General features: G+C 60.3%; 52 protein-coding genes (1 of these 52 running past the window's edge). 18 read left to right on the plus strand and 34 right to left on the minus strand.

Annotation, left to right across the window (positions count from 1 at the left end; genetic code table 11):
- Positions 1–58: 58 nt before the first annotated feature.
- On the plus strand, positions 59–1,921 hold the full coding sequence (locus SNL23_RS06930; RefSeq protein ID WP_076017500.1) for an NAD(P)-binding protein: 1,863 nt from the start codon (positions 59–61) through the stop codon (positions 1,919–1,921).
- 361 nt (positions 1,922–2,282) lie between these two features.
- A complete protein-coding gene (locus SNL23_RS06935; protein ID WP_167664497.1) occupies positions 2,283–3,908 on the plus strand; it encodes a glucan biosynthesis protein D in 1,626 nt (541 codons plus the stop codon).
- A 45-nt stretch (positions 3,909–3,953) separates the two neighbouring features.
- Here the strand turns inward: SNL23_RS06935 and SNL23_RS06940 are convergent, their stop codons facing one another.
- The 5 genes from SNL23_RS06940 to SNL23_RS06960 form a co-directional block, all read right to left on the minus strand.
- Complete coding sequence (locus tag SNL23_RS06940) at positions 3,954–4,139, minus strand: hypothetical protein (RefSeq protein ID WP_318301897.1); 186 nt, start codon at positions 4,137–4,139, stop codon at positions 3,954–3,956.
- Between the two features lie 201 nt (positions 4,140–4,340).
- Positions 4,341–4,832: an AAA family ATPase gene (locus SNL23_RS06945; RefSeq protein ID WP_076017502.1), complete on the minus strand. Its 492-nt coding sequence runs from the start codon at positions 4,830–4,832 to the stop codon at positions 4,341–4,343.
- 81 nt (positions 4,833–4,913) lie between these two features.
- A complete protein-coding gene (locus SNL23_RS06950) occupies positions 4,914–6,020 on the minus strand; it encodes an NADH:flavin oxidoreductase/NADH oxidase (RefSeq protein ID WP_076017503.1) in 1,107 nt (368 codons plus the stop codon).
- 151 nt (positions 6,021–6,171) lie between these two features.
- Positions 6,172–7,881 (minus strand): single-stranded-DNA-specific exonuclease RecJ, encoded by a 1,710-nt coding sequence (gene recJ / locus SNL23_RS06955; RefSeq protein WP_318301898.1) that lies wholly within the window; start codon positions 7,879–7,881, stop codon positions 6,172–6,174.
- Positions 7,882–8,054: 173 nt separating this feature from the next.
- Entirely contained in the window at positions 8,055–8,597 is a 543-nt protein-coding gene (locus SNL23_RS06960) for a YaeQ family protein (RefSeq protein ID WP_003209567.1), read from the minus strand.
- A 145-nt stretch (positions 8,598–8,742) separates the two neighbouring features.
- On the opposite strand from SNL23_RS06960, the gene SNL23_RS06965 reads away from it, so the two are divergent.
- Positions 8,743–9,942 carry a CaiB/BaiF CoA transferase family protein gene (locus tag SNL23_RS06965; RefSeq protein WP_076017505.1) on the plus strand — a complete coding sequence of 400 codons (1,200 nt, stop codon included), beginning with the start codon at positions 8,743–8,745 and terminating at the stop codon, positions 9,940–9,942.
- Positions 9,942–10,820: a TIGR02285 family protein gene (locus SNL23_RS06970; protein WP_318301899.1), complete on the plus strand. Its 879-nt coding sequence runs from the start codon at positions 9,942–9,944 to the stop codon at positions 10,818–10,820. Before SNL23_RS06965 ends, SNL23_RS06970 begins: the two co-directional genes overlap by 1 nt.
- A 171-nt stretch (positions 10,821–10,991) precedes the next feature.
- Here SNL23_RS06970 and SNL23_RS06975 read toward each other — a convergent pair whose 3' ends face one another.
- Positions 10,992–11,276 carry a DUF3509 domain-containing protein gene (locus tag SNL23_RS06975; RefSeq protein WP_076017507.1) on the minus strand — a complete coding sequence of 95 codons (285 nt, stop codon included), beginning with the start codon at positions 11,274–11,276 and terminating at the stop codon, positions 10,992–10,994.
- Between the two features lie 303 nt (positions 11,277–11,579).
- On the opposite strand from SNL23_RS06975, the gene SNL23_RS06980 reads away from it, so the two are divergent.
- Positions 11,580–11,780, plus strand: coding sequence for a hypothetical protein (locus tag SNL23_RS06980; RefSeq protein WP_076017508.1), 201 nt, complete (start codon positions 11,580–11,582; stop codon positions 11,778–11,780).
- Between the two features lie 95 nt (positions 11,781–11,875).
- On the opposite strand, the gene SNL23_RS06985 is transcribed toward SNL23_RS06980, so the two are convergent.
- The 11 genes from SNL23_RS06985 to ffh form a co-directional block, all read right to left on the minus strand.
- Positions 11,876–12,001 carry a hypothetical protein gene (locus tag SNL23_RS06985; RefSeq protein ID WP_318301900.1) on the minus strand — a complete coding sequence of 42 codons (126 nt, stop codon included), beginning with the start codon at positions 11,999–12,001 and terminating at the stop codon, positions 11,876–11,878.
- A gap of 109 nt (positions 12,002–12,110) precedes the next feature.
- Positions 12,111–13,520 carry a threonine synthase gene (gene thrC, locus SNL23_RS06990; protein ID WP_226476555.1) on the minus strand — a complete coding sequence of 470 codons (1,410 nt, stop codon included), beginning with the start codon at positions 13,518–13,520 and terminating at the stop codon, positions 12,111–12,113.
- 67 nt (positions 13,521–13,587) lie between these two features.
- Positions 13,588–14,892, minus strand: a complete 1,305-nt coding sequence (locus tag SNL23_RS06995) for a homoserine dehydrogenase (RefSeq protein WP_003209580.1) — start codon at positions 14,890–14,892, stop codon at positions 13,588–13,590.
- Between the two features lie 126 nt (positions 14,893–15,018).
- Entirely contained in the window at positions 15,019–15,750 is a 732-nt protein-coding gene (gene dsbC / locus SNL23_RS07000) for a bifunctional protein-disulfide isomerase/oxidoreductase DsbC (RefSeq protein WP_063032964.1), read from the minus strand.
- A 154-nt stretch (positions 15,751–15,904) separates the two neighbouring features.
- The gene (xerD, locus tag SNL23_RS07005; protein WP_318301901.1) at positions 15,905–16,801 is read right to left on the minus strand and encodes a site-specific tyrosine recombinase XerD; all 897 of its coding nucleotides are present in this window, start codon (positions 16,799–16,801) and stop codon (positions 15,905–15,907) included.
- A gap of 237 nt (positions 16,802–17,038) precedes the next feature.
- Positions 17,039–17,452 carry an acyl-CoA thioesterase gene (locus tag SNL23_RS07010; protein WP_063032965.1) on the minus strand — a complete coding sequence of 138 codons (414 nt, stop codon included), beginning with the start codon at positions 17,450–17,452 and terminating at the stop codon, positions 17,039–17,041.
- 84 nt (positions 17,453–17,536) lie between these two features.
- Positions 17,537–17,887 (minus strand): 50S ribosomal protein L19, encoded by a 351-nt coding sequence (rplS, locus tag SNL23_RS07015; protein ID WP_003175895.1) that lies wholly within the window; start codon positions 17,885–17,887, stop codon positions 17,537–17,539.
- 45 nt (positions 17,888–17,932) lie between these two features.
- On the minus strand, positions 17,933–18,643 hold the full coding sequence (gene trmD, locus SNL23_RS07020; RefSeq protein ID WP_231988895.1) for a tRNA (guanosine(37)-N1)-methyltransferase TrmD: 711 nt from the start codon (positions 18,641–18,643) through the stop codon (positions 17,933–17,935).
- A gap of 43 nt (positions 18,644–18,686) precedes the next feature.
- Positions 18,687–19,223 carry a ribosome maturation factor RimM gene (gene rimM, locus SNL23_RS07025; protein WP_049711676.1) on the minus strand — a complete coding sequence of 179 codons (537 nt, stop codon included), beginning with the start codon at positions 19,221–19,223 and terminating at the stop codon, positions 18,687–18,689.
- Positions 19,224–19,228: 5 nt separating this feature from the next.
- Positions 19,229–19,480, minus strand: coding sequence for a 30S ribosomal protein S16 (gene rpsP / locus SNL23_RS07030; RefSeq protein WP_003209587.1), 252 nt, complete (start codon positions 19,478–19,480; stop codon positions 19,229–19,231).
- A gap of 250 nt (positions 19,481–19,730) precedes the next feature.
- A complete protein-coding gene (ffh, locus tag SNL23_RS07035; RefSeq protein WP_318301902.1) occupies positions 19,731–21,107 on the minus strand; it encodes a signal recognition particle protein in 1,377 nt (458 codons plus the stop codon).
- A gap of 219 nt (positions 21,108–21,326) precedes the next feature.
- Between ffh and SNL23_RS07040 the strand changes: the two genes are divergently transcribed.
- The 3 genes from SNL23_RS07040 to SNL23_RS07055 all read left to right on the plus strand — a co-directional run bounded on the left by SNL23_RS07040 (position 21,327) and on the right by SNL23_RS07055 (position 24,911).
- Positions 21,327–22,139, plus strand: a complete 813-nt coding sequence (locus SNL23_RS07040) for a cytochrome C assembly family protein (protein WP_076017511.1) — start codon at positions 21,327–21,329, stop codon at positions 22,137–22,139.
- A 12-nt stretch (positions 22,140–22,151) separates the two neighbouring features.
- On the plus strand, positions 22,152–23,369 hold the full coding sequence (locus tag SNL23_RS07045; protein ID WP_318301903.1) for a transporter associated domain-containing protein: 1,218 nt from the start codon (positions 22,152–22,154) through the stop codon (positions 23,367–23,369).
- Positions 23,370–23,600: 231 nt separating this feature from the next.
- Entirely contained in the window at positions 23,601–24,911 is a 1,311-nt protein-coding gene (locus tag SNL23_RS07055) for an MFS transporter (RefSeq protein WP_318301905.1), read from the plus strand.
- A gap of 94 nt (positions 24,912–25,005) precedes the next feature.
- Here SNL23_RS07055 and purT read toward each other — a convergent pair whose 3' ends face one another.
- The 5 genes from purT to SNL23_RS07080 all read right to left on the minus strand — a co-directional run bounded on the left by purT (position 25,006) and on the right by SNL23_RS07080 (position 28,267).
- The gene (purT, locus tag SNL23_RS07060; RefSeq protein ID WP_076017513.1) at positions 25,006–26,187 is read right to left on the minus strand and encodes a formate-dependent phosphoribosylglycinamide formyltransferase; all 1,182 of its coding nucleotides are present in this window, start codon (positions 26,185–26,187) and stop codon (positions 25,006–25,008) included.
- A 69-nt stretch (positions 26,188–26,256) separates the two neighbouring features.
- The gene (locus SNL23_RS07065) at positions 26,257–26,724 is read right to left on the minus strand and encodes a hypothetical protein (RefSeq protein WP_003209599.1); all 468 of its coding nucleotides are present in this window, start codon (positions 26,722–26,724) and stop codon (positions 26,257–26,259) included.
- 164 nt (positions 26,725–26,888) lie between these two features.
- On the minus strand, positions 26,889–27,104 hold the full coding sequence (locus SNL23_RS07070; protein ID WP_167664509.1) for a DUF1289 domain-containing protein: 216 nt from the start codon (positions 27,102–27,104) through the stop codon (positions 26,889–26,891).
- Positions 27,101–27,625, minus strand: coding sequence for a gamma carbonic anhydrase family protein (locus SNL23_RS07075; RefSeq protein ID WP_003209603.1), 525 nt, complete (start codon positions 27,623–27,625; stop codon positions 27,101–27,103). Before SNL23_RS07075 ends, SNL23_RS07070 begins: the two co-directional genes overlap by 4 nt.
- A 39-nt stretch (positions 27,626–27,664) precedes the next feature.
- A complete protein-coding gene (locus SNL23_RS07080; protein WP_318301906.1) occupies positions 27,665–28,267 on the minus strand; it encodes a CoA pyrophosphatase in 603 nt (200 codons plus the stop codon).
- A 146-nt stretch (positions 28,268–28,413) separates the two neighbouring features.
- Between SNL23_RS07080 and SNL23_RS07085 the strand changes: the two genes are divergently transcribed.
- From SNL23_RS07085 to nagE, 7 genes are all read left to right on the plus strand, one after another.
- Positions 28,414–28,962 (plus strand): NUDIX hydrolase, encoded by a 549-nt coding sequence (locus tag SNL23_RS07085; RefSeq protein ID WP_076017516.1) that lies wholly within the window; start codon positions 28,414–28,416, stop codon positions 28,960–28,962.
- A 42-nt stretch (positions 28,963–29,004) separates the two neighbouring features.
- On the plus strand, positions 29,005–29,508 hold the full coding sequence (locus SNL23_RS07090; RefSeq protein WP_010176835.1) for a L,D-transpeptidase family protein: 504 nt from the start codon (positions 29,005–29,007) through the stop codon (positions 29,506–29,508).
- A gap of 263 nt (positions 29,509–29,771) precedes the next feature.
- Positions 29,772–30,530 (plus strand): GntR family transcriptional regulator, encoded by a 759-nt coding sequence (locus tag SNL23_RS07095; RefSeq protein WP_076017517.1) that lies wholly within the window; start codon positions 29,772–29,774, stop codon positions 30,528–30,530.
- 10 nt (positions 30,531–30,540) lie between these two features.
- On the plus strand, positions 30,541–31,647 hold the full coding sequence (nagA, locus tag SNL23_RS07100; protein ID WP_318301907.1) for an N-acetylglucosamine-6-phosphate deacetylase: 1,107 nt from the start codon (positions 30,541–30,543) through the stop codon (positions 31,645–31,647).
- Positions 31,628–32,650: an SIS domain-containing protein gene (locus SNL23_RS07105; RefSeq protein WP_318301908.1), complete on the plus strand. Its 1,023-nt coding sequence runs from the start codon at positions 31,628–31,630 to the stop codon at positions 32,648–32,650. Before nagA ends, SNL23_RS07105 begins: the two co-directional genes overlap by 20 nt.
- A gap of 36 nt (positions 32,651–32,686) precedes the next feature.
- Positions 32,687–35,194 (plus strand): phosphoenolpyruvate--protein phosphotransferase, encoded by a 2,508-nt coding sequence (gene ptsP, locus SNL23_RS07110; protein ID WP_318301909.1) that lies wholly within the window; start codon positions 32,687–32,689, stop codon positions 35,192–35,194.
- A gap of 74 nt (positions 35,195–35,268) precedes the next feature.
- Positions 35,269–36,927: an N-acetylglucosamine-specific PTS transporter subunit IIBC gene (gene nagE / locus SNL23_RS07115; RefSeq protein WP_412104174.1), complete on the plus strand. Its 1,659-nt coding sequence runs from the start codon at positions 35,269–35,271 to the stop codon at positions 36,925–36,927.
- Positions 36,928–37,054: 127 nt separating this feature from the next.
- On the opposite strand, the gene SNL23_RS07120 is transcribed toward nagE, so the two are convergent.
- The 5 genes from SNL23_RS07120 to purL form a co-directional block, all read right to left on the minus strand.
- Positions 37,055–37,258 (minus strand): DUF6124 family protein, encoded by a 204-nt coding sequence (locus SNL23_RS07120; RefSeq protein WP_076017522.1) that lies wholly within the window; start codon positions 37,256–37,258, stop codon positions 37,055–37,057.
- A 292-nt stretch (positions 37,259–37,550) separates the two neighbouring features.
- Positions 37,551–38,003, minus strand: coding sequence for a hypothetical protein (locus tag SNL23_RS07125; RefSeq protein ID WP_318301911.1), 453 nt, complete (start codon positions 38,001–38,003; stop codon positions 37,551–37,553).
- A complete protein-coding gene (locus SNL23_RS07130; protein WP_167664515.1) occupies positions 37,987–38,625 on the minus strand; it encodes a DUF6036 family nucleotidyltransferase in 639 nt (212 codons plus the stop codon). The genes SNL23_RS07125 and SNL23_RS07130 overlap by 17 nt, the downstream gene beginning before the upstream one ends.
- A gap of 229 nt (positions 38,626–38,854) precedes the next feature.
- Positions 38,855–39,166, minus strand: a complete 312-nt coding sequence (locus SNL23_RS07135; RefSeq protein WP_318301912.1) for an NGG1p interacting factor NIF3 — start codon at positions 39,164–39,166, stop codon at positions 38,855–38,857.
- A 4-nt stretch (positions 39,167–39,170) separates the two neighbouring features.
- Positions 39,171–43,067, minus strand: a complete 3,897-nt coding sequence (gene purL, locus SNL23_RS07140; RefSeq protein WP_318301913.1) for a phosphoribosylformylglycinamidine synthase — start codon at positions 43,065–43,067, stop codon at positions 39,171–39,173.
- Positions 43,068–43,354: 287 nt separating this feature from the next.
- Here purL and mltF point away from each other — a divergent pair, with 287 nt between their 5' ends.
- Positions 43,355–44,815, plus strand: a complete 1,461-nt coding sequence (gene mltF / locus SNL23_RS07145) for a membrane-bound lytic murein transglycosylase MltF (RefSeq protein ID WP_076017526.1) — start codon at positions 43,355–43,357, stop codon at positions 44,813–44,815.
- Positions 44,816–44,952: 137 nt separating this feature from the next.
- On the opposite strand, the gene SNL23_RS07150 is transcribed toward mltF, so the two are convergent.
- The 5 genes from SNL23_RS07150 to treP all read right to left on the minus strand — a co-directional run bounded on the left by SNL23_RS07150 (position 44,953) and on the right by treP (position 52,449).
- Entirely contained in the window at positions 44,953–45,255 is a 303-nt protein-coding gene (locus tag SNL23_RS07150; protein ID WP_076017527.1) for a PTS transporter subunit EIIB, read from the minus strand.
- Position 45,256: 1 nt separating this feature from the next.
- On the minus strand, positions 45,257–47,788 hold the full coding sequence (ptsP, locus tag SNL23_RS07155; RefSeq protein WP_318301914.1) for a phosphoenolpyruvate--protein phosphotransferase: 2,532 nt from the start codon (positions 47,786–47,788) through the stop codon (positions 45,257–45,259).
- A gap of 161 nt (positions 47,789–47,949) precedes the next feature.
- Positions 47,950–49,170: a maltoporin gene (locus SNL23_RS07160; protein WP_318301915.1), complete on the minus strand. Its 1,221-nt coding sequence runs from the start codon at positions 49,168–49,170 to the stop codon at positions 47,950–47,952.
- 71 nt (positions 49,171–49,241) lie between these two features.
- Positions 49,242–50,888 carry an alpha,alpha-phosphotrehalase gene (gene treC, locus SNL23_RS07165; RefSeq protein ID WP_076017530.1) on the minus strand — a complete coding sequence of 549 codons (1,647 nt, stop codon included), beginning with the start codon at positions 50,886–50,888 and terminating at the stop codon, positions 49,242–49,244.
- Positions 50,889–51,006: 118 nt separating this feature from the next.
- Positions 51,007–52,449 carry a PTS system trehalose-specific EIIBC component gene (gene treP / locus SNL23_RS07170; RefSeq protein ID WP_076017531.1) on the minus strand — a complete coding sequence of 481 codons (1,443 nt, stop codon included), beginning with the start codon at positions 52,447–52,449 and terminating at the stop codon, positions 51,007–51,009.
- Between the two features lie 236 nt (positions 52,450–52,685).
- On the opposite strand from treP, the gene treR reads away from it, so the two are divergent.
- A complete protein-coding gene (gene treR / locus SNL23_RS07175) occupies positions 52,686–53,390 on the plus strand; it encodes a trehalose operon repressor (RefSeq protein WP_003209636.1) in 705 nt (234 codons plus the stop codon).
- A 43-nt stretch (positions 53,391–53,433) separates the two neighbouring features.
- Here the strand turns inward: treR and SNL23_RS07180 are convergent, their stop codons facing one another.
- Both SNL23_RS07180 and SNL23_RS07185 read right to left on the minus strand, forming a co-directional pair.
- Positions 53,434–54,669 carry a type II toxin-antitoxin system HipA family toxin gene (locus tag SNL23_RS07180; RefSeq protein WP_318301916.1) on the minus strand — a complete coding sequence of 412 codons (1,236 nt, stop codon included), beginning with the start codon at positions 54,667–54,669 and terminating at the stop codon, positions 53,434–53,436.
- The gene (locus SNL23_RS07185) at positions 54,662–54,907 is read right to left on the minus strand and encodes a helix-turn-helix domain-containing protein (RefSeq protein ID WP_167664522.1); all 246 of its coding nucleotides are present in this window, start codon (positions 54,905–54,907) and stop codon (positions 54,662–54,664) included. Before SNL23_RS07185 ends, SNL23_RS07180 begins: the two co-directional genes overlap by 8 nt.
- A gap of 715 nt (positions 54,908–55,622) precedes the next feature.
- On the opposite strand from SNL23_RS07185, the gene SNL23_RS07190 reads away from it, so the two are divergent.
- Positions 55,623–57,329, plus strand: the 5' portion of a protein-coding gene (locus SNL23_RS07190; protein WP_318301917.1) for a TerD family protein. The gene runs 6 nt beyond the window's last position; only the first 1,707 of its 1,713 coding nucleotides appear in the window; the start codon lies at positions 55,623–55,625; its stop codon lies beyond the right edge, outside the window.

Below are 57,329 nucleotides of genomic sequence, written 5' to 3' on the forward strand. Positions count from 1 at the left end.
CAGTGAGCCCGCTCCCACAGGGGGTCTCCTAATAACAATAAATAATTCGTAGGTACCCATGGACATCACCCGCCGCGACTTCCTCAACGGCGTCGCCATCACGATTGCCGCCGGCATGACCCCGCTGCAAATCCTCCAGGCCGCTCCCGATGGCCGCTACTACCCACCTGGCCTCACCGGCTTGCGTGGCAGCCATGTGGGTTCGTTCGAAATCGCCCACCAGATGGGCTGGGAAAAGAAGGTGTTCGACACCGATAAATTGCCGATCACCGAAGACTACGACCTGGTGGTGGTCGGCGGTGGCTTGAGCGGTTTGTCGGCGGCGTGGTTCTACCGTGAGAAGCATCCAAAGGCGAAGATCCTGATCCTGGAGAACCACGACGACTTCGGCGGGCATGCCAAGCGCAATGAATTCCAGGCCGGTGGCCGGCTGATCATCGGTTACGGCGGTAGCGAAGCGTTCCAGTCGCCAAACCATCTCTACAGCAAGGAAGTAAACGGGCTGTTGAAGAAACTCGGGGTGAACATCAAGCGTTTCGAGACCGCCTTCGACCGCCAGTTCTACCCGGGCCTGGGGTTATCCCGCGGGGTGTTCTTCGACAAGGAAAACTTCGGCGAAGACAAACTGGTCACCGGCGACCCGACGCCGATGGTGGCCGACGATATCGCCCCGGACCAATTGCATGCGCGCTCCATCAGCGACTTCATCAATGATTTCCCATTGCCGGAGGCCGACCGTCAGGCGCTGATCGCCCTGCACGTCGCGCCCAAGGATTACCTGCCGGGCAAGTCCGCTGAAGAAAAGGCCGACTATCTGGCGGCCACCAGCTACCGCGATTTTCTGCTCAAGGACGTAGGCTTGTCGGAAGGCGCGGTGAAGTACTTCCAGAGTCGCACCAACGACTTCATGGCTCTGAGCATTGATGCCGTGGCTTCGGCCGATGCCTACAGCGTGGGTTTCCCGGGCTTTGGCGGCATGAACCTCGCGCCTATCAGCGAAGAAGCTGCCGCAGAAATGGAAGAGCCCTACATCTACCACTTCCCCGATGGCAACGCGTCCCTCGCTCGGTTGCTGGTGCGTAGCCTGATTCCGGCCGTGGCGCCCGGGCACACCATGGATGACATCGTGCTGGCGCCGTTTGACTACGCCAAGCTTGATCAGCCCAAGACGCCGGTACGGGTGCGCCTCAATAGCACGGCAGTCAGTGTGCGTAACGTCGGCGACGGCGTGCATATCGGCTACAGCCGTGGCGGCCAACTCGCACAGGTACGCGGCAAACGCTGCATCCTGGCGTGCTACAACATGATGATCCCGTACCTGCTGCGGGACCTGCCAGCGGAACAAGCCCAGGCCCTGAGCCAGAACGTGAAGTACCCGCTGGTCTACACCAAAGTGGTGGTGCGCAACTGGACGTCATTCCAGAAGCTGGGGGTGCATGAGATTTATGCGGCTACCCAGCCTTACAGCCGGATCAAGCTCGACTACCCGGTAAGCATGGGCGGCTACGAGCACCCACGCGACCCGACACAGCCGATTGGTTTGCACATGGTCTACGTGCCCACCAGCCCCAACAGCGGCATGAACGGCCGCGACCAGGCCCGCGCCGGCCGGGGCAAGTTGTATGGCCAGACATTTGAACAACTGGAAATGCAACTGCGGGATCAACTGCAACGCATGCTCGGCCCGGGCGGTTTCAACCACCAAACCGACATTCTGGCGATCACTGTCAACCGTTGGTCACACGGCTATGCGACCTTCTCCAACAGCTTGTTTGACGATGCCGATGAAAGCGAAAAACTGAAGGACCTGGCGCGTAAGCCGCTGGGGCATGTGAGCATCGCCAACTCGGATGCGGCGTGGAGTGCGTATGCCCATGCGGCGATTGATGAGGCGTATCGGGCGGTTGGAGAAGTGGGCTAATCCCGGCTTTCCTGAAGAAAGAGGTTGTTGTGGCGAGGGAGCTTGCTCCCGCTGGGCTGCGCAGCAGCCCCAAACCAGGCGATCGAGATATTCCTGAAAGATTTCGATCGCCTGAGCCGGGGTCGCTTCGCGACCCAACGGGAGCAAGCTCCCTCGCCACACGGCTCCCGCAGAAACGTCTTGTTTCACATGCACTGCCATCAACCCGCCATCAATCATTTTTCCTTCCGCACCGAACCGCTTAAGCTATTTGGCATCTGTTTAATGTCCGTTGCGTTTGGCCGAAGGTATGTCCGAACCGTTTTCCTTGATCCAGCACGTGCCAGGAACGGCGCGGGATTGTTCACGACAGGTTGTATTTATGCACCGCAGGAATTTGCTCAAAGCGTCCATGGCCATTGCGGCTTACACCGGTCTATCGGCCAGTGGCCTGCTGGCCGCCCAAGCCTGGGCGGGCAATCGCGCCGCTGATGGCGAGGCCCAGGCCTTCGATTTCGAGGCGCTGAAGATCCAGGCCAAGCAGTTGGCCGGCAATCGCTATCAGGACACCAAGCAGGTATTGCCGCCGACCCTGGCGACCATGACCCCGCAGAATTTCAATGCCATCGGCTACGACGGCAAGCATTCGCTGTGGAAAGAATTGAACGGCCAACTGGACGTGCAGTTCTTCCACGTCGGCATGGGCTTCAAGACGCCGGTGCGCATGTACAGCGTCGACCCGAAAACCCGCCAGGCCCGCGAGGTGCACTTCCGCCCTTCGCTGTTCAACTATGAAAAAACCACGGTAGACACCAAGCAGCTGACCGGCGACCTGGGTTTCTCCGGCTTCAAGCTGTTCAAGGCCCCGGAACTGGACCGCCATGACGTGCTGTCGTTCCTCGGCGCCAGCTACTTCCGCGCGGTGGATTCCACCGGCCAGTACGGTCTTTCCGCACGCGGCCTGGCGATCGATACCTACGCGAAGAAGCGCGAGGAATTCCCGGACTTCACCAAGTTCTGGTTCGAAACCCCGGACAAGGACAGCACCCGCTTCGTGGTCTACGCCCTGCTGGATTCGCCGAGCGCCACCGGGGCCTACCGCTTCGATATCGACTGCCAGGCCAACCAGGTGGTGATGGGCATCGACGCCCACATCAATGCGCGCACCGCCATCGAACAACTGGGCATCGCGCCGATGACCAGCATGTTCAGCTGCGGCACGGTTGAGCGGCGGATGTGCGACACCATCCACCCGCAAATCCACGACTCGGATCGCCTGGCCATGTGGCGCGGCAACGGCGAGTGGATCTGCCGCCCGCTGAACAACCCGGCCACCCTGCAATTCAACGCATTTGCCGACAAAGACCCGAAAGGCTTCGGCCTGGTGCAGACCGACCATGAGTTCGCCAGCTATCAGGACACCGTGGACTGGTACAGCAAGCGCCCAAGCCTGTGGGTAGAACCTACAACCTCGTGGGGCGAAGGCTCTATCGACCTGCTGGAAATTCCTACAACCGGCGAAACCCTGGACAACATCGTGGCCTTCTGGACCCCGAAGAAACCCGTGGCAGCCGGTGAATCCCTGAACTACGGCTACAAGCTCTACTGGAGCGCCCTGCCGCCGGTCAGCACGCCACTGGCGCAGGTCAACGCCACCCGTTCGGGCATGGGCGGCTTCACCGAAGGTTGGGCACCGGGCGAGCATTACCCTGAAGTATGGGCACGGCGTTTCGCTGTGGATTTTAACGGCGGCGGGCTGGATCGGTTGCCGGAAGGCACCGGGATCGAGCCGGTGGTGACGTGCTCCCATGGCGAGGTCAAAGACTTCAGCGTATTGGTGCTGGATGCCATCAAGGGTTATCGAATCCTGTTTGATTGGTACCCGACCAGCGACAGTGTCGAGCCGGTTGAACTGCGGCTGTTCATTCGCACCCAGGACCGCACCTTGAGCGAAACCTGGCTGTACCAGTACTTCCCGCCTGCGCCAGACAAGCGCAAGTACATCTGATACCGAACGTTCCCACGCTTGCGTGGGAACATCCCTTCGGCGCTTTCAGAACCGCGAAATACTCTTCATCGCCCCAATCAAGTACCGCATCGCCACCTGATCACTCTCGGTCAGGGCGCGGTACTGTTCCAGCAATTCAGCCTCGTCCGAACTCAAGCGTCGGCCACGCAGCGACATCCTGCGGGCCAGAAAAGACGACAAAAAACCTGCAACACCATAAGACTTGGCCATGGACTGTCTCCTCGTATCAATCAACTGCTCCTGGTTGCCCATAACCTTGTCCCGCAACCCGCAATGCCTGCGGGGACCAACAGACTGACTTCCTGGGCCAGAAATCAGACTCACTGTAAGCGTAGAAACTATCTTGCCGGGCGTGGGACTTTTTTAGAGTAATCACTTAAAAAAGTGCTTATAGGGCAATGGCCTACAGCGTTATCCCACGTCACTCCCCGACGGCTCATAGCGAATAATGTTGAAGCCCTCTTCTCTGCGGGGCGCTTCGAAATAGCCGGTGATCAAATCGAACTGGGCATCACTGGTTTCGAACGCGTGGGTACCGGCTGCATTGCGTGCACGCAGGCGTGCCTTGCAGACCTCGTCCGGCACGTCCAGGTAATGCAATTGATGGTCGGCGCCCGCGCCTTCGAACAAAGACCGCATCCATCGACGGCTGGCCAGGGTGTTGGCGGGAAAATCCAGCACCACCGAAACGCCAGCCTTGAGCAGCGAGATGATATGGGCCGTCAACGCATCGCGCAGGTGGCCGGTGCAGCGCACGTAGTCGCCCAGGGCCTGGATCTGTCCGGGATAGAGGCGTGACAGCCACTCATCCTCGCTGATCAATACCGTCTGGGGAGCTTGGGACAACTGCTGGGTCAGGGTCGATTTGCCGGATGCGATTTTGCCGCAGATCAGGTGCAACATGGGTTCCTCCGGTGTTGAAGCTAATAAAAAACCCGCCGGTTCAAGGGCGGGCTTTCATGTTTACCATTATTGCTATGCAGATCAATCCCGCAAATCCGACTCATGAATCGGCTGGTCGCGATGTGTGGCCCGCTGGTATTGCGCTGGCCAGATCGCCTTGCGTCCGCCCAGGTCATCGTCGGCATGCAGTGGCCAGTACGGGTCACGCAACAGTTCGCGGGCGAGGAAGATGACATCGGCCTGGCAGGTGCGCAGGATGTGCTCGGCCTGGGCGGGCTCGGTAATCATGCCCACGGTGCCGGTGGCAATTCCCGACTCTTTGCGCACACGCTCGGCGAAGCGGGTCTGGTAACCAGGGCCTGTGGGAATTTCCGCATTGGCCGCAGTACCACCGGAGGAGACGTCGATCAGGTCGACGCCCAGGTCTTTCAGGCGGCGCGCCAGTTCGACGGTTTCATCCGGGTTCCAGCCGTCTTCGACCCAATCGGTGGCCGATACCCGCACAAACAGCGGCAGCTCTTGCGGCCAGGCTTCACGCACCGCCGTGGTCACTTGCAGCACCAGGCGGATGCGGTTTTCGAACGAGCCGCCGTACTGGTCCTGACGCTGATTACTCAGGGGCGAAAGAAACTGATGCAGCAGGTAGCCATGGGCTGCGTGGATTTCCGCCACTTTGAAACCGGCGGTCAACGCACGCTTGGCGGCAGCCACAAAATCAGCGATCACTTGCTGGATCTGCCCTTCGTCCAGTTGCTTGGGTGAGGTGTGCTGCGGATCGAAGGCAATCGGCGATGGCCCCACCGGCACCCAACCGCCGTCTTCCGGCTTGACGCTGCCGTGCTTGCCGATCCATGGCCGGTGCGTGCTGGCCTTGCGCCCGGCGTGGGCCAGTTGAATGCCCGCCACCGCGCCCTGGGCGTTGATGAAGCGCGTGATGCGTTGCAAGGGTTCGATCTGTTCGTCGTTCCACAGGCCCAGGTCCTGGGCGGTGATGCGACCATCGGCGGTAACGGCGGTGGCTTCGGTAAAGATCAACCCGGCGCCACCAACGGCACGGCTGCCGAGGTGCACCAGGTGCCAGTCATTGGCCAGGCCATCGACGCTGGAATACTGGCACATCGGTGACACGGCGATGCGGTTGAGCAGGGTCAGTTGGCGCAGGGTATAGGGTTCAAGCAGCAGACTCATGGGGCACCTCTTTTATGCAGTGGGCAGGCTCCAGGGTTCTGTTTGAAAGGTCGACGAAAAACCCGTCCCCGGCGGGCTGAAATAAGACAAGGTCACAAGACCGATCACACAGTGCTTAGAGACTAGTCGACAACAGAGGATTGCACAGGGTTCAGCGTGGCTCGATATGGGCAATCATCAGTTGCACGGTTTCCTGGCCACGGAACTCGTTCACGTCGAGCTTGTAGGCCAGTTCCACCCAGCGAATGGTCGGGTTGGGCCAGATCTCGCGGTCGATGCCGAAGGCAATGCCATCGAGCTTCACCGAACCGCATTCGCTCTTGAGCACCACTTTCAGATGGCGCTCGCCGACGACGCGCTGCTCCACCAACTGGAACACCCCGTGAAACAACGGCTCGGGGAAATGCTGGCCCCACGGCCCGGCATTGCGCAGGGCGCGGGCCAGTTCCAGGTGAAACTCTTCAACCGCCAGGGTGCCGTCGGACAACAGCCGGCCAGTCAGGTCTTCTTCACGCAGTTGCCGGCGCACTTCGGCGTCAAAGGCCTCGGCGAACAGTGGGAAGTTGGCCTCGGGCAAGGTAAGACCTGCCGCCATGGCGTGACCGCCGTACTTGGCGATTAGCGTCGGATGCTGGCTGGCCACCACGGCCAGCGCGTCACGGATATGAAAGCCCGGTACGGAACGCCCGGAGCCCTTGAGCAGACCGTCACCGGCATCGGCAAAGGCGATGGTCGGGCGGAAGTAACGCTCTTTCATCCGCGAGGCGAGGATGCCGATCACGCCCTGGTGCCATTCCGGGTCGAACAGGCACAATCCATACGGCATCGACTCCACCGGCAAGTCCTTGAGCTGGGCCAGGGCCTCGCGCTGCATGCCTTGTTCGATGGATTTACGGTCCTGGTTCATGCCGTCCAGTTGCGCGGCCATTTCCCGGGCAGCGGCGAAATCCGTGGTGAGCAGGCATTCGATGCCCAGGCTCATGTCATCCAGGCGACCGGCGGCGTTCAGGCGCGGGCCAAGGATAAACCCGAGGTCGGTGGACGTGATGCGCGCGTGATCGCGCTTGGCCACTTCGAGGATCGCCTTGATCCCCGGGCGGGCACGACCGGCACGAATGCGTTCCAGGCCTTGATAGACCAGGATGCGATTGTTGGCGTCCAGCGGGACCACATCGGCCACGCTACCCAGGGCTACCAGGTCCAGCAGTTCGCCGATGTTCGGCTGCGGCTTGTTCTCGTACCAGCCAAGGCTGCGCAAACGCGCGCGCAGGGCCATCAGCACGTAGAAGATCACGCCCACACCGGCCAGGGCCTTGCTGGGGAATTCACAGCCCGGCTGGTTCGGATTGACGATCGCATCCGCCGCCGGCAGTTCGTCGCCCGGCAAGTGGTGGTCGGTGACCAACACCTTGAGCCCCGCCGCTTTCGCCGCCGCCACGCCTTCGACGCTGGAGATGCCGTTGTCCACGGTGATCAGCAGCTGTGGCTCGCGCTGCAAGGCCACGGCGACGATTTCCGGGGTCAGGCCGTAGCCGTACTCAAAACGGTTGGGTACCAGGTAGTCGACATGGGCGGCACCCAACAAGCGCAGGCCCAGGGTGCCCACGGTGCTGGCGGTGGCGCCATCAGCGTCGAAGTCACCCACGATCAGGATCCGCTGGCGCTGTTCCAGGGCCGTCACCAGCAGGTCCACTGCGGCATCGATGCCCTTGAGCTGCTGATAGGGAATCAGCCGCGCCAGGCTTTTATCCAGCTCGGCTTCCGATTGCACCCCGCGTGCGGCGTAGAGACGGGTCAACAGCGGTGGCAATTCACCGAGGAATGGCAGGACGGCAGGCAACGGGCGAGGATCGATACGCATGGGGTGACGGAAGCTTCTCTTTTAATGTTGAAAATTAGCGGTGATCCCTTGTAGGAGCTGTCGAGCTCCAGCGAGGCTGCGATAGGATCACCTCGGTGTACCTGTCAGACCGCAGCGCCTGCATCGCAGCCTCACTGAAGCTCGACAGCTCCCACATTCGACCTGTCGACGTTTCAGCCGCGCTCGCCAGCCAGCCATTCCAGCTGGACTTCGTGCTGGCCACGATCATCGGTCACGAAGATCGTGCCTTCGCTGATCATCACGTCCCACTTGATCACCCGGGGCATGTCCTTGGCCAGCACTTCCAGGATTTCCTGGGGTACGGCGGCAATGCTCACGTTTTTCAGGTTTTTCGCCACCGGCACCACTTTGCCTTCCCAGACGCGCAAGCTGCCATAGGCCAGCAAGGTGGTGCGTTCGGTACGGCGGGAACACCAGGTCAGGCGGTCCGCATCCGGCTGGCCGACTTCGATCCAGTGCAGGACGCGATCATCCAGGCTTTTTTCCCACAGCGCTGGTTCGTCTACATCTGACAGGCCACGACCAAAAGACAACTGTTCGTTGTAGAAAAGTGCGTAGGCCAGCAAACGCACGGTCATGCGCTCTTCGGTTTCCGAAGGGTGGCGGGCGATGGTCTGCTTGACGCTCTCGTACACCGAACGATCAAGGTCGGTGAGGTTGAGTTCAAACTTGTAGGTCGTGGACGGCTGGGCCATGAACGGACTTCTAGAGACAGGGAAAGGCGGCAAGTCTAACCGATGGCGAGCTGATTCAACGAATCCTGCGCTGCATCATCCTTATCACTGCGCGACTCGCCTATGTTAAAAGGCTCACATCCCTGCCCTGCCCGAAAGGTTCCTCATGTCGTTTACCGCCAAACCACTTGCCGGCCTGAAAGTCATCGAACTTGGCACCTTGATCGCCGGCCCGTTTGCGTCCCGCATCTGTGCCGAGTTCGGCGCCGAGGTGATCAAGGTCGAATCACCGGATGGCGGCGACCCGCTGCGCAAGTGGCGCAAGCTGTATGAAGGCACCTCGCTGTGGTGGTTTGTGCAGGCCCGCAACAAGAAATCCCTGACCCTGAACCTGAAACACCCGGACGGCCTGGCGATCCTCAAGCAGCTGTTGGCGGACGCCGACATTTTGATCGAGAACTTTCGCCCTGGCGTGCTGGAAAAGCTCGGCCTGAGCTGGGAAACCCTTCACGCCCTGAACCCGAAACTGGTGATGGTGCGCCTCTCGGGCTTCGGCCAGACCGGGCCGATGAAGGACCAGCCAGGGTTTGGCGCGGTAGGCGAGTCGATGGGCGGCCTGCGCTACATCACCGGTTTCGAGGACCGCCCGCCGGTGCGCACCGGGATTTCCATCGGCGACTCAATTGCGGCGTTGTGGGCGGTGATCGGGGCACTGATGGCCCTGCGTCATCGCGAAGTGAATGGCGGGCTCGGCCAGGTCGTGGATGTGGCGCTGTATGAAGCGATCTTCGCGATGATGGAAAGCATGATCCCGGAGTTCGACGTATTTGGCTTTATCCGCGAACGCACCGGCAACATCATGCCGGGCATCACGCCCTCCTCGATCCACACCACCCAGGATGGCAAGCATGTGCAGATCGGCGCCAATGGCGATGCGATCTTCAAGCGGTTCATGTTGGCCATTGGTCGGGACGACCTGGCCAACGATCCGGCCCTGGCCAGCAACGATGGCCGCGACAGTCGGCGCGATGAGTTGTATGGCGTGATTGATCGCTGGGTCAACTCGCTGCCGCTGGAGCAAGTGGTGGAACAGCTGAACAAGGCCGAAGTGCCCGCCAGCCGTATCTACAGCGCTGAAGACATGTTGGGAGACCCACAGTTTCTCGCCCGCGAAATGTTCCTCAAGGCCCAGCTCCCAGGCGGCAAGGACTTCAAGATGCCCGGCATCGTGCCCAAACTGTCGGACACACCGGGTAGTTGTGAGTGGGTCGGACCACAGTTGGGTGAGCACAACGCCGTGGTGCTCAATGAATTGGGCTACGACGCGGCCGCCATTACGCGCCTGCGTGAGGATGGCGCGATCTGATGGCCCGGCGCTTCATCATTCGCCTGTGCCTGCTGGGTTCACTGCTCGGGGCGTGGCCGCTGTCGAGCCAGGCACAGGACACCTTGATCTGGCTGCTGCGTGACCTGCCGCCAGTGACGATTTTCGAAGGCCCGCAAAAAGGCCAGGGCGCCCTCGACCAACTGCTGCCGATACTTGCCGAGCACATGCCGGAATATCGACACCAAATCCTCCACGTAAACCGTGCACGCGCCATGCAGATGCTCCGCGACCCCGCCACTCTCACATGCGACCCGTCTCTGCTGTGGACGGCAGAACGCGCAAAAACCGTTGTTTTTTCCGTCCAGGCCTTTGCGACGTTGAGCAACGGGGTGACGATCCGCCAAAATCAGCGGGCAGCGCTGGCGCCGTTTGTGGTGGATGGAATGTTTGACCTGGAGGCGTTTTTGAATGCGCAGGAGGCGCGCCTCGGCATCATCGCTGAGCGCAGCTATGGCGCCATTATCGATGAAGCACTGAAGCACGCCAGTACGCATAAGTTGGCACCGCACTACGGCAATGACGCCCTCGGCAGCCTGCTACAGATGCAACGCAGAGGGCGCCTGGAGGCGGTGCTGGGTTACTGGACAGAAGTTCGCTATCAGGCGCTGCAACAGGGCATTGATCCCCAGGACCTGATCTTTTATCCCATCAAGGGCACCCCGCCCTCTCAACTGACCCATATCGGCTGCACGGATACTGCAGCAGGGCGCGTAGCCATCGAGCGGATCAATCAGGTGCTGCGCGAAATCCCGCAGGAGCAACTGCGACAGTCCTACGCATCATGGCTCGACCCGGTCATGCGTGAGCAATACCTGAAAGACAACCCGACGTTTTTCCAGGATGCCCCGAGGCCCTGACAAATCGCGGGCAAAAAGAAACCCCGAGCAGTGGGGAGACAGCTCGGGGTTAATAAGGGCCTAAAAAGACCAGTAACAACGAGCCACAAGCACCGGAGCACAATGCTTGGTCTCGCTGTTACAAAGTCTGACTCGCCTTACCGTAGGAAGGTTCCAAACAAAAATAAATCTTCATGCACAGGCGCTCGGCCGAGTCAGGGCCGCGTTGCGCAGAGCCGCCATGACCGAGGGCTCCAGGCGTCCTTCGGCAATCATCAAGTCGCGGTGCAAACAATCCACCACGTCGACCAATGCACGCTTGTCGGTCAATTGCGCCTGGTCGACTTCACGTTCGACCACGATGGCACCGGCCGGATTCTTTACGGTTACCAGGCATTCGCCCTGCACACCCGAGGTGGTCAGCGTGACCTGATAAGGGCTCAGTGCTTCACCGAGCAATAGGCTGATACTTTCCATCTCGATCACCACTCAATAGTTCGGGAACAATCGTGTAAACGGGAGCTGCATCTATCCTAAGTGACTATTTGTGTCGTAGGAAAGTTCGCTTTTTCGTCTTTCAAGGGTTGCCGGGGGATGACGTGTCCAGCATGCGCTTGCAACATGACAACCAAAAAACGGCAGCACATAACTGCTTACTTAATGGGTCGCCGTTTTGGCGCTGACGCTGAGGGTGAATCCTATACTCGGTGAGTGCTGATGATGCTGCCACACCGATAAACAGCGCATACCAAAAGGCCCCCGTTGCGAAGGATAAAGACCATGCTGGAACACGAAAAAGAGCAGGCTGTACTAGAGAAGATTCACGCCGACATATCAAGAATTTATGCAGAGCAACGCAAGCTCAACGCAGAATCCCACAAGATAACCCGAGAGAATTTCTGGTATCCCGTAGGTATCGCCATCGGCTTCTTCACGGCTGTCGGAACCGTAATGGCAGTCGCGCAAAAACTACTCGCATAAACGATCGCTCCGGCCGGGTCTGCCAGAAACGAAAAACGCCGCTCACCCAAGGACGGGAACGCGGCTTTTTTTTGCACCTCTGTAAAACCGCACCTTCAGAGCCTCTCCTGCGTCGCCGGCACCAGCTTGAACGGCAGGCTGACAGCCGCGAGGCTTGCCGAACCCTGCACAAGCAACAGCACACCTGTCAGCCACACACACGCGCGGGTCGATACATACACCAGTTGGGTTTCCTTGATTATTCTTGTTGGTCGCCGCGCAAGTATGGCTCGCCAGAATGAAAAAGCCCGTCACGAAGACGGGCTTGAGCTACCACGTAAAGCCGTTGGCTCAGAGTGGCTTGCCGCGATTGCCATGCTGGCTGACAAACGCCTGCACCGCTTTCAGGTCATTGGCCAACACCGTGCAACGCTCTTCGCGTTCAAACAGGTCGGTGAGGTGCGGTGGCAATTCCAGCGCTTTGCCAACACCGGCCTTCTCCACCGCTTCCGGGAATTTGACCGGGTGCGCGGTACCGAGAATCACCATCGGGATGTCCAGGCTGCGACGGCATTCGCGCGCGGCCTTGACGCCAATGGCGGTGTGCGGGTCCAGCAGCTCGCCGGTCTGGGCGTAGACTTCGGCAATGGTCTCGCAGGTTTGTGCATCGTCCACGGCCAGGGAGTCGAACAGCTTGCGGGTTTCAGTCCAGCGCTCTTGCTCGACGCTGAAACCGCCACCTTGCTTGAAGCTGTCCATCAGGCCAGCCAGGGCCGCGCCGTTGCGACCGTGCATGTCGAACAGCAGGCGTTCGAAGTTCGACGACACCATGATGTCCATCGACGGCGACAGCGTGGCGTGCAGGGTTTCCTTGACGTACTGGTTGCCGCTCATGAAGCGGTGCAGGATGTCATTGCGGTTGGTGGCGACGATCAACTGGTTGATCGGCAGGCCCATGTTGCGCGCCAGGTAACCGGCGAAGATGTCGCCGAAGTTGCCGGTTGGCACCGAGAACGACACCGAACGCGCCGGGCCGCCCAACTGCAGGGACGCATGGAAGTAGTAGACGATCTGGGCCATGATCCGCGCCCAGTTGATCGAGTTCACCGCCACCAGGCGCGTGCCCTTGAGGAAGCTCTGGTCGGCAAAGCTGGCCTTGACCATTTCCTGGCAGTCATCGAAGTTGCCTTCGATGGCGATGTTGTGGATGTTCTCGCCGAAGATCGTAGTCATCTGCCGACGCTGCACTTCCGACACGCGGTTGTGCGGGTGCAGGATGAAGATGTCGACGTTTTCGCAGTGCTTGCAGCCTTCGATCGCCGCCGAGCCGGTATCACCGGAAGTGGCGCCGATGATCACCACGCGCTCACCGCGTTTTTCCAGCACGTAGTCCAGCAGGCGACCCAGCAGTTGCAGGGCGAAATCCTTGAACGCCAGGGTCGGGCCGTGGAACAGCTCCAGGACCCATTCGTTGCCGTTCAGTTGACGCAACGGGGCGATGGCGCTGTGGGAAAACACGCCGTAGGTTTCTTCCAGGATCTTCTTGAAATCCGCATCCGGGATGCTGCCGGTGACGAACGGGCGCATGACCCGGAACGCCAGCTCGTGGTACGGCAGGCCGGCCCAGGAAGCGATTTCTTCCTGGGTAAAGCGTGGCAGGTTTTCCGGCACGTACAGGCCGCCGTCGGTGGCCAGACCGGCCAGCAGGACGTCTTCAAAATTCAGGGCCGGTGCCTGGCCGCGGGTGCTGATATAACGCATGACTGGCTCCTCTAGAGCATGCTTGAACAAGGGCCGCCGAACCTGTGGGGCCCTTGCCGCAAAACGATTAGTTCAGGTGTTCGACGCGAATCCGCACCACCGGCCCAACCACACCCTGCAACGCTTCAAGCGCGGCGATGGCATCGTTGATGTGCTGTTCCAGCACGCGGTGGGTCAGCAGGATCATGGGCACCAGGCCGTCTTGTTCTTCGACTTCCTTCTGCATGATCGATTCAATGTTGATGCCGCGCTCCGACAGGATGCTGGCCACCTGAGCGAGCACGCCCGGGTGATCCTTGGCCTGGATGCGCAGGTAGTAGGCACTTTCGCAGGCCTCGATCGGCAGGATCGGATGGGCCGACAGCGAGTCCGGCTGGAAGGCCAGGTGCGGTACGCGGTTTTCCGGGTCGCTGGTCATGGCACGCACCACGTCCACCAGGTCGGCGATTACCGACGAAGCCGTCGGTTCCATGCCGGCACCGGCGCCGTAGAACAGGGTGGAACCGGCGGCGTCACCGTTGACCATCACGGCGTTCATCACGCCATTGACGTTGGCGATCAGGCGGTCGGCCGGGATCAGCGTCGGGTGCACACGCAGCTCGATACCGGCCGGGGTGCTGCGCGCCACACCGAGGTGCTTGATGCGGTAGCCCAGGGCTTCGGCGTAGTTCACGTCGGCGGTGGTCAGCTTGGTGATGCCTTCGGTGTAGGCCTTGTCGAACTGCAGCGGGATACCAAAGGCGATGGACGCCAGGATCGTCAGCTTGTGGGCAGCGTCGATGCCTTCGACGTCGAAGGTCGGATCGGCTTCGGCGTAACCCAGGGCCTGGGCTTCGGCGAGCACGTCTTCGAAGGTACGGCCCTTCTCGCGCATTTCGGTGAGGATGAAGTTACCGGTGCCGTTGATGATGCCGGCCACCCAGTTGATGCGGTTGGCGGACAGGCCTTCACGGATCGCCTTGATCACCGGGATACCACCGGCCACCGCGGCTTCGAACGCCACGATCACGCCCTTCTCGCGGGCCTTAGCGAAGATTTCGTTACCGTGCACGGCGATCAGCGCCTTGTTGGCGGTCACTACGTGCTTGCCGTTTTCGATGGCCTTGAGCACCAGTTCGCGGGCCACGGTGTAGCCGCCCACCAGTTCGATGACGATATCGATTTCAGGGTTGGTGGCGACTTCGAAGACATCGTTGGTAATCGCAATACCGGTCGTTTGGAACTGAGGCTTTGGCGTACGCGTGGCAATTTGTGCCACTTCAATCCCACGCCCTGCACGGCGGGAAATTTCTTCAGCGTTACGCTGAAGTACGTTGAAGGTGCCGCCACCGACGGTCCCTAACCCACAGATGCCTACTTTGACCGGTTTCACTGAAGAACTCCCCATGAAACGGCCGACTCAAGGTCGGCCGTGAAAACAGCCGCACAGCTGCGGCTCTCTATTAATGACCCGCCGAACGGTCGGCGAGTCATGATCGTCAAGGCTCGACGATTTTGCTTACTTTGCGTTGAGTGCCAGTTTGGCAACTTGCGGTGCTGGCTGGTAGCCCGGAATCACCTGACCATCGGCCAAAACGATGGCCGGCGTGCCGCTCACACCAATCGACTGGCCGAGGGCGAATTGTTTGGAAACCGGGTTGGCGCACTTGGCAGCCTTGATTTCCTTGCCATCGACCATCTTGTCCATGGCGGCTTTCTTGTCGGCCGAACACCAGACAGCTTGCAACTGCTCGTCACCCGGCGAACCCAGGCCCTGGCGCGGGAACGCCACGTAGCGCACTTCAACGCCGAGCTTGTTCAGCTCAGGCACTTCGGCGTGCAGCTTGTGGCAGTACGGGCAGGTGGTGTCGGTAAAGACGGTGATGTGAGTCTTGGTTTCACCAATGGCCGGGTAAACCACGGTTTCAGCCACCGGGATGCCGTTGATCAGCTTGGACACGCCCAGGCGCTCGGCTTTCTCGGTGAGGTTCACGGGCTTGCCGTCTTTCAACTGGAACAGGTAGCCCTGGACGATGTACTGGCCATCGGCGCTGGCGTACAGCACGCGGCTGCCCTTGAGCTTGACTTCATACAGACCGGCCATCGGGCTGGCGCTGATGCTTTCAATCGGAGTGTCGAGCTGGAGGGCTTCCAGGCTCTTGCGGATTGTCTTTTCTGCGGCGTCATCGGCGACGGCAAAGGTGGAGACCAACGCAATGGCTGCGATGGCGAAAATCTGGGTCAAGCGCATGGGAACTCCTGAAGGCAGATGCAGGGACGGGAGCAGGAACACCGATCTTCAAACACGGGTTTGGGCCGTCCCCTTTGCGAACCGGCAAAGCCTACCACAGTTGGGCCGCAGGGCAGCCAGTCGCGGGGAAATTGGGCTTTTTCCGATGTGATTTTCATCCGCGGGGATGGTGCTTGGCGTGCATCTCCTGCAAACGCGCCCGGGCCACGTGGGTGTAGATCTGGGTGGTGGATAAGTCGCTGTGGCCCAGGAGCATTTGAACCACGCGCAAATCCGCGCCGTGGTTGAGCAAATGCGTGGCGAAGGCGTGACGCAGGGTGTGGGGCGACAGCGACTTGCCGATCCCCGCGACCTTGGCCTGGTGCTTGATGCGATGCCAGAAGGTCTGGCGGGTCATCTGCTCACCGCGCAGGCTGGGGAACAGCACATCGCTGGGCCGACCGTTGAGCAACTCGCTGCGGGCATCGCGCATGTAGCGCTCGATCCACACAATCGCCTCTTCGCCCATGGGCACCAGGCGTTCCTTGCTGCCCTTGCCCATCACGCGCAATACGCCCTGGCGCAGGTTGACCTGCTCCAGGGTCAGGCTGATCAACTCGGTGACGCGCAGGCCGCAGGCATACAGCACTTCCAGCATGGCGCGGTCACGCTGGCCGATGGCTTCGCTCAAGTCCGGGGCTGCGAGCAAGGCTTCGACGTCGGCTTCCGACAGGGACTTGGGCAGGGGCCGGCCTAACTGCGGCATGTCGATTTGCAGGGTCGGGTCGATCGCGATCAGCTTTTCCCGCAGCAGGTAGCGATAGAAGCCACGTACGCCCGAGAGAAAACGTGCGGTAGAGCGAGGTTTGTAGTTTTGCTCCAGGCGCCAGGACAAATGGTCGAGGATCAGCTCGCGACCGGCGTTGAGCAGCTCGAGGTTTTTCTCCAGCAGCCAGCCGTTGAACAATGCTAGGTCACTGCGGTAAGCCTGGCGGGTGTTGTCTGACAGGCCTTTTTCCAGCCATAGGGCATCGAGGAAGCGGTCGATCTGGGGGTGGTCGATGGCGGGCATGAGGGCTCAGGCTGGGAAAGTGGCGGTGTCGGGTAGATCCTATCGCAGCTCAGGCATCTACACATCAATGAAGGCGGGCAAATAATCTGTGGCGAGGGAGCTTGCTCCCGCTGGGGCGCGAAGCGGCCCTGATTGACCATTGAGGTCCAACACAAAGACTTCTATTGCAGGTTTCAGGGCCGCTGCGCAGCCCAACGGGAGCAAGCTCCCTCGCCACAAAAGCGACTCGATTCAGGATCAGTCGGCAAACCCTGGCAGCACGGGCACCGGTCGTTTGTCAGTATCAATCGCGACAAAACTGAACACGCCCTGGATAGCCTTTTCTCGTCCGTCAGCGCTCATGCTTTCGACAAATACTTCCACCTGAACCTTGAGGCTGGTGTTACCCACCTTGATCACGCGACCGATCAGTTCAACGATGGAGCCCGCCGGTATCGCGTGATTGAAGTCGATACGGTCGGTGGAGACCGTCACAAGCGGCAAGCGGCAGAAACGCGTCGCCGTAATGAACGACACTTCGTCCATCCATGCCAGTGCGGTACCGCCGAACAGCGTGTTGTGGTGGTTGGTAGTCGGTGGGAAAACGGCTTTGGTCACATGGGTAACGGAAAGGTCAGTACGACGCTGAATTTCTTCGAGGCGGGTAGTCATGAATAGATACCGGAAAAAAAGACAAATTTCAGGCAACAAAAAAGCAGCCCGTAGGCTGCTTTTTTCTGCATCGGGAAGCTGGACTTAAGCCAGTTTTTCCTTGATGCGAGCTGCTTTACCGGACAGGTCACGCAGGTAGTACAGCTTGGCTTTACGTACGTCACCGCGACGTTTAACGGCCATGCTGTCGATTTGCGGGCTGTAGGTCTGGAAAGTACGCTCTACGCCAACACCGTTGGAGATTTTACGAACAGTGAAAGCACTGTTCACACCACGGTTACGCTTGGCAATTACCACGCCTTCGAACGCTTGCAGACGCGAACGGTCGCCTTCCTTCACTTTCACCTGAACGACAATGGTGTCGCCCGGGGCAAAGGTAGGGATCTCTTTGGTCATCTGCTCTGCTTCGAGTGCAAGGATGATTTTGTTAGTCATGCTGTGCTCCTAAGGTAAGTCGTCGGACCTACCATCGATACGTTGTTAACTATCGTCCCGCCCGAGGATGTATTCCTCGAGCAGCTTCTTCTCTTCTCCAGAAAGCGAGCGGCTTTCCAGAAGATCGGCGCGTCGTTCATAGGTCCGCCCGAGGGACTGCTGTAAACGCCAACGCCGGATGTGTGCGTGATTGCCACTTAGCAATACGTCGGGAACACGCTGATCCGCATACACCTCCGGTCGGGTGTAGTGCGGGCAATCCAGCAAACCATCCGTGAAGGAATCTTCCTCCGCGGAGTCCGCATGCCCTAAAGCTCCAGGCAGCAGTCGTGTAACCGCATCTATCAGGACCATCGCCGGCAGCTCGCCGCCAGACAGGACATAGTCCCCAATCGACCACTCTTCATCGACATGAGCTTCAATAAACCGCTCGTCAATGCCTTCATAGCGACCGGCAATCAGGATTAATGCTTCCAGATTCGCCAACTCGCGCACCGCCGACTGATTCAGCTGACGGCCTTGAGGGGACAGGTAAATTACCTTCGCCTTCTCCCCGGCGGCTGCCTTGGCCTGAACCAACGCATCTTCCAGGGGCTTGATCTTCATCACCATGCCCGGGCCACCGCCAAATGGGCGATCGTCCACAGTGTGATGTCGATCCGTCGTGTAGTCTCGCGGGTTCCAACAGGTGAGCTGCAAGAGCCCCTGTTTCACCGCCCGACTGGTGATGCCGTACTCGCTGATGGCGGAAAACATCTCGGGAAACAAACTGATCACTTCAACGCGCAGGTTAGCCACGTTAGAAGTCCGCGTCCCATTCCACCTTCATCTCGCCCGCTGCCAGGTCGATGGCCAACACGCATTGCTCTGTATAGGGCAACAGGCGTTCACGATCATCCAGGCTGCCAGCGCAAGGCTTGACCACCATTACATCATTGGCGCCGGTTTCCAGAAGATGATCGATTTTCCCGAACAATTGCCCGAGTTGATCAATTACCTTCAGACCTTCCAGCTGGTACCAGTAGTACTCGCCGTCGGTCAATTCAGGGAACAGGTTGCGCGGCACGCAGATCTCATAACCGGCCAGAAGACGAGCTTCTTCACGATCATCAAGACCCTTGAGCTTTGCGACCAGGAACTTGTCGCTCCCGCGTCCACTGACCAGCTCTACCTGTTTCACACTACCTTCGCGCTTGAGCGTCCAGGTCTTGTACTGCAACAGGTTTTCAGTCGGATCAGTAAAGGAATACACCTTCACTTCGCCGCGAACGCCATGAACAGAGTAAATCTTGCCGATAACGATCAAATCATCAGCAACCGCTGGCGTCGCGTTCATATTGCTCAGGCCGCAGCCTTAGATGCATCCTTCAACAACTGAGCAACGCGCTCAGAAGGTTGTGCACCAACGCTCAGCCAGTAGGCTACGCGCTCTTGGTTCACGGACAGACGGACTTCTTGACCACGAGCGATCGGGTTGAAGAAGCCAACTTGTTCCTTGTGAGAGCCGTCACGTGGGTTGCGGCTGTCAGTTACGGTCAAGTGGTAAAACGGGCGCTTTTTGGAGCCGCCAAGGGCAAGACGGATTGTTAGCATGTGAACATCGTTCCTGTAGTCGGTGCTGCAAATCTAAATGCACAGCGGGCATAGGTGCCCGAAAGGCCGCATATTCTAAGGAATATCCGGACTTTTGCAAATGTCTTTTTCTGGCGCCTATCAGCGTGCCATTCAGATCTGCTATAGAGCCGTCGGTTAAAACGGCAAGTCAGCTCCCGCCAACGGCGGGTTTGCTGGAGATCCCACATCCCTGTGGGTCGGAGCAAAAGCAGGCTTTTGCTCGAATTCTTTACATCTTTGGCATGCCGCCGCCGGGCAACATACCGCCCATGCCGCGCATCATCTTGGCCATTCCGCCTTTTGCGGAGAATTTCTTCATCATCTTCTGCATCTGCTTGTGTTGCTTGATCAAGCGACCGATGTCCTGCACCTGAGTGCCGGAACCCATGGCGATCCGACGTTTGCGCGAACCGCTGATCAGCTCAGGGTCGCGGCGCTCGGCCGGGGTCATGGAATTGATGATGGCTTCCATCTGCTTGAATTGCTTCTCTGCCGCGCCCTGGGCATTGCCCATTTGCGCCAGGTTCACGCCGCCGATGTTCGGCAGCTTGTCCATCAGGCCGCCAAGGCCGCCCATGTTCTTCATCTGTTGCAGCTGGTCGCGGAAGTCTTCGAGGTCGAAGCCCTTGCCCTTCTTCAGCTTTTTAGCCAGCTTGTCGGCTTTGTCCTTGTCGAGGGTCGCTTCCGCTTGCTCGATCAGGCTGAGCACATCGCCCATGCCGAGGATACGCGAGGCGATCCGTTCAGGGTGGAACGGCTCGAGCGCTTCGCTCTTCTCGCCCATACCGATGAACTTGATCGGCTTGCCGGTAATCGCACGCACCGACAAGGCGGCACCGCCACGGGCGTCGCCGTCGACCTTGGTCAGGATCACACCGGTCAGCGGCAGCGCGTCACCAAAGGCCTTGGCGGTGTTGGCCGCATCCTGGCCGGTCATGGCGTCGACCACGAACAGGGTCTCTACCGGGTTGATCGCGGCATGCAGCGCCTTGATCTCGCCCATCATCTCTTCATCGATGTGCAGGCGACCGGCGGTATCGACGATGACCACGTCGATGAATTTCAGCTTGGCTTCTTTAATAGCAGCCTGGGCAATATCGACCGGCTTCTGGCTCAGGTCGGACGGGAAGAAGATCACACCGACTTCGCCCGCGAGCATTTCCAGTTGTTTGATCGCGGCCGGACGGTAAACGTCCGCAGACACCACCATCACCGACTTCTTCTTGCGCTCTTTAAGGAAGCGCGCCAGTTTGCCGGCCGTGGTGGTTTTACCCGCACCTTGCAGGCCAGCCATCAGCACAACGGCTGGCGGCACGGCGCTGAGGTTCAAATCTTCGTTGGCCGCGCCCATCAGGCTTTCGAGTTCGGCCTGGACGATCTTCACAAACGCCTGGCCCGGGGTCAGGCTGCGGGACACTTCGGTGCCGACCGCGCGCTCTTTGACCGAGTTGACGAAGTCCTTCACCACCGGCAAGGCGACGTCGGCTTCCAGCAACGCCATGCGCACTTCACGCAGGGTGTCTTTAATATTGTCCTCGGTCAGCTTGGCCTTGCCGGTGACATGGCGCAGCGTCTGCGAGAGACGGTCAGTCAGATTTTCAAACATGCGCGATCCTTTCAGGCCCTATGTTAGACCGAGGTAATGGCGGCCCAGGCTGTGGTAAATCGCTATTAAAAACAGCGCTCGGCGAGCCTGCGGCGTGGGCAGGTCGCGGATTATAGCGAAGACTGTCGCCATGCACACCCGCTGTCTGGCCTGAGAGTCTTTCGTGTTACGCAGGTGTATGCCAAACTCAGCGCCTTTCGGGCCTGCTTAACAGGATTTATGCTCCCTTTGTCACCCAGTTTGCTACCCAGCCTCGCCGCCGCCATCTTGTATGCCGCTGCGACCCTCTATCAGGGCACTCGTCTGGCCCAAGGCGCCAAGGCCGACAAACGCCTGTTGGTAGGCCTTGGCGTGATCGCCCTGCTGGCCCACGCAGCGAGCCTGTTCACGCATTTGATGACGCCGGTCGGCCTGGGCCTGGATTTTTTCAGCGCCGCCAGTCTGATTGCCGCCGCGGTGATCGCGCTGACCCTGATGGCCTGCTACCGGATCCCGGTGGAGAACCTGCTGGTGCTGCTGTTCCCGCTCGGGATGCTGACGGTGCTGCTGGCGCAATTCACTCCGACCGGCACCGTGCAGGTCATTGATGAAGAGCCGGGCATCCTCGCCCACATCCTGCTGTCGATCCTCGCCTACGGCATGTTCACCATCGCGGTGTTCCAGGCCTTGTTGCTGCTGTTGCAAGACCACCAGCTCAAGCACAAGCACCCGTCCGGGCTGATCAAGAACTTCCCGCCGCTGCAAACCATGGAAAGCCTGCTGTTCGGCTTCCTCTGGGCCGGCTGGACGCTGCTGTCGCTGTCGCTGATCTCCGGCTGGCTGTTCGTCGAGAACCTGTTCGCCCAGCACCTGGTGCACAAGACCCTGCTGGCGTGCCTGGCCTGGGTGGTGTTCAGCGTGCTGCTGTGGGGCCGCAACCGCCTCGGCTGGCGCGGGCACAAGGCGATCCGCTGGACCCTGGCCGGTTTCTGCCTGCTGATGCTGGCCTATTTCGGCAGCAAGCTGGTTCGCGAATACATCCTGCATATCTGACGGGCAGCCGACATGGACAACTTGCCCTTAGGGCCGATGCTTGCCGTAATAGCCTTGCTGGTTTTATGGTCGGCGCTGTTTACCGCCATCGAAGCCGCCCGGCAACATTTGCTGGCGCTGCGCCCTGGCACCCGCCAGGGTGACAAAGCCGCCGCCCGCCTGAATTTTCCGCGCAACAGCCTGATCCTCTGCAACACCCTGTGCCGCGCCGTGGTGGTGATTCTCTGCACGCTGCTGGCGATCTACGCCTGGGCAGAAAACGGCCCGTGGCTCGGCTGGGTGATCTCCAGTGCGGTCCTGCTGGTGTTGGCCGACTATCTGCCGCGCGCCCTGGCCACTCGCCACCCACAAACCATACTTGGCTTCGGTAATACGTTGCTGGGCGTGCCGCTGAAAATCCTTTCCCCACTAGCTTGGCTGCTCAATGGAATCAGCCTGTTGCTGCTGCGCCCGTTCGCCCGCAAACCGGGCGTGGTCAAGAAAAGCGACGAGCCGCAGCCGGATCAGGACGACGAGCCGGAAGCCGAAATCCCCAACACCCGCGCACCGGGCATGCCAGGCATCCATGCGCTGGACAACATCACCGTGAACGACATCCTGGTGCCCCGCAGCGAAGTGGACGGCATCAACCTGGATGACTCGGTAGAGGAAATCATCGAGCAACTGCGGATTTCCACGCGTACCCGGCTGCCGGTGTTCCACAGCGACATCAACCAGGTCGAAGCGGTGCTCAACACCCGGCAGATCCGCCACCTGCTGCCGGACGCCAGCCTGACCAAGGAAGCGCTGCTGGCCGCCTGTCACGAGCCCTACTTCGTCCCGGAAAGCACCCCACTGCAACTGCAACTGCTGAACTTCCACAAGCAGCAGCGCCGCCTGGGCATGGTGGTGGATGAATACGGCGAAGTGCTGGGCATCGTGACCCTGGAAGACATTCTTGAAGAAATCGTCGGTGAGTTCGAAAGCGAGCAGCACCTCGACAACCCGCACATCCAGCCACAACTGGATGGCCGCTACGTGATCGACGGCGCCGCCTCGATTCGCGACCTGAACAAAACCCTCGGCTGGCACCTGCCCAGCGATGGTCCCAAGACCCTCAACGGCCTGGTCACCGAAGCGCTGGAGACCATTCCGGATTGCGCCGTGTGCCTGAAAATCGGCCGCTATCGCCTGGAAATCCTCGAGACCGAAGACAACCGCGTGGCCAAGGTACTGATCTGGCACATGTAGGAGCGAGCTTGCTCGCGAAAAACCCGAGAGCGCCGTTGGCTGTCAGGTTCCCCGTGTTATCGTTAACGAGCATCGCGAGCAAGCTCGCTCCTACAGGGGCCGGCGCCGCGATGTCGTGTCTGACCGGTGCTTGCTCCCATCCCGAGCCGCCCCGCGCACAACCCTGATCCATGGGTGTTCGACCAATAATAATCCGCGTCCAAACGCGCAATGACCGTCAGGGATACCTCAATGACCACCACCTATAACGAGACGGCGACCGCCGCCCCGACCAACTCGACGGCCCGGGTCGCCACCGCGAGCATCGTCGGCACCGCCATCGAGTTCTACGACTTCTATATCTACGCAACTGCCGCCGCACTGGTGATCGGGCCAGTGTTCTTCCCGCAAACCTCCGGCACGGCGCAGATGCTCGCCTCGTTCCTGACCTTCGGTATCGCGTTTATTGCCCGTCCGTTGGGGTCGGCACTGTTCGGCCATTTTGGTGACCGGATTGGCCGTAAATCGACGTTGGTGGCGTCCCTGCTGCTGATGGGCGTGTGCACCACGCTGATTGGCTTGCTGCCCGGTTATGACAGCATCGGCGCCTGGGCACCGATCCTGCTCTGCGTGCTGCGCTTCGGCCAGGGCCTCGGGCTTGGCGGCGAATGGGGCGGCGCGGCGTTGCTGGCGACCGAGAACGCACCGAAGGGCAAACGCGCCTGGTTCGGCATGTTCCCGCAACTGGGCCCGTCGATTGGCTTTTTGGCGGCCAACGGGCTGTTCCTGATCTTGGCCATGAACCTGAGCGACGAGCAGTTCCGCAGCTGGGGCTGGCGCATTCCGTTCATCCTCAGCGCAGCGCTGGTGATGGTCGGTCTTTATGCGCGGCTCAAACTGCACGAAACGCCGGTGTTCGCGAACGCCGTAGCCAAGGAAGCTCCGGTGAAAGTGCCGCTGGTGGAACTGTTCAGCCAGCATTGGCTGCCGGTGCTGCTGGGCGCGGCGTCGATGGTGGTGTGTTATGCGCTGTTCTATATCACCACTGCGTTTTCCCTGAGCTACGGCGTGTCCACGCTGGGCTATAGCCGTGAAACCTTCCTCGGGCTGCTGTGCTTCGCCGTGCTGTTCATGGGCGCGGCGACGCCGTTGGCGGCGTGGGCAAGCGACCGTTACGGGCGTAAGCCGGTGCTGATTGTGGGTGCGATCCTGACCATCCTCTCCGGCTTCACCATGGAACCGTTGCTGACCCACGGTTCAACCTGGGCAGTGGCATTGTTCCTGGCGCTGGAGCTGTTCCTGATGGGCGTGACCTTTGCCCCGATGGGCGCAATGTTGCCGGAACTGTTCCCGACCCGCGTGCGTTATACCGGTGCTTCGGCGGCGTATAACCTGGGTGGAATCGTGGGCGCGTCGGCGGCACCGTTCTTCGCGACCAAGCTGGTGGCGATGGGCGGTTTGAGTTATGTCGGCGGGTATGTGTCGGCGGCAGCGGTGATCAGCTTGATTGCTGTGCTGTGCCTGAAAGAGACGCGCAATAACGATCTGAATAAGGTCGCCTGATAAACCGCCTTCGGGAGCAAGCCCCCTCCCACATTTTGATTTGCGAATACATTCAAATGTGGGAGCGGGCTTGCTCGCGAAGGGCGCGACTCGGTTACAGCTCTACAACAACTGCCTTCGAAGCACGGGTAGCTTTAGCCCGGGCAGCCTCAATCGACTCATCCCGCGCCAGCGCCACGCCCATGCGGCGCTGACCGTTCACTTCCGGCTTGCCGAACAAACGCAACGCCGTATCCGGCTCGCTCAACGCAGCACCCAGGTTGGCAAACGCCGTCTGGGTCGACTTGCCTTCCACAAGAATCACCGCCGAAGCCGAAGGCCCGAACTGACGGATCAACGGGATCGGCAGGCCGAGAATTGCCCGCGCATGCAGGGCAAACTGCGACAAGTCCTGGGAAATCAGCGTCACCAAACCAGTGTCATGGGGACGCGGCGATACTTCGCTGAACCACACCTGATCGCCCTTGATGAACAGCTCGACACCAAACAGACCACGACCGCCCAGGGCCTCGGTCACTGCCTTGGCAACACGCTCGGATTCCGCCAGCGCAATCGGGCTCATGGCCTGTGGCTGCCAGGATTCCTGGTAGTCGCCCTTCTCCTGACGGTGACCGACAGGCGCGCAGAAGGTGGTGCCGCCGATGTGGCGCACGGTCAGCAGGGTGATTTCGTAGTCGAAGTCGATAAAGCCTTCGATGATCACGCGGCCTTTGCCGGCACGCCCGCCTTCCTGAGCGTAATCCCAGGCTTTCTGCACGTCATCGGCACTGCGCAACAGGCTCTGGCCCTTGCCCGACGAACTCATCACCGGCTTCACCACACACGGGAAGCCCAGGTCGGTGACGGCCTTGCTGTAGTCCTCGAAGGTGTCGGCAAAGTGGTACGGCGAGGTCGGCAGGTCGAGCTCTTCAGCGGCCAGGCGACGGATGCCCTCGCGGTTCATGGTCAGCAACGTGGCGCGGGCGGTCGGGATCACGGTGAAGCCTTCGGCTTCCAGCTCAACCAGGGTCGCGGTGGCGATCGCTTCGATTTCCGGCACGATGAAGTGCGGCTTTTCGGCTTCGATCACGGCACGCAGGGCGGCGCCGTCGAGCATGTTGATCACATGGCTGCGGTGGGCAACCTGCATGGCCGGTGCGTTGGCGTAGCGATCCACGGCAATCACTTCAACGCCCAGGCGTTGCAGTTCGATTACCACTTCCTTGCCCAGCTCACCGCAGCCACACAGCATTACGCGGGTCGCGGTTGGCGACAATGGAGTTCCGATTCGGGTCATCTCAGGTCCTCAGGGGAGCGGATCATGTGGAGAAAGGCCGGCATTTTACATGAACTGTAAGGATTGGCTTCAGTTGGCGACGCGCTGGCGGCGCAAACGCCAGGCCATGGCCAGCCACACCACGGTAACGCCGGCGAACTTCGAGACCAGGGCAGTGCCCGCTACGGCAGGCGTGAGCGCGCCGATCAGGCCGAAAAAGATGAAGGTGTCGAGGGGAATACTCAGCGCCGAACTTATCCACAGGCGGTCGTGGAGTGGACGTTTGGTGATGCTGAACACCAGCCAGTCGATGCACTCGGACACCGCGAACGCCGTGGCGCTGGCCAGGGCGATGGACGGATCAGAGGTGATATAGGACAGCACCAGCGCCGCCAGCATGGCGATGATCGCGCCGTGACCGAAGCGGGTTTGCACCATGTCCCGCAGGACAAACACCAAACCGCCCCAGGCAGACCAGATGACATCCAGGTGCGGGGCGGTGGAAAAGGCGAAATTAATCAGCACGACGCTGCTGATGTAGGCAATCAGGAAGAACATGGGGCGAGGGACCTGTGAACAATGGGCACAGGGTACTTCACATTTGGAAATATGTCGTCTGGGCGGGCCCTTTCGCGAGCAAGCCCGCTCCCACATTTTGAACGCATTCCTCCAAGATAAACGCAATCAAATATGGGAGCGGGCTTGCTCGCGAAAGCGGTCTATCAGGCGCCGGACTTCCCCGGAATCATCCACACCAGCCCGCTCGCCTTCGCCCGCTCATGGCACAACCCCAGCACCACCCGGCGCTCGGCGTTGTCCATGCGACTCCAGCGGGTAATCTCTTCCACCGTGCGCTGGCATCCCGTGCAGATATCATCGTCATCCAGCGCGCAAATGCTCACGCAAGGCGACGCTACCGGCCGTTCAGATACGGTCATTCTTCCTGCTCAACCAGATCACGGGCATAACGCTGGGAGTTATGCACATAGTGCGCAGCGCTGGCTTCAAGCATCTTCTTCTGCACGTCGGTCAGCTCCCGTACCACTTTGCCCGGCGAGCCCATTACCAGCGAACCATCGGGAATTTCCTTGCCCTCACCGATCAGCGAATTGGCGCCGATGATGCAGTGCTTGCCGATCTTCGCGCCGTTAAGAATCACCGCGTTGATGCCGATCAGGCTGTAATCGTCCACCGTGCAGCCATGCAACATGGCGTTATGGCCGATGGTCACGCCGGTGCCGAGGGTCAGCGGGTAACCCATGTCGGTGTGCATCACGCTGCCGTCCTGCACGTTGCTGTTCTTGCCGATCAGGATCAGCTCGTTGTCGCCGCGCAACACCGCGTTGAACCAGACGTTGGCGCCCTCCTCCAGCTTGACCTTGCCCACCAGCGTGGCATTGGGGGCCACCCAGCTGTTGGGATGGGTTTCGACTCGGGCGTCGCCCAGGCGGTATTTCATAGGTGGATCCTCACGGCAGGAACGATGGCCATCTGGCTCTTAGGTATTGATGAAGCTTTTCGGCGGCCGATGCAGGCTGATGTCGGCATCGTCATAGAGCAGATTGATCAGCTCGACAATCATGATCGCCGTCAGGCCCCAGATCTTGTATTCGCCAAACCGATAACTGGGCACATACCAACTGCGGCCCTGGTAATCGATACGGTGGGTGTGTTCGCGGGGATCCTGGCGAAAAAACTCCAGGGGCACGCTGAACACAGCGGCGATCTCGGCGTCATTGGCCACGTATTCAACGTAATCAGGGATAACGCCTACATAAGGCGTGACACGAATCCCGTGCAGGGAAATCAGCGGGCTCAGCGGACCAATCACTTCAACCAACCCCGGCGGCAGGCCGATTTCTTCTTCGGCCTCGCGCAGCGCGGTGAATATCAGGTTGAGATCTTCAGGGTCGCGGCGCCCGCCAGGGAACGCCACTTCACCGCCATGGGTGGATAGCCCGCTGGCGCGCAAGGTCAGGATCAGCTCGGGTTCGTCACTGCGGGTGATCGGCACCAGTACCGCCGCTTCCGGGAACCGACCGTCGGTCTCCAGCGTGCGTGGCGTATGATTGCTTACCCGGCGAAGTAGCTCGTCCAGCATGAGTCATCTCGGTCTGTTGGCTACCTTGCATCATGCACCAAACCTTGCGCACGCCCAACCCCAAAACCCTGGCCATGTCGCTAAACGACAACTTGCAGGCCATACCCGGTCACGCCAAGATAGGCGCACTCTCCAGGAACCCCAGCATGAACTTCTGCAGCCAGTGCGGTAAACCAGTCACCCAGCGCATTCCCGAAGGCGACGCACGCCTGCGTTATGTCTGCGATCACTGTCAGACCATTCACTACCAGAATCCCAATATCGTCGCCGGCACGGTGCCGGTGTGGGGCGAGCAGGTGCTGCTGTGCCGCCGCGCCATCGAGCCGCGCCTGGGTTTCTGGACCTTGCCTGCAGGCTTTATGGAGAACGGCGAGACCGTCGAACAGGCTGCCATGCGCGAAACCATGGAAGAAGCCTGCGCCCGGGTGCGCAACCTGAGCATCTATACCTTGATCGATGTGCCGCACATCAGCCAGGTGCACATTTTCTACCGCGCCGAACTGATCGACCTGGATTTTGCCGCAGGCCCCGAAAGCCTTGAAGTGCGCTTATTCGATGAAGCCGACATCCCTTGGTCCGAGCTGGCTTTCCGCACGGTCGGGCGTACCTTAGAATGCTTTTTTGCTGACCGCCGGCAACAGTCGTATCCGGTACGCAGCGAGTCCGTGCCGCCGCTGACCCAGTTGGCCAAATAACAATCCAGGCGGCACGTAGTCTTTTCAGGGGATACCGTTTTAATGCGTTGGTTGCTTGCTCTGATCTGCCTGTCGTTTGCCACGCTGTCGCCAGCCTCCACCCAATTGATCCTGGGGGGCAAACCCGTCGAGAAAATCCTGGTGCTCAAGTCCGCCCATCAGTTGCAACTGATCAACGACGGCAAGCCCCTCAAGACCTATCGCATCTCCCTGGGTAAAAACCCCAAGGGCACCAAGCTGATGGAAGGCGACCGCCGAACCCCGGAAGGCTTCTACTGGATCGACTGGCGCAAGACCAGCGACCGCTTCAACCTGGCCATGCACATCTCCTACCCCAATATCAGCGACTCCGCCCGCGCCCGCCGCGAAGGGGTCAAGCCCGGCAGCATGATCATGATCCACGGCACCCCTGACGCCGAGGACTACCCCGAAGAGCTGTTCCACACCCTGGACTGGACCGACGGCTGCATCGGCATGCGCAATGTCGACATGCGCGAAGTCTGGAACCTGGTGAAAGACGGCACGATGATCGAGATTCGTCCGTAATTTCCCGCCGCTCGTAAAATAATTCAAAAAAAATTCCTGCCCCGCGCAGCGCTTACCGGTGAATACCAGTTCACCCCGGCAAGCTGCGCGCTTCTGCCCGACAGAAAGACCTCTCTAATACCACTTGGATTGGCGCACTATTAAGGCGCCCGTAAACGCTCGCCTGCACCGTTTTCGCTGCATTGACATGGTATTTAAGTGGTATTAGCTTGCGATCACTACCGGGCGACAACACTCCAATAACCGCATCGGAAACCGACACGATGAACCCCATCCTGGCCCTGCGCCCCGACGATAAACAATCGACGCCGCTGTACCTGCAACTGGCCCGTAACCTCGAAGCCGCGATTCATGCTGGCCAATGGAAATCCGAGCAGGCATTGCCGTCGGAACGCGCCCTCAGCGAGCAACTGAGCATTTCCCGGGTGACCGCCCGTAAAGCGCTGGAAGTACTCTTCGAACAAGGCCTGATCCGTCGCAGCCAAGGCTCCGGAACCTTCATCACCCCCCGCCTGGAACAGCCGCTGTCGCGCCTGTCGGGCTTCAGCGAAATGCTCCGGCTCAAGGGGTTTGTGCCAACGTCCCAGTGGCTGGAGCGCGATATCACCCAGCCGACCCATGAAGAGTTGATCCGCCTGGGCCTGTCGCCGAGCGACAAGGTCGCGCGCCTCAAGCGTTTACGTAAGGCCGACGACACGGTGATGGCGATTGAAATGACCGCCATGCCCGCCTCCGTCCTCCCCCACCCGCAGGCCATCGGCAACTCGCTCTACGAATACCTGGAGAGCATCGGCAAGCCCATCGTGCGCGCCCTGCAACACATCCAGGCAATCAACGCGTCGGACGAGTTTGCAGCCCTGGTGGGCATCGCCCCCGGCACCGCCATGCTGCTGATGACCCGGGTGGGCTACACCGCCGACAACACCCCGATTGAAATCACCGACACCTATTGCCGCAACGACTACTACGACTTCGTTGCAGAACTGCGCCGCCACGACTATTCCGCTGAACTGCGAATTTAGAGAACTGCCCATGTCCGAAGACAACATTCTTACGCCCAACGGCTGGATTCGCGGCCGCCTGGTGCACCAGCACGGCAAGGTCACTGCCGTTGAAGGCAGCCCGTGCGACCCGGCTGACAACGACCTGCCGTATTTGCTGCCAGGTTTTATCGACCTGCACGTGCACGGCGGTGGCGGCAAAGACATCATGGAAGGCACCGAAGCCTTCCACACCATCACTCGCACCCACGTGCGGTTTGGCACCACCTCGCTGCTGGCCACCACCATGACCGCACCGGTGGACGAAATCTCCCGCGTGCTCGGCGAGATAGGCACCTATTGCGAAAGCCGTCCGACCGGAACCGCCCGTGTGCTCGGCGTGCACCTGGAAGGCCCCTACATCAATCCGGGAAAACTCGGCGCACAACCGAACTTCGCCCACACCGCCTTGATGGCCGAAGTCGAAGAATACCTGCGCCTGGCGCCGATCCGGGTGATCACCATTGCCCCGGAAATCGCCGGCCATGACGGCCTGATCCGCGCCCTCAGCGAACGGGGCGTGCGCATGCAGATCGGCCACACCCTGGGCAGCTACGAAGAAGGCGTCGCCGCCCTCGCCGCCGGCGCCACCAGCTTTACCCATTTGTATAACGCCATGAGCCCGCTGCATCACCGCGAGCCCGGCATCGTCGGTGCCGCATTGGCCCACGCCAAATACGCCGAACTGATTCCCGACTTGCTGCACGTGCACCCCGGCGCCATGCGCGTGGCTTTGCGCTCGATCCCGTGCCTGTACTGCGTCACCGATTCCACCGCCGCCGCCGGCATGCCCGACGGTGAATACAAGCTGGGCAGCCACACCGTTACCAAATGCCTGGGCGGTGTACGCCTGGCCGATGGAACGCTGGCCGGCAGCACCCTGACCATGGACCAGGCGCTGCGCAACCTGGTGAAGATCGGCCTGCCCATCAGTGAAGCCTCACAACGCCTGTCGCAATTTCCTGCGGACTACCTGGGCCTCGAAGAACGCGGTCGCCTGCAGCCCGGCAGCTTCGCCGACTGCGTGCGCCTGGACCGCTCCCTGCACCTCACCGACGTAATGGTCGAAGGAGAAACCATTGACTTCAAAAATGCTTGAAGAGGCCCTGGCCTCCTGCGAGGCCGTCGAGGCTCAACTGCAACGCCTGGACCCATTGCTGGAGGAAGTCGCCGGCCGCCTGCGTCGCCAACCGCCGCAAGTCGCGATGACCATCGCCCGTGGCAGTTCGGACCATGCCGCCAGTTACTTCGCCTACCTGACCATGCAACACCTGGGGATTCCGGTGGCGTCGTTGCCGATGTCGGTGGTGACCATGCTGCAATCGCCACTCAAAGTCAGTGGGCAAGTGGCCTTCGGTTTCTCCCAGTCGGGGCAAAGCCCGGACCTGGTCAACAGCCTGCGCCTGCTGCGCAAGCGCGGCGCCTTGAGCATCTCGATGGTCAACGCCGAAGATTCACCGCTGGAAGCCGCCTGCGAATTCCACGTGCCGCTGTGTGCCGGGCCGGAACGCAGTGTTGCCGCCACCAAAAGCTTTATCGCCACCCTGAGTGCCAGCGCCCAACTGATCGGCCACTGGAACCAGGAAGCCGAATTGCTGCAAGCCTGCCAGGCCTTGCCCGACGGTTTGCGTGAAGCCGCCAAGCAAGACTGGAGCGTGGCCATCGAAGCCCTGCGCGGCTGCCAGCAACTGATGGTGATCGGCCGTGGCGCCGGTTTTGCCATTGCCCAGGAAGCCGCGCTCAAGCTCAAGGAAACCTCGGCGATCCAGGCTGAAGCGTTCAGCAGCGCCGAAGTGCGCCATGGCCCGATGGCCCTGATCGATGCCAACTACCCGCTGCTGGTCTTCGCCCCACGCGGCGCCGAACAAGCCGGCCTGCTGAGCCTCGCCGCCGACATGCGCCAGCGTGGTGCCCGCGTGTTGCTGGCCGCTCCCGACGACATCGCCGAACGCAACCTGACCCTGAGCCGTGCCGAACACCCGGCCCTGGACCCGATCCTGGCGATCCAGAGTTTCTACGTGATGGCTGCCGGTTTGGCAGAGGCCCGGGGCATGGACCCGGACCAACCGCGTCACTTGAGCAAAGTGACCCGTACCCACTGAGTTGATTGCAGCGTTTTCCTGATGAGTACCGTGCCCATGTCCCACAATAATAAAGACCTTACCCTCAGCGCTCCCCTCAGTGGGCCGGTGCTGACCCTGGGCAACGTTCCCGACGAAGTGTTCGCCAGTGGCGCCATGGGCGACGGCATTGCCATCGACCCGCTCAATGATTGCCTGCATGCACCGTGCGACGGCGTGATCATCCACGTCGCCCGTACCGGGCACGCGCTGACCATTCGCGCCGATAACGGCGCTGAATTGCTGATGCATGTGGGCATCGACACGGTGGAATTGAACGGCGAAGGTTTTGCGTTGCTGGTAAAGCAAGGTGCGCGGGTCAGCAAGGGCCAGGCGCTGGTGCAGTTTGACCTGGACCTGATTGCGCGTCAGTGCAAAAGCCTGGTCAGCCTGATCATCCTGACCAACAGTGATGTGTTCGAACTGCGGCCGATCACCCTGAAAACGGTCCGGGTCGGCGAGCCGCTGCTACACGTGGTTGCGCGGTTGGCCGGGGCAGCGAAAGTCATTGATGAGTCTGTCGCCGAAGCCAGTGCGACTATTCGCATCACCCATCGTGGCGGCCTGCACGCGCGCCCCGCGGCCTTGATCCGCAAGACTGCACAGGCATTCAGCAGCCAGTCGCAGCTGCATTTCGCCGGCAAGTCGGCTTCGTGCGAAAGCTTGATCGGCTTGATGGGGCTGGGGATTGGTGAGCAGGACGAGGTACAGGTCACTTGTCGCGGCAAGGATTGTGACGCGGCGCTGCAAGCACTGATTGCCGCGTTGTCGGTGGCCGTCAGCGAAGAACATCACGCCCCGGTGGCCGTCGCCCCGCGACGCGCAAATACCGAGGCCGGGGTGCTGCAAGGCGTCTGCGCAGCGCCGGGTTTGGTCTGCGGCCCGCTGTTCCGCCTGAACGGGATCGAGTTGCCGGTGGACCCGGGCAACAACGTTCCGGATGAACAATTGCAGCATCTGGACAGTGCCCTGGAACAGGTGCGCAGCGAAATCCGCCACACCCTGGACCAGGCGCGCCAGCGCAAGGACGTTGAGGAAGAAGAGATCTTCGCCGCCCACCTGGCGCTGCTGGAAGACCCGACGCTACTGGAAGCCGCCACCACCAGCATCGAACACGGCAGCGCTGCCACTCATGCCTGGCGCGATGCAATCCAGGCCCAATGTGCGGTGCTGCTGGCACTGGGTAAACCGCTATTCGCCGAACGCGCCAACGACCTGCGGGACTTGCAACAACGCGTGCTGCGGGCGCTGTTGGGCGAGGCCTGGCACTTCGAGTTGCCGGCCGGCGCGATCGTCTCGGCCCATGAATTGACCCCCTCGGACCTGCTGCAACTGAGCAAGCAAAACGCCGCCGGCATCTGCATGGCCGAAGGCGGCGCGACTTCTCATGTGGCGATTCTGGCACGGGGCAAAGGCCTGCCGTGTGTGGTCGCTTTGGGCGAGCAAGTGCTGGAAGTGCCACAAGGTCAACGGGTGGTGCTGGATGCCGCCAATGGTCGCCTGGAACTGACGCCGGACGATGCGCGCCACGCTCAGGTCCACCAGTTGCGCGACGCGCAGAAACTGCGTCGCCAGCAACAGCAGGCGGAGGCTCAAGGCACCGCGAGCACTCAGGATGGCGTGCGTATTGAAGTGGCCGCGAATGTCGCCTCCAGCGCCGAAGCCCAACTGGCCTTCGAGAATGGCGCCGATGGCGTTGGCCTGCTGCGTACCGAATTCCTCTTCGTCGATCGCCGCACTGCGCCCGACGAGCAAGAGCAGCGCCAGGCCTATCAGGCCGTGCTGGATGCCATGGGTGACAAGTCCGTGATCATCCGCACCATCGACGTCGGCGGCGACAAGCAACTCGACTACCTGCCGCTACCGTTCGAGACCAACCCGGTGCTGGGCCTGCGGGGCATTCGCATGGCGCAAGTGCGCCCGGAAGTGCTGGACCAGCAACTGCGTGCGCTGCTGCAAGTCTCGCCACTGGAACGCTGCCGGATCCTGCTGCCGATGGTCAGCGAAGTCGACGAACTGCTGCACATCCGCCAGCGCCTCGATGAACTGTGCACCGAACTGGAACTGACCCAGCGCCCGGAACTGGGGGTGATGATCGAAGTGCCCGCCGCGGCGCTGATGGCTGAGCAACTGGCCGAGCATGCGGACTTTTTGTCCATCGGCACCAATGACCTGTCCCAGTACACCCTGGCCATGGACCGCGACCACGCCGGCCTCGCCGCCCGGGTCGACGCCATGCACCCGGCGCTGCTGCGGCTGATCGCCCAGACCTGCATCGGCGCTGCCAAGCATGGCCGTTGGGTGGGTGTGTGCGGGGCGCTTGCGTCCGACCCGCTGGCCACGCCGGTGCTGATCGGCCTGGGCATCAGCGAGCTGTCCGTCAGCCCGCCGCAAATCGGAGAAATCAAGGACCGTGTCCGTCACCTGGACGCAGCCCAATGCCGGCAACTGAGCCAAAGCCTGCTTAACCTGAGCAGCGCCAAAGCCGTTCGCCAAGCCTGTCAACACCACTGGCCGCTGAGCTGAAAACAACAAGAATAGGGAGACACGCCGTGTATCAACATTTTATCGAAGGGCTGCAACGCCTGGGCCGTGCACTGATGCTGCCGATCGCGATTCTGCCGATCGCCGGCCTCCTGCTGCGACTGGGCGACACTGACCTGCTGAACATCGCGGTGATGCACGACGCCGGGCAGGCGATCTTCGCCAACCTGGCGCTGATCTTCGCCATCGGGATTGCCGTGGGTTTTGCCCGCGACAACAACGGCACGGCGGGCCTGGCGGGTGCCATTGGGTACCTGGTGATGGTCTCCACCCTTAAGGTGATGGACGCCAGCATCAACATGGGCATGCTCGCGGGGATCGCCAGCGGCTTGATGGCCGGTGCGCTGTATAACCGCTTCAAGGACATCAAGCTCCCCGAATACCTGGCGTTCTTTGGTGGGCGACGGTTTGTGCCGATCGTCACCGGGTTCTCCGCGGTAGCGCTGGGGGTGATCTTTGGTTTGATCTGGCCACCAATCCAGCATGGCATCAACAGCTTCGGCGTACTACTGATGGAAAGCGGCAGCTTTGGCGCGTTCGTGTTTGGCGTGTTCAACCGCCTGCTGATCGTCACCGGCTTGCACCATATCCTCAACAACATGGCGTGGTTTGTGTTCGGCAGCTTCACGGATCCTGCGACCGGCGCGCTAGTGACCGGCGACCTGACCCGCTACTTTGCCGGCGACCCGAAAGGCGGCCAGTTCATGACCGGCATGTTCCCGGTCATGTTGTTCGGTCTGCCGGCGGCGTGCCTGGCGATGTACCGCAATGCTCTGCCGGAGCGGCGCAAAATCATGGGCGGGATTTTCCTGTCGATGGCGCTGACCTCGTTCCTGACCGGGGTGACCGAGCCGATTGAGTTCGCGTTCATGTTCCTCGCGCCATTCCTGTATCTGCTGCATGCGTTGCTGACCGGCTTGTCGATGGCGGTCACCAACATGCTCAACATTCACCTGGGCTTTACCTTCTCCGGCGGGTTTATCGACATGGTGCTGGGTTGGGGTAAATCCACCAACGGCTGGCTGGTGTTCCCGGTTGGGCTGGCGTATGCGGTGATCTATTACAGCGTGTTCAACTACTGCATCCGTCGCTTCAACTTGAAGACGCCGGGGCGTGAGGATATTCAGGTCGTACAGGCTGAGACCATGACCGATAACCAGCGGGCCGGGGCTTACATTCGAGCGCTGGGTGGTGCGGACAATCTGCTGAGTGTGGGTGCTTGCACGACACGCCTGCGGTTGGACATGGTGGATCGCAACAAGGCGGTGGATGCTGAGTTAAAAGCACTGGGTGCCATGGCTGTGGTTCGGCCGGGGAATGGCGGGAGCTTGCAGGTAGTGGTCGGGCCGATGGCGGACAGCATTGCCGATGAGATTCGGTTGGCGATGCCCTCGTATGTTGCGGCGCCGGCGGCGGTGGTAACGCCTGTTGAGAAGAGCACACCGGTGAATGTGCATGAGGCCGAGAAATGGCTGAGCGCGCTGGGCGGTCGGGCCAATGTGCTGCAACTGGATGCGGTGGCGATGACGCGGCTGCGGGTGGAGTTGGGGGACGGTTCGGTGTTGTCGGAAGCCCAACTGACTGCGCTGGGTTGCCAGGGTGTTAGCCAGCTTGAGAGTGGGGTTTGGCACTTGCTGATTGGTGACAAGGCTTCGGGGTTGGGTGAGGCGTTGGAGCGGTTGGTCAGTGGTCGTGAGGTTGGGGTAAAAGCCTGAATCTTTACTGAGCATCAGGGCCTCTTCGCGAGCAAGCCCGCTCCCACATTTTGATCGGTGCCCGTCATGGCAACGCGGTCAAATGTGGGAGCGGGCTTGCTCGCGAATGGCCCTCACAGGCGCCGAATTACTCAGGCTCAGGCACCTCATACAAGTCCAGCATCCGATCCACCATCAACTGAACCCCCTCCAGTATCCGACAAATCCCCAGCGCCACATCACGGTGGGAACCGTCGACTTCAAACGCCAGATGAACTGTCAGCGCCTGCACTGAGGCAAGATCCTGAGAGGCGTTCGCCAGCAGGGTTTCGCTATCCAGATTAGGTACCAGGGTGAATAACTGATCGGCAGGTTAACCCGTCGCCTGGCGGGCTGCGGCTTGAAGTGAGGCTATGGAAGATGAGGTGTTTTCTTTGACCATCGTGAAGCTCCGAGAAGAATAGGCTCCTAGTGATGTTTACGAGCTTGCAGTCCCGGTCACTGAATTGGCAGCGACTGGCGAAGGTTAGAGAGGCAGATTCCGAGGGACAACCTGAAAGAGCTGTCAGAATATTCCGCGCCATTGAGAAACCGCAGACAACAAAAACCCGACATAAGCCGGGTTCGTTTATGGCCATTTTCGCTTAAGCAGAGGCTGCTCGTTGTTCAGCTTCGTAATGCCGAGTCTGGAAAGGCATCAGCGCTTGAGCCTTCAAACCAAGACCTTCACTCAATCCCCAAGAAACCGCCAGCTGATCGCGACGACTACGAAGCGCCACAATAGCTAGTGGCTTCGGCTCCAACTTGGGAGTCGAGCGTGTAAACAGCTCAAGGGCCTTAAAAACTTCAGATACTCGGCCATCAGTGACGCACGAAAAACGCGTGAATCGCTCAAGCAGATAACCTGCTCGGCGAACCTCCACCTCACTGGCATGCTGATTTAGAAAAGCTCTAGCCTCGCTGACGAGGTTGGCGTCCGAATACCAAACCGCTTTCGCCGCACTGACAAGCGCAACATCATCAGCCTGATTCAAAGGGCTTTTGACCAGCGTATCCAAAGCAGATGAGAGGACGTGGCCGTTAGGGGGCTTCGCCATCTATAGTCTCCAGGTAGTCATGCAAAATATTGGTGAGCACGGATCTGGGTGGCTCTTTGTTGCCAACATACATATCTATCGCCTGCAATGCCAGACGACGCAGCTCAGTGGTCAATATGAACCCTGACCTAAGCAGTGCCATGATGTCGCCTACGTCTTGGTCAGTGGCTCTACCCAGCTTGGAGATGACTATGTCGATAGGCGCAGCGATGTGAAGATGCAACGCCGATTCAATCGGAAACTCTTCAAGCGGCAGGCTCCGTTCCCAATACTCCTCATGAAGCGGACCAAAACCAGTGTTGTATTGGAGGTCATAGTTCAGCTCCATCAGCCGGCCGGAGCGTTCGTCGACAAATTGCTCTGGTACCTCTGCAAGTAACGTTTGAAGAAGGAACCTGTCAGGAGCCCTGGCAGAGTAAATTTCCGCATCGACATCTGTAGAAACCCGGTGGTTGGTATAAAGGTGGACAGCACAACCACCGAAAACGATCACTTTGACCGCACCAGGCTCGGCGCCCTCAAGTATCAGCTCGGCTTCGACGGATTTGAACATTGAAATCAAAGCCTTCCCAAGCGCTGTGCCCGTATTGAGTCGTGGAGCAATTACATCCGGTAATGTCATTGTTGGGTCTCAGATACTGATGTGATGAAGCTGGACGGGGCCCGAAATCTGATCCCGGTCACCGAGTGGACGGTGACCAAAGAAGGCTATTGAGGGCGGTTCCGAGCGACAACCTGAAAAGGACGTCAGAAAAATCCAAACCATCCGTAGGCTATCCACAGAACCTCAGGCAACAAAAAACCCGCTGACCAAACTGGCCCAGCGGGTTTCTTGTTTTGCAGCCGACGAATCAAAAATCCGCCAACTGCCACACCTCATACGCCGGTGTCTCATACGGATGGCTAAGCTTCAACGCAGCCACGACAGCCACGATCAATTCATTCGCCACCACCAGCTCAACCTTCCATTCTTCAACCACTTCAACCTGCCCCACCTGCCCGATAAACGGCTGGCTGCCGTCCATCGCGCGGAATTGGCCCTGGCCCAGTACCTGCCAGGCGCAGCTGTCGTAGTGGCCGATGCGCCCGCCGCCGGCTGCGAAGACGGCGGTTTTCACCGTCTCCACATGGCTGTCGGGCACAAAGAAGGCGAGCTTGTACACCGTCTTAGTTCACCCAGACGCGAGCGTTACGGAACATGCGCATCCACGCGCCGTCTTCGTTCCACTCTTCCGGGCGCCACGAGTTCTGCACGGCGCGGAATACACGCTCCGGGTGCGGCATCATGATGGTGACGCGACCGTCGCGGCTGGTCAGCCCGGTGATCCCGCGCGGCGAGCCGTTCGGGTTGGCCGGGTAGCCTTCGGTGACCTTGCCGTGGTTGTCGACGAAACGCAGGGCCACGGTACCGGACAGGTCGGCTTCCAGCAGTGCTTCTTCGCTGGCGAACTCGGCATGGCCTTCACCGTGGGCGATGGCGATCGGCATGCGCGAACCGGCCATGCCCTGCAGGAAGATCGAGTTGGATTCCTGCACCTGAACCATCGCAACCCGGGCTTCGAACTGCTCGGAACGGTTACGCACGAAGTGCGGCCAGAACTCGCTGCCCGGGATCAGTTCGCTGAGGTTGGACATCATCTGGCAACCGTTGCACACACCCAGGGTGAAGCTGTCGTTACGCTCGAAGAAGCCCTGGAACGCGTCGCGGGCACGGCTGTTGAACAGGGCCGATTTGGCCCAGCCTTCACCGGCACCCAGTACGTCGCCGTAGGAGAAACCACCGCAGGCCACGAGGCCTTTGAACTCGTTGAGATCAACGCGACCGGCGAGGATGTCGCTCATGTGCACGTCGATCGCATTGAAGCCGGCACGGTCGAACGCCGCCGCCATTTCCACCTGGCCGTTGACGCCCTGCTCACGCAGTACGGCCACTTGTGGGCGGATGCCTTTCTTGATGTAAGGCGCGGCGATGTCCTGGTTGACGTCGAAGCTGAGCTTGGTGCTCAGGCCCGGGTTGTCTTCTTCCAGGATCACCTCGAATTCCTGCTCGGCGCAGTCAGCGTTGTCACGCAGGCGCTGGATCTGGTAGCTGGTCTCGGCCCACTGGCGTTGCAACAGGCGGCGCTGGCCTTCAAACACGGTTTCGCCGTTGAAGACGATGTTGATTTCACCGTTGTTGATCGGCTGGCCAACCACGGCCACGCAGTCATCCAGGCCTGCGGCACTGAACTGTGCGAGTACGTCTGGCGTTGCGTCCTGGCGAACCTGGATCACGGCGCCCAGTTCTTCGTTGAACAGGATTGCAGCGATGTCGGCGGACGTTTCTGCCAGGCCATCGAGGTTCAGGTTCAGGCCGCAGTGACCGGCGAAGGCCATCTCCACGGCGCTGGTCAGCAAACCACCGTCGGAACGGTCGTGGTAAGCCAGCAGGTGACCGTCGGCGTTCAAGCCCTGGATCACGGCGAAGAAGGCTTTCAGGTCTTCGGCGTCGTCGACGTCCGGGGCCTGTTTGCCGAGCTTGCCGTGCACCTGGGCGAGGATCGAGGCGCCCATGCGGTTCTGGCCACGACCGAGGTCGATCAGGATCAGGTCGGTGGTGCCCTTGTCCATGCGCAGTTGCGGGGTCAGGGTCTGGCGGATGTCGGTGACCGGCGCAAAGCCGGTGACGATCAGCGACAGCGGCGAGGTGACGCTCTTGTCCACGCCTTCATCGTTCCAGCGCGTGGCCATGGACATGGAGTCCTTGCCCACCGGAATGGTAATGCCCAGCTCAGGGCACAGCTCCATGCCGACCGCTTTCACGGTGTCGTACAGACGCGCATCTTCACCCGGGTGACCGGCAGCGGACATCCAGTTGGCCGACAGTTTGATGTCGGAGATCTTGGCGATACGCGACGCTGCGATGTTGGTCAGGGTTTCGCCGATGGCCATGCGGCCCGACGCCGGAGCGTCCAGCAGGGCCAGCGGAGTGCGCTCGCCCATGGCCATCGCTTCACCGGTGTAGACGTCGAAGCTGGTGGCGGTGACGGCAACGTCAGCCACCGGAACCTGCCACGGGCCGACCATTTGATCACGGGCAACCAGACCGGTAATGGTGCGGTCGCCGATGGTGATCAGGAAGCTTTTGCTGGCAACGGCCGGGTGGTGCAGGACGCGCTCCACGCAGTCGGCGATGGCCAGGGTCGACGGATCGAAATCGTCGCCCAGTTCGTTTTCACGCACGGCCGAACGGTGCATGCGTGGGGCTTTGCCCAGCAGCACTTCCAGCGGCATGTCCACCGGGCTGTTGCCGAAGTGGCTGTCGGTGACCGTCAGTTGCGGCTCGGCAGTGGCTTCGCCGACCACGGCAAACGGGCAGCGCTCGCGCTCGCAGATCGCCTGGAAGCGTTCGAAGTCGGCAGGGCCGACGGCCAGGACGTAACGCTCCTGGGATTCGTTGCTCCAGATTTCGTGCGGGGCCATGCCCGGCTCGTCGTTTGGAATGTTGCGCAGTTCGAAACGGCCGCCACGGTCGCCATCGTTGACCAGTTCCGGGAAGGCGTTGGACAAGCCGCCCGCGCCGACATCGTGGATGAAGCTGATCGGGTTCTTGTCACCCAATTGCCAGCAACGGTCGATGACTTCCTGGCAACGGCGTTCCATCTCAGGGTTTTCACGCTGAACGGAAGCGAAGTCCAGATCTGCCGAGCTGGTGCCGGTAGCCATGGAGGAAGCGGCGCCGCCGCCCAGGCCGATCAGCATCGCCGGGCCGCCGAGGACGATCAGCTTGGAGCCGACCAGAATCTCGCCTTTCTGTACGTGCTCGGCGCGGATGTTGCCCATGCCGCCGGCCAACATGATCGGCTTGTGGTAACCGCGCACTTCATCGCCACGCGGAGTGGTGATGGTCTGTTCGAAAGTACGGAAGTAGCCGGTCAGGGCCGGACGACCGAATTCGTTGTTGAACGCGGCGCCGCCCAGCGGGCCTTCGATCATGATGTCCAGTGCGGTGACAATGCGCTCAGGTTTGCCGTACGGCACTTCCCACGGCTGTTCGAAGCCCGGGATCTGCAGGTTGGATACGGTGAAGCCCGTGAGGCCAGCCTTTGGCTTGGCGCCACGACCGGTTGCACCTTCGTCGCGAATCTCGCCGCCGGAACCGGTGGCTGCGCCCGGGAACGGGGCAATCGCGGTCGGGTGGTTGTGGGTCTCGACCTTCATCAGGATGTGCACCGGCTCCTGCACCGCACCGTATTGGCGGGTCTCAGGGTCCGGGAAGAAACGGCCGGCGACGGAGCCGACGATGACCGAGGCGTTGTCTTTATAAGCAGACAGAACGCCTTCGCTGTGCATCACGTAGGTGTTCTTGATCATGCCGAACAGGCTTTTTTCCTGGCTCTGGCCGTCGATGTCCCAACTGGCGTTGAAGATCTTGTGACGGCAGTGCTCGGAGTTCGCCTGGGCGAACATCATCAGTTCGATGTCGTGGGGGTTGCGCTTCAGGCCGATGAAGGCGTTGACCAGGTAGTCAATTTCGTCTTCGGCCAGGGCCAGGCCCAGTTCGGTGTTGGCGGTTTCCAGCGCGGCGCGACCGCCACCGAGCACGTCAATCGCGGTCAGCGGCTTGGGCTCGGCGTGGCTGAACAGACCGGCGGCCTGTTCCAGCTGGGCCACGATGATCTGGGTCATGCGGTCGTGCAGGCTGCTGGCGATCAGCTCGGCCTCGGCGTCGCTGAACTGGCCTGCTACATAGAAGGCGATCCCGCGTTCCAGGCGCTGGATTTTTTCCAGGCCGCAGTTGCGGGCGATGTCGCTGGCCTTGCTCGACCAGGGCGAGATGGTGCCGAACCGTGGCAGGACCAGGAACAAGCGGCCGTTAGGCTCTTGAACAGGAACGCTGGGACCGTACTTCAGAAGGCGCGCCAGCACTTGCTGTTCGTCGGCGGTCAAAACGCCGGTAACGTCGGCGAAGTGAGCAAATTCAGCATACAGGCCACTGACAGAAGGTACCTTCTGGCTCAGTTGCTCAAGGAGTTTGCTGTGGCGAAAGGCAGAAAGGGCAGGAGCGCCGCGCAGGATCAACATCTTCGGGACAGCCTCGGGAAGGGGGTGTGCTTTGAGGCCGTGCATTCTAGCGTAAACCGTCGCCAACGGCACCCGAAACGGCACCTATGGCCGCTGCCGGACGTCAGTTGGCATAAATCGCACGATATCAGATGGCCATCCCAGCTATTCCGGGCAGTTATTTTAACCGTCACAATCGGCTGCCAAGCCCCGTTTCTGCGGCCTGTAGCCCAGCTTTACGGGCGCTAGCAGACAAGTGCCCCGCTGTCGAGATATGGCGCCGCGAGTCCTTTGCGTATACTGCGCAGATGTTCTCCCCTACTGCTTTACGCCCGCGATGCGCCAAATGGCTCTTCGTCACCGGACTCTTCCTGCTGCTCAGCGCGTGTGTGGATAAACCCAACACGCTCGAGCGAATCAAGGAGGATGGCGTATTGCGGGTGGTTACCCGAAACAGCCCGGCCACTTATTTCCAGGACCGTAACGGCGAAACCGGTTTCGAATACGAACTGGTCAAGCGCTTTGCCGACGACCTGGGTGTAAAGCTGGAGATCCAGACCGCCGACAATCTTGACGACCTGTTCTCACAGATCGGCAAACCCAACGGCCCGGTGCTGGCCGCCGCCGGTCTGGTCAGCAGCGAGCAGCGTCGCCAAGAGGTGCGTTTCTCCCATCCGTACCTGGAAGTCACCCCGCAGATCATCTACCGCAACGGCCAGTCCCGCCCGACCACTGCGGCAGACCTGGTGGGCAAGAAGATCATGGTGCTCAAGGGCAGCACCCACGCCGAGCAACTGGCGGCGCTGAAAAAACAGTTTCCCGCAATTGAATACGAAGAATCCGACGCCGTTGAGGTGGTCGACCTGCTGCGCATGGTGGACGAAGGCCAGATCGACCTGACCCTGGTGGACTCCAACGAAGTGGCGATGAACCAGGTGTACTTCCCCAACGTGCGGGTGGCCTTTGACCTTGGTGATGCCAGCAACCAGGCGTGGGCCGTGGCCGCGGGTGATGACAACAGCCTGCTCAACGAGGTCAACAGCTACCTCGACAAGGTTGAAAAGAACGGCACCCTGCAACGCCTGAAAGACCGTTACTACGGGCACGTCGATGTACTCGGCTACGTCGGCGCCTACACCTTCGCCCAGCATCTGCAGCAGCGCCTGCCCAAATACGAGAAACACTTCCGCGCCTACGCCAAGGAAGAAAAGGTCGACTGGCGCCTGCTGGCGGCCATTGGTTATCAGGAATCACTCTGGCAGCCGGCGGTCACCTCCAAGACCGGCGTGCGCGGCCTGATGATGCTGACCCAGAACACGGCGCAAGCCATGGGCGTGTCCAACCGTTTGGACGCCAAGCAGAGCATCATGGGTGGCGCCAAGTACCTGGCCAAGATCAAGGATGAACTGGACGACAAGATTGCCGAGCCGGACCGCACCTGGTTTGCCCTGGCGGCGTACAACGTCGGCACCGGTCACCTGGATGACGCGCGCAAGCTGGCCGAGAAAGAAGGCCTGAGCCCGAACAAGTGGCTGGACGTAAAGAAGATGCTGCCACGCCTGTCGCAGAAACAGTGGTACAGCAAGACCCGTTATGGATACGCCCGTGGCGGTGAGCCCGTGCATTTTGTGGCGAACATCCGGCGCTACTACGACATCCTGACGTGGGTGACGCAGCCGCAGCTGGAAGGCAATCAGGTGGTGGAAGGCAACCTGCATGTGCCGGGTGTGGACAAGACCAAGCCGACCGACGAAACCCCGCCGCTCTAATCCCCCCATTCTCTAGACACCACAAAACCAATGTGGGAGCGGGCTTGCTCGCGAAGGCGGTGGTTCAGCCAGCACATGTATTGACTGACACACCGCCTTCGCGAGCAAGCCCGCTCCCACATTTGATCTCCGTTGATTTATAGAGCGGTGTTCAGGCCGGTGATCAGGTGCACCACCCCGCCCGCCAACACCATCACGCCCGGCACACCCGCTGCCTTCAACGCCTGCGCATCCAACCGCCCCGCATCCTTCAATTGCACCCGCACCCGGGTCAATGCCACCCGCTGCTGCGACGTGAGATTCTCCGCCCCGCCCAGCGCATTCAGCACCGCCGGCGCCAGCGCTGTTTCGCCCGCTGGCGCAACAACCGCCTGTGGCGTTTCAAGAACCAGATCCGGCGTCAGGGCCTTCCAGAACGCCCGCTGAAATTTCTCGAACATGTCAGTTCTCCACAACCAATGAGGTTTCAACGGTAGCCGCGTGGTACAGGCGCAACGCCTCGCGTACCTGCGCCGCTTCTTCCAGGCCGAGCACCTGTCGGGCGATGGATTGGCAGTCGGCCAGGTCCAGCTCGCGCACGGTGGCCTTGATGGTCGGGATCAACGGCACGCTGACCGACAACTCATCCACCCCCAACCCGATCAGCACCGGCACCGCCAGCGCTTCAGACGCCAGCGCGCCACACACCCCCACCCACTTGCCATGGGCATGGGCCGCCTTGACGGTGGTGGCGATCAGGCGCAGCACCGCCGGGTGAAAGCTGTCGGCCTGGCTGGCAAGGCGCGGGTGATCACGGTCCATGGCCAGGGTGTATTGGGTCAGGTCGTTGGTGCCGATGGAGAAGAAATCCACCTCCGGCGCAAACAGGTCGGCCATCAACGCCGCCGACGGTACTTCGATCATGATTCCCAGCTTAGGCAATTCCGTCAGCCCCAAAGCCAGGGCTTCCTCTTCAAGAATCTGCCGCGCCAGGCGCAACTCCGAGAGCAGGCTGACCATCGGCAACATGATATGCAGGCGGGCGAAACCGGCACTGGCGAGGATCGCGCGGAATTGTTCGCGCAGCAGTTCCGGGCGCTCCAGGCACAGGCGAATCCCGCGCAGGCCGAGGAATGGATTGGTCTCGCTGTCCATCGGCACATAGACCAGCGGCTTGTCGCCACCGACGTCCAGGGTGCGCACCACCAGATTGCGCTCAGGGCCCAACGCACGGGCGATGGCGCTGTAGGTGCCCGCCTGTTCTTCGGGGCTCGGTGCGCGGTTGCGGTCCAGGTAGAGGAATTCGGAACGCAGCAAACCGACACCTTCGCCCCCCAGGGACAGCGCCTGCTCCACCTCCTGCAATGACGCGACGTTGGCCGTCACTTCGACGTGATGACCGTCGCGGGTAGTGGCGGGCAATGAAGCCTGCTCCACTTCCCGCTGACGGCGCAGCACTTGCTGTTGGCGCGTGACTTGCAGCTGCTCGATCTCCGCCAGGTCCGGGTTCAGGTGCAACTCGCCTTTGTCGGCATCCAGCAGCACTTGTTTACCGTTGACCAACTCCAGCACCTGCACCGGCACGCCGCAGATGGCCGGCAAGCCAAGAGCGCGGGCAAGGATGGCGACATGGCTGGTAGCGCCACCGCCCACCGTGACGAAGCCCAATACCTTGCGAGTGTCGAGGCTGGCAGTTTGTGACGGAGTCAGTTGCTCGGCAATCAGGATCGCCTGCTCCGGCAAATCCCAGGCGCTGTCCTGAACGCCGAGGATCAGTTTCAGCACCCGCTGGCCAACGTCTGCCAGGTCGGCAGCCCGCTCGGCAAGCAAGGCATTGCCCAGGCCCTGGAAGAGCGTGGCGGTGGCTTCGGTGGCGCTGTTCCAGGCGAAGGCCGCGCTTTTGCCCTGGTCCAGCAGGTCGCGGGTCTGTTCCAGCAGGGCCGGGTCGTCGAGCAATTCCTGGTGCGCGCGGAAGATCTCGGACTGGGCGCTGCCGACGACTTTTTCCTGCAAGGCTTGCAGGGCCAGATTCGCATCACTCAGGGCCTGCGTCAGCACGGCACGCTCCAGCGCTTCACCCGTACCGGCTTCGACGATGGTCAGCGCCGGCTCTTTAACCTGCACGACTTGGCCAAACGCCGAACCCGGCGAGGCGCACACACCGCGCAACAAGGTCGCCGATGAATCAGGCGCCACGGGCGAAGCGGCAGGTTGATGAGCCGTGACGGCTTCCCCGCAACCTTCGGCCAGCAAGGTCACCAGCGCCTGGATCGCCGCTTCGGCGTCCTCGCCTGCCGCGCTGACTTGCACGGTGTCGCCTTGCGCCGTCTGCAACGCCATGATCCGCACCAGCGACTTGGCGTTGGCGCTCTCGGTTTGCTTGTGCAGGTAAATACTCGCCTTGAAACCTTTGGCCGCCTGCGCCAGCACCGCTGCCGGGCGCGCATGCAGGCCGTTGGCGTTGGGCAGCGTCAGCGGTTTGGAGAACAGGGCTTCGCCCTCCTCGTCTTTCGCCTCATCAGCAGCGACTTGCGGGGTTACCCGCAGCAGCGGTTGCCCCACATCGACCAAACCCTGCTCGGGCGTCAGCAGTTTGAAGGGCTCGCCACTGACCACCAGCATCAGGGTCAGCAAACTACGGGCGTTGAGGGCCACGTAGTCGGCATCGAATTCAATCAACGGTTGCCCGGCTTCCACCCGCTGGCCTTCCTCGACCAGTCGGGTGAAACCCTTGCCCGCGAGATTCACGGTGTCCAGGCCGATGTGCATCAGCACCTGAACGCCGTTGTCGTCGGTGACACTCACCGCATGACCACTGTCCTGGATATTGCTGATCACCCCGGCCAGCGGCGCGCAGAGGGTCTGCGAGGTCGGATCGATGCACAGGCCATCGCCGATCAGGCGACTGGAGAACACCGGATCCGGCACCTGGTCCAGGGCGAGCAGCACCCCGGACAAGGGCGCCAGCAATTCCAGGGGTTGAGTTGTGGTCATGACTTCACCTGCTGTTTTGTTCTGTAAAAATCATTGGGCGGATGTTGTTTTCTGTAGGAGCGAGCTTGCTCGCGAAAAACCCGTAGGCACCGCGTTTATCCAGGATGCACGCGTTATCGTTGACGACCTTCGCGAGCAAGCTCGCTCCTACAGAGAATCTGCTACTTCCACCAGTATTCGACTTGCACACCAACGTTGGAACCATGCCGCGCCGTGCCGTAGCTGCCGGTGTCGGACAACGCCGAACCTGCCGCCAGTTCATTGGCCGCACGCTTGGCCGCTTCGTTCCAGGTCGCGTAGGTGTAGTACAACCGCACTTCCGGCCGCGCCCAAAAATCCGGGCCTTTGGGCGACCAGGTCGGGGCGAAGGTAAATTTGCTCAGCTTGCGCGTGCCTCCAGTAGCCTCGACCTGATCATGACCGAGTTCGGTGACCAGCTTGAACTGTTCGGAGATCGCATAGGCAGGGCGCACGCCCAGCGACATCCAGGTCTGGTCCTGGCTGCCCGGGCGAATATCCTTCTGGTAGACGGCCTCGATCTGCCCGCCAAAACGCGGGGTCACTTGCCAGTCGAAGAACTCCACCGCACGGTAGCTCTTGCTGCTTTTATCGAGGAACGTATCGCCGGTGTAGCCGAGGCCGGTGCCGGGACCTTCGCCGTACTGCAAAGCGAACTTGTTGCGCCCGCCAAGGAAGGGTTTCTGCACATGTTGGGCAGTGATGGCCCAGCCGCTGTTGGTGTCGCGGCCACCGGCCTTTTCGATGTAGCTCAAGCCCAGTTCCAGCTCGCCGCCCGGGTTGGTCTTGAAGCCGGCCACGTTGAAGTCGTGACGGGTGGCGTATTCCTTCTGGTACAGGTTGTCCTTGCGGGACAGTGCATAGCTGTACTTCAGGTCGCCGATTTTCACGTCCTCGATACCGCCGCCTGTGGCGCTCTGGTTCCAGTAGTAAAAGTCGGAGATATGGATGTCATTTCGTTTGTAGTAGCGCCGGCCGGCCCACAGCGAACCGCCGTTGAGGCTGGGGATGTTCGACCACTGCGCATACATCTGCGGCATGCGTGCCGAGCCGTTGTCTTCACCCTGGAACTTCAGCGCCCGGTCGTACTTGTTGTACAGCGAGGCCATGGCATCGACGCTGAACACCGAGCCGTCGTCGAGGGTCAGCAGGTTCTGGCGCAACTCGAGTTCGGCGTACTGCTCGCACTCGTTGCCCAGACGGTACTTGGATTGTGCACCCGGCAACTGGAAGCATCGCTGCTTGCCACTGCCGGTTGAAGTCCCCGCACCGCTACGCAAGTAGCCGGCGAATTCCAACGCCTGAGCTGCCATCGGCAAGGTCAGGCAGGATGCAACGAGGCCCAGCTTTATTGTTGTTTTCATGAAGCACTCCGATATTTTTATTATGTTTTTTAAAGCACCCCGGCTCTCCCACGCCGGGGGTAAAGCGGGTCTCAGTCCTTGAGGTGCAGCACAAACGATTCATACGGGCGCAGCGATACCTGGCTCGAACGCTGTGGGCAGTCGTTGTAGTTGCTGATCAGCAGGCGTTGCTCACTCGCCGCCGTCAGCAGGCCATCGGGCAATTCGATCTGGCACGGTGTGCCGTAGAAATTGTTGAGTACCAGCAAGCGTTCGCCGTGGCCCTCACGCAGGTACGCCCAGACTTGGGTGTGCTGCGGCAGCAGTTGGCGATAAACGCCTTCCTGAATCAGCGGCTCGTGCCGACGCAGTTCGATCAGCGCGCGGTAGTGATGCAGCACCGATTGCGGGTCATCCAGCTGGCTTTGTACGTTGATCTGCGCCGCGTTGGCCGGGATGCCAATCCACGGTTCGCCACGGCTGAAGCCGGCGTTTTGCTCGGCATTCCATTGCATCGGTGTGCGGCCGTTGTCGCGGGATTTCTGCATGATCGCCGCCATGCTCGACGCCTCGGATTCACCCGCCTCGCGCTTGAGCCGGTAGATGTTCAGGGTCTCGACATCTCGGTATTGGTCGATGGTGTCGAAGCCCGGATTGGTCATCCCCAGCTCTTCGCCCTGGTACACAAAAGGCGTGCCCTGGAGGAAGTGCAATGCAGTGGCGAGCATCTTCGCCGAGACCACACGGTGTTCGCCGTCATCACCAAAACGCGAGACCACTCGCGGCTGGTCGTGGTTACACCAGAACAGCGCATTCCAGCCGCCACCGGCCTGCATGCCGAGCTGCCAGTCGGACAGAATCTGCTTGAGTTGCAGGAAGTCGAAGTCGGCCGCGACCCACTTTTGCAGGTTCGGATAATCGACTTTCAGGTGGTGAAAGTTGAAGGTCATCGACAGCTCTTTGTACTGCGGATTCGAATAACGAATGCAGTGCTCAAGGCTGGTGGACGACATCTCGCCGACGTTGATCAGGTCATGCCCTTCGAACACTTCGCGGTGCATTTCCTGCAGGTATTCGTGGACGTTCGGGCCGTCGGTGTAGAAGCGTCGACCGTCGCTGTTGTCTTCCGGGAAATCTGCCGGCTTGGAGATCAGGTTGATCACGTCCAGGCGGAAACCGCCCACGCCCTTGTCGCGCCAGAAGCGCATCAACTTGAAGACTTCGGCGCGCACCTTCGGGTTGTCCCAATTCAGGTCGGCCTGGGTGTGGTCGAACAGGTGCAGGAAGTACTGGCCGGTTTGCGCCTCGTATTCCCAGGCCGAGCCGCCGAACTTGGATTCCCAGTTGTTCGGCTGGTCGCGCCAGATGTAGAAGTCGCGGTACGGGTTGTCGAGACTGCTGCGGGCCTGCTGGAACCACTCGTGTTCGATGGAGGTGTGGTTGACCACGATGTCGAGCATCAGCGTGATCCCGCGCTTGGCGGCTTCGCTGATCAGCAGGTCGCAATCGGCCATGGTCCCGTAGCTCGGGTCGATGGCGTAGTAGTCGCTGATGTCGTAGCCGTTGTCGCGCTGGGGCGAGCGCAGGAACGGGGTGATCCACAGGCAGTCGACGCCCAGCCATTTCAGGTAATCGAGCTTGTCCACGATGCCCAGCAGGTCACCGGTGGCGTTACCCGCGTGGCTATGGAAGCTTTTTGGGTAGATCTGGTAGATCACCGAGTGTTGCCAGTTTTGCATGGTGGGTTCCTTCAATAAGTTATGTGCTGGCCTTGAGAGCCTCATCGCGGGCAAGCCCGGCTCCCACAGGGGAACGCATTCAAAATGTGGGAGCGGGCTTGCTCGCGAAAGCGGTAGATCAGGCGACGCGGTAGCCAGGGCGCACGATCTTCATGCTCAGCACACAGGTCAAAACAAACGGCACGACAATCGCGACGGCCATGCCGATGACAAAACTTGGGATGTATTGCGGGATGATCGAGATGAACCCGGGCAAGCCACCCACGCCAATGGCCGAGGCCTGGACCTTGTTCAGCGAGAGGAAAATACTGCCCAGCGCCGAGCCGGTCAGGGCGGCGTAGAACGGAAACTTGAAGCGCAGGTTGACCCCGAACATCGCCGGCTCAGTGATACCGAAGTAAGCGGAAATCGCCGAGGTGGAGGCCATGCTTTTATCCCGCGCATTGCGGCTCATGTAGAACACGCCGAGCGCCGCGCTGCCCTGGGCCAGGTTGGACATGACGATCATCGGCCAGATAAAGGTGCCGCCCTGAGTGGAGATCAGTTGCAGGTCCACGGCGAGGAACATGTGGTGCATGCCGGTGATCACCAGCGGTGCGTACAGCAGGCCGAAAATGGCGCCGCCGACCATGGGCGCCAGGTCAAACAGAGTGACCACGCCTTCGGTGATCAGGATGCCGAGGTGACGGGTCACCGGGCCGATGATCGCCAGCGCCAGCACGCCCGTAACGACGATGGTAGTGATCGGCACCACCAGCAATTGGATGGCATTTGGCACCCGCGCCCGCAGCCATTTTTCAATCACGCTCATCACGTAGGCGGCCAGCAGGATCGGCAGGATCTGGCCTTGGTAACCGACCTTCTCGATTTTGAACCAGCCGAAAATATCGAAGTACGGCAGGCTCGCGCCATCAAGGCCGGCGACCGCCTTGCCGTAGTTCCAGGCATTGAGCAAATCGGGGTGCACCAGCATCAGGCCGAGGACGATGCCGAGGATTTCACTGCCACCAAAACGCTTGGCCGCCGACCAGCCCACCAGCGCCGGCAGGAACACGAACGAGGTGTTGGCCATCAGGTTGATCAGGCTCCACAGGCCATCCAGGTTCGGATAGGCGTCGAGCAGGGTCTTGTCCGCGATGAACATGCCCTTGGCGCCCATCAGGTTGTTCACCCCCATGAGCAAGCCGGCAATGATCAGTGCCGGCAAAATCGGCATGAACACGTCGGAGAACACCCGCACCAGGCGCTGCATCGGGTTTATCTTGTCGGCGCTTTTCTGTTTCACGTCCGCGATGGTCGACGCGGCGAGGCCCGTTTGCTCACGCAGGGCGGCGTAGACCTTTTCCACTTCGCCGGGGCCGATCACGATCTGGAACAGGCCGCCGGTGAAGAACGAACCCTTGACCAGGTCTACCTGGTTCAGAGCGCCGCTGTTCGCCAGGCTCGGGTCCTTGAGGGCCAGGCGCAGGCGGGTCACGCAGTGGGCAGCTTGCTCAAGGTTGTCGCTGCCACCGAGGTTCTTGAGAATCTCGCGGGCAATATTCGGATAGTCGTGGCTCATGCTTGGTATCCACTTTGGTTTTTTTTATTGGGGCGGTCATAGGCAGCACGCCGAAGCCAAAAGTACTCGTCTGTACGAGTTAAAGCAATAACTCGTATGTACGAGTTTGAAAATGATTAATTTTCTGTTTTTTAAGTCAGAAATTTCCGAGTTCTACAATGGGTTGCATGGACAAACCCCATCGCTGCCACTAAGGTTCCTGCCTTGAACGCCAACGCGGCACAGAGCCCTCCCCCATGAGCAAATACAACCAGATCTATACCGATCTGCTTGCCAGCATCACCACCGAACGCCTGCAACGCGGCACGCGCCTGCCCTCCGAAACCGAACTGATGGACGCCTACCAGGCCAGCCGTGGCACGGTGCGCCGGGCGATCGAGCAATTGCAGGAGCGCGGGTTCGCGCAAAAGATCCATGGCAAGGGCACATTCGTACTGTCGCCCAACCCCATCGAATTCCAGCTCGGCGGCATCGTCAGCTTTCGAGAGACCCATGCCGCCCTCGGCGATGACGTCAGCACCGAAGTTGTGGAGTTCAGCCAATTCCCGCTGGAAGGGCCACTGATGCAACACATAGAGGCCGAAGCCGGCAGCCTGATAACCCGGGTCAAACGAGTACGGCGGATCGACGGCAAGCGGGTGATCCTCGACATCAATCACTTCGTCGCCGACCTGATTCCGGGGCTGGACCGGGAGATTGCCGAGCAGTCGATCTATGCGTTTATCGAGCAGACGCTGCAGCTGCAAATCAGCTATGCGCAGCGCACCATCGAAGCGCTGCCGCGGGGGAAGGACGATCAGACACACCTGGACCTCGAAGGTCAGAGCCATGTGATCGTGGTGAGCAACCAGACGTTTTTGCAGGATGGAAGGCAGTTCGAGTACACCGAGTCGCGGCATACGCTGGATAAGTTTTACTTTTCGGATATTGCGCGGCGGTAAACAAAGTAACGAGGTGGCAAGTCTTCAAAGAATCCCGGCAAAATCACTCCGGCACAATGCTCCTGGCCAGCCCGGCAGCCCATGCAGCGGTCATCTTTTCCCCCACCTTGTCGAACGCTGGGTGGGCGCTTCGATACTCGGAAAGCTCCTCCATAGCGCGACTCATTCCCTTATGCACTCTGGCTAGCAATTCGTTGCAGCGAACCTCTGTCAAACCGCATGAGCTACGCCCGAACTGAACCAGCATCTTGCGCTTTGGCCAGGCTTTCGAGCCACCGAGCAACAGCCCCATGATGTCGTTGCCGTTGTACACAGTGGTGGTCACCAGGTCGTAAGCCGGGGCGAGCCACACGTCAGCATCTTCCGCACAGTTTTCATAAAGCAGACCGAAGTTCTTCAGGTGCCCGTCACCATTCTGGATACCAGCAGAGAGCGCCACCATCATGAAGAAATCTTCCAGCGTCCTGGTTATGCGGCTTGGCGTGACAAAAGACCGGATCAGCTTCGCGCATCCCTGATAGCTGCCGTCGTACTTCTTCGCGGTTCCCCAACCCGATAGAACGCACATGTCCTCAAATCCGAGGTAGGCGCTTTCACCGATGTCGAACCGCTTCACCACCAGGAGCGTTCCCTGCTGGCTGAGATGGAATTCAGGTACTTCAAGACCACAATGGAGTGCAGCCCGCATGCAGAAAAACTCATTGGCTGCCAGTTGCGGAAAGTCTGAGTCGTTGAACGCCTTAACCAGATGCGTGGCGCCTCGATGAGTGAAACGCTCAACGTCGGGGGCCATATCGCCTGCGTCGCGCACCAGCACTTTCGGTTGAACGCCCGACACCCCCGAGTAGGCTGCGTAGGTTTTGAGAAGGTCATCAAACAGCTCTTGTGCCCCGTCATAGACCAACAGTTCGGAGAGCTTGACCTCAGGCAACGACTCGCCACCCGCTTCATGGGCAACACTGATACGGCCAAGTTGATGTGGACCGACAATGCCCAGTAAAGCGAAGTCATCAAAGCCGCGCACCGACTTGCTGAAACGTCGCACAAGCTCGTCCTTGAGATGCCCCTCAGGGATGTGCATCTCGAACAACGGGTGGATTCCATACTCCCAGTTGTAGCTTTCCAGGCGCACCGGCATGGTCAAGGAAACGGCGTTCTCATCGGGTACTCCCTCGTTATACGAGAAGACCGAATCCCGCCGATTTTCTTCACGCCGCCCGAGTGTTCCGGCAAGCACGCCACCCGCGCCGATATACAGCCGGTCACTTTGACTAGTCATGGACGTTTCCTGATTTCAGTTCATCGAGAGTCTTGCGCCGACGCATGGGGATGGCGGTCAGCTCGTACCCCAAGCCTTCAAGGATGGCTGCGACCTTGCGAATCCCGACTTCAGGGACGGTGTTGTTCTCAATCCCAGAAATGGTTGCGCGACTCATGCCGTGCCGTTGTGCGAGCTGGCTTTGTGAAAGGCCGGCGGCTTTGCGGAGAGTCTTGATCAGCATTCCTAAATCGCCCACTTATCTGCATCCTATACAATGCATAACCAGATAAAACTGCACATATGAACCGTATACGATGCAAACCCTCCTGAATAGTCCTTTATTTGGGTAAACGACCAAGTGCGGCTCCCGCTTAACCGCCCCTATTATTCTGGCGAAGCAGCTTGTTACCGTTGAGAAACGCAGCGACCTGACAAACAGATAAAAGCTTTCGTAGAATGCGTTCGTGGCTATGGAACACCTTCCTTCTAACCTCTGATGACCTAGGGGTTCCGCTCTCCACACCGCGCCTGCTTCTTGCAGGCGTTTTTACATCAGTTGTAGAACGATGCTGCAACTCGTCCACGACGGCGGCCAAGGGAGAAAATCAAGCATGAATCAGGAGTTGTTCCTGCGTCGCCGTAGCAAAGTTCACGTTCCGATCGGCACTGGCGGTGCCACGCGCGCTCAGGTCGCGTCGGCTGTGCGGGAAGTCACGGCGTTCCGATGCGTACTATCAGAGCCTCTGATTGAACAAATCGGCATGTTGTCACCGACAGAACTCAAGTATTGGCTACGCGAAATTGTCGGAGTCCTTCGGCGGGAAACTGGGGCTCATGTACACCACAGGCCATTTTATCCAGACTTTCCAGAGCAGGTTCTTACGGCATCAGAGGCGGAGTTGTACCTTAACGCCGTCATACACTATTTCACTCTTTGGCGTTTACCCCCGACTGAACACCATCGACCTGCAATGCTTGAAGGAAACGTCATATCCCGCGTTATCGAATCGGGAAGCGTCTCTGAGTTCGAGTCACTGCTCGAACCGCTGGTTTCATCGCGCACCTCGCTCTCCGAAGAGGAAACTGCCGATGTCGTCTGGTTTATCCGAGAGTACAAAAGCGATGTGTTCCGACTGCTGCCTGAGGCCGTACCGTTCCGGGAGATCCGTGCACAGGTTGGAGGCGCACTTATCCTGCATGTAGCTGGCGATGCAAGGGTGGACGCATTCCTGGAGCGAAACGTCGAGACGGCGACTGACGTGTTGCGACTCGCGGTCGCGCTGAATGGAGGAGACGTATCACTGACGACAGCTTCGACACGTTTTACAGCGATGAAGCGCTCGATGCGCCGTCTGCTGTTACGCATGCTCGACCACATACCCAACGCTACAGAAGACGTGATGCGACATGCTGAGAGATGGAAACGCCTGGCTGAAGTACTGCATCCTGGCGACTACGCCGATAAGTACCCACGAGCGCTAGCCTCCATCACGGCAGCACGCCGCAACGAAGCGCCAGCCTCATTTGGATCTCGTGTCGAAACATTGCTTGCTCAGCGCCACATCGCCACGCTTACGCCCATACTACAGAGCCATCCTGGTGAGTTCGCACGACGTCTGGACGCGACCCTGCGGCTCGCGACGGAACCAGAGTCGGTTCTCGACGCGTTCGAGGCGGTTGCAATAAAAGTGTCCTCACCTGTCCTGCTGCAGTTGCTGGCCCAGTTACGTGCGCCGCGCCCCCTCCCCCTGCGAGCATTCACACCGAAAGGTTCATTTGCCAAAATCTATGGCATTAAGGACCGACGCGAACCTCTCGCTCCCGACGTGTTGGCTCGTGCAGCCAGAATCTGCGAGGACGCTCTCATAACGCGTTTTGCGTCGCTACCGCCACTAGGCCGCTGTTTCATCGATCCAGCATTGCGCGAAAACAGGGTGCCGCTGGCGCAGCGTGCCTCATCGAAGTCGCTACGTACGCTGGTGCGAGGCAGTCGGTTGCCTATGCCTGACACACGTTTCATTCGCCTGTTCCTGTGGTGGAAGAACGGCCGTGCACGCACGGACATCGACTTGTCCGCAGCATTTTTCGATGCCAACTTCGTGTTCAAACAGACGGTCGCGTACTACAACTTGAAGGGCTTCGGCGGCTACCACAGTGGCGATATCGTCGACGCGCCCGAAGGAGCTTCGGAATTCATTGACCTCGACCTCAATGTCCTCGTCGAGAAGGGTATCCGCTATGTCGTCACGTCTATCAACTCATTCACCGAACAGCCGTACTGCGATCTTCCAGAATGTTTCGCTGGCTGGATGGCCCGCACCGACGCGGCGTCTGGTGAAGTATTCGAGCCACGCTCCGTGTTCGACCGTATCGATATCGCATCCGACACAGTGATCTGTCTGCCATTCGTGATGGACTTGCAGGAACGACGCATGATTTGGGCCGATCTAGGGCTCACTTCAGCTCCACGGTGGAACAACGCCCAGAACAACCTCAGTGGGGTATCGTTGATGCTGCGAGCGTTGGTACATACACCAAGGCCGGATTTGGAGACTCTGTTCGATTTACATGTTCGAGCACGGGGCGTACGAGTAGCCTCACCGCAGCAGGCACAGGCGGTGTTTGCGCCTGATCAAGGGATAACACCGTTCGATACGGATTTGATTCGATCACGATTT

The sequence above is a fragment of the Pseudomonas sp. SED1 genome (assembly GCF_034044025.1).
Taxonomy (GTDB): Bacteria; Pseudomonadota; Gammaproteobacteria; order Pseudomonadales; family Pseudomonadaceae; genus Aquipseudomonas.

Coding starts and splice junctions, on each gene's coding strand:
- SNL23_RS06930 (WP_076017500.1), top strand. CDS start 59: ATGGACATCACCCGCCGCGACTTCCTCAACGGCGTCGCCATCACGATT.
- SNL23_RS06935 (WP_167664497.1), top strand. CDS start 2,283: ATGCACCGCAGGAATTTGCTCAAAGCGTCCATGGCCATTGCGGCTTAC.
- SNL23_RS06940 (WP_318301897.1), bottom strand. CDS start 4,139: ATGGCCAAGTCTTATGGTGTTGCAGGTTTTTTGTCGTCTTTTCTGGCC.
- SNL23_RS06945 (WP_076017502.1), bottom strand. CDS start 4,832: ATGTTGCACCTGATCTGCGGCAAAATCGCATCCGGCAAATCGACCCTG.
- SNL23_RS06950 (WP_076017503.1), bottom strand. CDS start 6,020: ATGAGTCTGCTGCTTGAACCCTATACCCTGCGCCAACTGACCCTGCTC.
- recJ (WP_318301898.1), bottom strand. CDS start 7,881: ATGCGTATCGATCCTCGCCCGTTGCCTGCCGTCCTGCCATTCCTCGGT.
- SNL23_RS06960 (WP_003209567.1), bottom strand. CDS start 8,597: ATGGCCCAGCCGTCCACGACCTACAAGTTTGAACTCAACCTCACCGAC.
- SNL23_RS06965 (WP_076017505.1), top strand. CDS start 8,743: ATGTCGTTTACCGCCAAACCACTTGCCGGCCTGAAAGTCATCGAACTT.
- SNL23_RS06970 (WP_318301899.1), top strand. CDS start 9,942: ATGGCCCGGCGCTTCATCATTCGCCTGTGCCTGCTGGGTTCACTGCTC.
- SNL23_RS06975 (WP_076017507.1), bottom strand. CDS start 11,276: ATGGAAAGTATCAGCCTATTGCTCGGTGAAGCACTGAGCCCTTATCAG.
- SNL23_RS06980 (WP_076017508.1), top strand. CDS start 11,580: ATGCTGGAACACGAAAAAGAGCAGGCTGTACTAGAGAAGATTCACGCC.
- thrC (WP_226476555.1), bottom strand. CDS start 13,520: ATGCGTTATATCAGCACCCGCGGCCAGGCACCGGCCCTGAATTTTGAA.
- dsbC (WP_063032964.1), bottom strand. CDS start 15,750: ATGCGCTTGACCCAGATTTTCGCCATCGCAGCCATTGCGTTGGTCTCC.
- xerD (WP_318301901.1), bottom strand. CDS start 16,801: ATGCCCGCCATCGACCACCCCCAGATCGACCGCTTCCTCGATGCCCTA.
- SNL23_RS07010 (WP_063032965.1), bottom strand. CDS start 17,452: ATGACTACCCGCCTCGAAGAAATTCAGCGTCGTACTGACCTTTCCGTT.
- rplS (WP_003175895.1), bottom strand. CDS start 17,887: ATGACTAACAAAATCATCCTTGCACTCGAAGCAGAGCAGATGACCAAA.
- trmD (WP_231988895.1), bottom strand. CDS start 18,643: ATGTTTTCCGCCATCAGCGAGTACGGCATCACCAGTCGGGCGGTGAAA.
- rimM (WP_049711676.1), bottom strand. CDS start 19,223: ATGAACGCGACGCCAGCGGTTGCTGATGATTTGATCGTTATCGGCAAG.
- rpsP (WP_003209587.1), bottom strand. CDS start 19,480: ATGCTAACAATCCGTCTTGCCCTTGGCGGCTCCAAAAAGCGCCCGTTT.
- ffh (WP_318301902.1), bottom strand. CDS start 21,107: ATGTTTGAAAATCTGACTGACCGTCTCTCGCAGACGCTGCGCCATGTC.
- SNL23_RS07040 (WP_076017511.1), top strand. CDS start 21,327: ATGCTCCCTTTGTCACCCAGTTTGCTACCCAGCCTCGCCGCCGCCATC.
- SNL23_RS07045 (WP_318301903.1), top strand. CDS start 22,152: ATGGACAACTTGCCCTTAGGGCCGATGCTTGCCGTAATAGCCTTGCTG.
- SNL23_RS07055 (WP_318301905.1), top strand. CDS start 23,601: ATGACCACCACCTATAACGAGACGGCGACCGCCGCCCCGACCAACTCG.
- purT (WP_076017513.1), bottom strand. CDS start 26,187: ATGACCCGAATCGGAACTCCATTGTCGCCAACCGCGACCCGCGTAATG.
- SNL23_RS07065 (WP_003209599.1), bottom strand. CDS start 26,724: ATGTTCTTCCTGATTGCCTACATCAGCAGCGTCGTGCTGATTAATTTC.
- SNL23_RS07070 (WP_167664509.1), bottom strand. CDS start 27,104: ATGACCGTATCTGAACGGCCGGTAGCGTCGCCTTGCGTGAGCATTTGC.
- SNL23_RS07075 (WP_003209603.1), bottom strand. CDS start 27,625: ATGAAATACCGCCTGGGCGACGCCCGAGTCGAAACCCATCCCAACAGC.
- SNL23_RS07080 (WP_318301906.1), bottom strand. CDS start 28,267: ATGCTGGACGAGCTACTTCGCCGGGTAAGCAATCATACGCCACGCACG.
- SNL23_RS07085 (WP_076017516.1), top strand. CDS start 28,414: ATGAACTTCTGCAGCCAGTGCGGTAAACCAGTCACCCAGCGCATTCCC.
- SNL23_RS07090 (WP_010176835.1), top strand. CDS start 29,005: ATGCGTTGGTTGCTTGCTCTGATCTGCCTGTCGTTTGCCACGCTGTCG.
- SNL23_RS07095 (WP_076017517.1), top strand. CDS start 29,772: ATGAACCCCATCCTGGCCCTGCGCCCCGACGATAAACAATCGACGCCG.
- nagA (WP_318301907.1), top strand. CDS start 30,541: ATGTCCGAAGACAACATTCTTACGCCCAACGGCTGGATTCGCGGCCGC.
- ptsP (WP_318301909.1), top strand. CDS start 32,687: ATGTCCCACAATAATAAAGACCTTACCCTCAGCGCTCCCCTCAGTGGG.
- nagE (WP_412104174.1), top strand. CDS start 35,269: ATGCTGCCGATCGCGATTCTGCCGATCGCCGGCCTCCTGCTGCGACTG.
- SNL23_RS07125 (WP_318301911.1), bottom strand. CDS start 38,003: ATGGCGAAGCCCCCTAACGGCCACGTCCTCTCATCTGCTTTGGATACG.
- SNL23_RS07130 (WP_167664515.1), bottom strand. CDS start 38,625: ATGACATTACCGGATGTAATTGCTCCACGACTCAATACGGGCACAGCG.
- purL (WP_318301913.1), bottom strand. CDS start 43,067: ATGTTGATCCTGCGCGGCGCTCCTGCCCTTTCTGCCTTTCGCCACAGC.
- mltF (WP_076017526.1), top strand. CDS start 43,355: ATGTTCTCCCCTACTGCTTTACGCCCGCGATGCGCCAAATGGCTCTTC.
- SNL23_RS07150 (WP_076017527.1), bottom strand. CDS start 45,255: ATGTTCGAGAAATTTCAGCGGGCGTTCTGGAAGGCCCTGACGCCGGAT.
- ptsP (WP_318301914.1), bottom strand. CDS start 47,788: ATGACCACAACTCAACCCCTGGAATTGCTGGCGCCCTTGTCCGGGGTG.
- SNL23_RS07160 (WP_318301915.1), bottom strand. CDS start 49,170: ATGAAAACAACAATAAAGCTGGGCCTCGTTGCATCCTGCCTGACCTTG.
- treC (WP_076017530.1), bottom strand. CDS start 50,888: ATGCAAAACTGGCAACACTCGGTGATCTACCAGATCTACCCAAAAAGC.
- treP (WP_076017531.1), bottom strand. CDS start 52,449: ATGAGCCACGACTATCCGAATATTGCCCGCGAGATTCTCAAGAACCTC.
- treR (WP_003209636.1), top strand. CDS start 52,686: ATGAGCAAATACAACCAGATCTATACCGATCTGCTTGCCAGCATCACC.
- SNL23_RS07180 (WP_318301916.1), bottom strand. CDS start 54,669: ATGACTAGTCAAAGTGACCGGCTGTATATCGGCGCGGGTGGCGTGCTT.